This window comes from Pseudoalteromonas luteoviolacea NCIMB 1944 (assembly GCF_001625565.1).
GTDB lineage: Bacteria > Pseudomonadota > Gammaproteobacteria > Enterobacterales > Alteromonadaceae > Pseudoalteromonas > Pseudoalteromonas luteoviolacea_F.
The window spans coordinates 1-57,671 of record NZ_AUXS01000086.1 but is presented as its reverse complement, the minus strand read 5'-3'; the positions used below and the strand labels follow the sequence as shown (position 1 = coordinate 57,671).

General features: G+C 49.3%; 18 protein-coding genes (1 of these 18 running past the window's edge). 13 read left to right on the top strand and 5 right to left on the bottom strand.

Annotated features, from left to right (window positions below; genetic code table 11):
• The 13 genes from N483_RS24850 to N483_RS24790 form a co-directional block, all read left to right on the top strand.
• Nucleotides 1–7,151 carry the 3' portion of an SDR family NAD(P)-dependent oxidoreductase gene (locus tag N483_RS24850; protein WP_023402315.1) on the top strand. Its footprint begins 1,930 nt before the window's first position, so 7,151 of the gene's 9,081 nt are visible here — the last part of the coding sequence; its start codon lies off the left edge, out of view; the stop codon is at nt 7,149–7,151.
• Nucleotides 7,148–7,414: a phosphopantetheine-binding protein gene (locus tag N483_RS24845; RefSeq protein ID WP_023402314.1), complete on the top strand. Its 267-nt coding sequence runs from the start codon at nt 7,148–7,150 to the stop codon at nt 7,412–7,414. The genes N483_RS24850 and N483_RS24845 overlap by 4 nt, the downstream gene beginning before the upstream one ends.
• Nucleotides 7,392–8,633 carry a beta-ketoacyl synthase N-terminal-like domain-containing protein gene (locus N483_RS24840; protein WP_023402313.1) on the top strand — a complete coding sequence of 414 codons (1,242 nt, stop codon included), beginning with the start codon at nt 7,392–7,394 and terminating at the stop codon, nt 8,631–8,633. The genes N483_RS24845 and N483_RS24840 overlap by 23 nt, the downstream gene beginning before the upstream one ends.
• A 23-nt stretch (nt 8,634–8,656) precedes the next feature.
• The gene (locus tag N483_RS24835) at nt 8,657–9,922 is read left to right on the top strand and encodes a hydroxymethylglutaryl-CoA synthase family protein (protein ID WP_023402312.1); all 1,266 of its coding nucleotides are present in this window, start codon (nt 8,657–8,659) and stop codon (nt 9,920–9,922) included.
• A 10-nt stretch (nt 9,923–9,932) separates the two neighbouring features.
• Nucleotides 9,933–10,712, top strand: coding sequence for an enoyl-CoA hydratase/isomerase (locus N483_RS24830; RefSeq protein WP_331245873.1), 780 nt, complete (start codon nt 9,933–9,935; stop codon nt 10,710–10,712).
• A gap of 4 nt (nt 10,713–10,716) precedes the next feature.
• Nucleotides 10,717–15,027, top strand: a complete 4,311-nt coding sequence (locus N483_RS24825) for a polyketide synthase (RefSeq protein WP_023402310.1) — start codon at nt 10,717–10,719, stop codon at nt 15,025–15,027.
• Nucleotides 15,024–15,857, top strand: a complete 834-nt coding sequence (locus N483_RS24820) for an alpha/beta fold hydrolase (RefSeq protein WP_023402309.1) — start codon at nt 15,024–15,026, stop codon at nt 15,855–15,857. Before N483_RS24825 ends, N483_RS24820 begins: the two co-directional genes overlap by 4 nt.
• A 100-nt stretch (nt 15,858–15,957) precedes the next feature.
• A complete protein-coding gene (locus N483_RS24815; protein ID WP_023402308.1) occupies nt 15,958–24,255 on the top strand; it encodes an SDR family NAD(P)-dependent oxidoreductase in 8,298 nt (2,765 codons plus the stop codon).
• Between the two features lie 75 nt (nt 24,256–24,330).
• Nucleotides 24,331–27,660 (top strand): ACP S-malonyltransferase, encoded by a 3,330-nt coding sequence (gene fabD, locus N483_RS24810; protein ID WP_023402307.1) that lies wholly within the window; start codon nt 24,331–24,333, stop codon nt 27,658–27,660.
• A gap of 72 nt (nt 27,661–27,732) precedes the next feature.
• Nucleotides 27,733–47,652: an SDR family NAD(P)-dependent oxidoreductase gene (locus tag N483_RS27165; protein WP_023402306.1), complete on the top strand. Its 19,920-nt coding sequence runs from the start codon at nt 27,733–27,735 to the stop codon at nt 47,650–47,652.
• Between the two features lie 9 nt (nt 47,653–47,661).
• Nucleotides 47,662–48,678 (top strand): hypothetical protein, encoded by a 1,017-nt coding sequence (locus tag N483_RS24800; RefSeq protein WP_036977451.1) that lies wholly within the window; start codon nt 47,662–47,664, stop codon nt 48,676–48,678.
• A gap of 71 nt (nt 48,679–48,749) precedes the next feature.
• Nucleotides 48,750–49,919, top strand: a complete 1,170-nt coding sequence (locus N483_RS24795; RefSeq protein WP_023402304.1) for an NADH:flavin oxidoreductase/NADH oxidase family protein — start codon at nt 48,750–48,752, stop codon at nt 49,917–49,919.
• 2 nt (nt 49,920–49,921) lie between these two features.
• Nucleotides 49,922–50,980, top strand: coding sequence for an SDR family NAD(P)-dependent oxidoreductase (locus tag N483_RS24790; RefSeq protein ID WP_023402303.1), 1,059 nt, complete (start codon nt 49,922–49,924; stop codon nt 50,978–50,980).
• Between the two features lies 1 nt (nt 50,981).
• On the opposite strand, the gene N483_RS24785 is transcribed toward N483_RS24790, so the two are convergent.
• From N483_RS24785 to N483_RS24765, 5 genes are all read right to left on the bottom strand, one after another.
• A complete protein-coding gene (locus N483_RS24785) occupies nt 50,982–51,902 on the bottom strand; it encodes a hypothetical protein (protein ID WP_023402302.1) in 921 nt (306 codons plus the stop codon).
• Nucleotides 51,903–51,920: 18 nt separating this feature from the next.
• Entirely contained in the window at nt 51,921–53,267 is a 1,347-nt protein-coding gene (locus tag N483_RS24780) for a cytochrome P450 (RefSeq protein WP_172642438.1), read from the bottom strand.
• Between the two features lie 68 nt (nt 53,268–53,335).
• Nucleotides 53,336–55,300, bottom strand: a complete 1,965-nt coding sequence (locus N483_RS24775) for an acyl-CoA synthetase (protein WP_023402300.1) — start codon at nt 55,298–55,300, stop codon at nt 53,336–53,338.
• Nucleotides 55,301–55,444: 144 nt separating this feature from the next.
• A complete protein-coding gene (locus N483_RS24770) occupies nt 55,445–55,930 on the bottom strand; it encodes a DUF2938 domain-containing protein (RefSeq protein ID WP_023402299.1) in 486 nt (161 codons plus the stop codon).
• A 372-nt stretch (nt 55,931–56,302) separates the two neighbouring features.
• Nucleotides 56,303–57,391, bottom strand: coding sequence for a hypothetical protein (locus tag N483_RS24765; RefSeq protein ID WP_023402298.1), 1,089 nt, complete (start codon nt 57,389–57,391; stop codon nt 56,303–56,305).
• Nucleotides 57,392–57,671: the final 280 nt, after the last annotated feature.

Below are 57,671 nucleotides of genomic sequence, written 5' to 3'. Positions count from 1 at the left end.
ATGAACATCGTATTACTGAGATATTGATTTCAATCCTGGCTGAACATTTGCGCGTTTCAGAGCGGGACATTGACCTTGAGCGGGAATTTAGCGATATGGGGTTTGACTCCCTATTGGTATCTCGGGTGTCAAAAGCATTGAGTGCGAAATTAGCCACTCAGATAGATCCGGCGGTGTTGTTTGAAGCAACGACTCCCGCCAAGTTGATTGACCATTGTAAACGGCATTTTCAGCAGTCAACGAGCGGTTCGAGTGCACGCCGGAAATTCACCGCGAGTAAGCGGTCGTTCACGAGACAACCCATTGCCATTATCGGGCTTGCTGGGCAATATCCAGATGCGGACAATGTGTTTGAGTTTTGGCAAAATCTGGCTGCTGGTAAAAGCAGCATTCGCGAGATCCCCAATGAACGCTGGCCCATAGCAGCGTACTTTGACGCACAAGCTGATGGTGAAGGTGATAGCTTTCAATCGGCGGCAAAGTGGGGCGGTTTTTTAGATGGACTCAATTATTTCGACAATGAGTTTTTCAATTTACCGCCTTTTGAAGCTGCTTATATGAGCCCCAAAGAGCGGCTCTTTATGCAGTGTGCTTGGCATGTTATTGAAGATGCCGGATACACCACTAAGACCTTGGAACGCGATACGGTCGGCGTCTTTGTTGGGATCTCAAAAGCTGGATTTGACAATTATAAAGACTCTTATTTTTCAGCGGCCAATCGGATCTCTTACCGGTTCAATTTTTGCGGCCCCAGCATGCCTGTCGATACCGCGTGCTCGTCGTCTTTGTCGGCCATTCACGAAGCTTGCTTGCACCTCTATGCCGGTGAGTGTGATGTGGCTGTTGCTGGGGGGGTGAATGCCTATACTCACCCCTCTACATTTGCCGAGTTCACCAGACTCAATGTGCTGTCCAAAGACGGTACGTTAAGTGCGTTTGGCGCGCAGGCAAACGGGTTTGTGCCCGGTGAAGGGGTGGGAGCGGTGTTGTTAAAGCCCTTGGCCAAAGCCATTGCTGATGGTGATCACATTTATGGGGTGATCCGCGGCACAGCAACAAACCACGGTGGCAAGGTCAACGGTTACACCGTACCGAGCCCGTTAGCGCAGCAAAACCTTATTCGTACTGCTCTGTCTAGAGCCGAGCTTTGTGCTGCGGATATCAACTATGTTGAAGCGCATGGCACCGGGACTCTACTGGGGGATCCGGTAGAGTTTAAGGGCTTAGATGAGGCCTACAAAGCGGATACATCGGCACAACAATTCTGCGCGCTAGGGTCGGTCAAAACCAATATTGGCCACCTTGAAGCGGCTGCGGGTATTGCAGGGCTAACAAAAGTATTATTGCAAATGCAGCATAAAAAGCTCGCGCCGACCTTAAATGCTGAGCAACCAAACCCACACATTGATTTTGCAGCCTCAGCGTTCAAGTTACAGCACTCGCTGACTGATTGGCAGCTGGATACGACAGAGCGCAACGCGAAGCGGCGCGCAGGGGTATCGTCGTTTGGTGCCGGCGGCAGCAACGCACATATTGTGGTTGAAGAGGCGCCTACTGGTGCACATAGCAGTACGCTTGAGTCATCTTATTTATTTGTCTTGTCTGCAAAAAGCGAGTCGGGACTGGCGCGCTATGTGGATAAATACATCGACTTTTTGACTGAGCAGCCATCCTTATCACTGGCCAATATGACCTATACCTTGCAAGCAGGCAGAGAAGCCATGCCATATCGCATGGCGTGTGAAGTTGACTCGTTAGAAGCCTTACTCGATATGCTCAAAGCATTTAAGCAGGGCACGGTATGTGCGCAGCTGTGGCAAGGTAAAGTAGATAAAAGTCGGGGCGTTGAGGCACTGTTTCAGGAGTCCTCAGCCCAACAGCTGGTAAGGCATTGGCTCGCAGAGAGAAAGTTTCAATATATCGCTGAGTTGTGGACTCAAGGGGGGGAAATCGATTGGCACCCTAGCAAGCCCGCGCAATATCAGCGTGTCAGTTTACCCGGTTATCCTTTTGCCCAGATTGATATCCCAAAAGCGCCGATGCTTGTGCCCGTAACGGCCCATGGCCATGGTGCTTTGGCATCCTCGACAACACACAGTAAAGCGGGGATGTTGCTGATGGCGCCAAGTTGGCGGGCACTGGATGAGACGCACAGTGAACTATTGGACGAAGACATAGAGCAACATATTGTATTGTGCGATTATCCAGCCTTGTCGGCACGGGAGGGGATTGTCCACTTGTCTAGTTCGACGGCACATCCTGCTACCAGCTTTACGCAATTTTGCATTCAATTGACGGCGCGATTTGAAGTCATTATGCGTTCAAAGTGCGCGTCACATCAGATTTTGCAAGTTGTGGTCCCCCAAGAGTCCAACTTACAGTCAACCCTGCCAGCGATGTCGGCACTGTTAAAAACGTACTCTTTGGAAAACGATAACGTCACAGGGCAACTTATTGAGTTGCCCGTGAACTTGCCCCAAGAGCAGGTATTTAAATTGCTTGAACAGGCGAAACTTCAAACGCATTGTCACTGGTTCAAAGTCGAGGCATCACAATTAATGGCATGCGCTCTGGACGTGATTGACACTGTGTCTGTGCCTCATCCATGGCGCGATCAAGGGGTGTATTTGATCACGGGAGGATTGGGCCAGCTGGGGTATTTGTGTGCGTGCGATATTGCGCAAAAAGTGCAGGCGCCTATCTTGATTTTAACGGGCCAGCGGCCTTTGGATGCGCACAGAGAAAATCAACTCTCCCGTTTGCAAGAGATGGGGGCAACGGTGCACTATGAGGCAGTGGATCTGACCGCGCTCGACGCAGTGACAACCTTGGTTCAGAATACCGTGCGTGAGCATGGTGGGATCAATGCGGTACTACACTGTGCAGGGGTTATTCAAGATGGTCTGCTGCGCAATAAAGATGCACAAAGCATACGACGAGTCCTCGCGCCAAAAACCTATGGTGCATGGCACTTGGGACAAGCGTGTGAAGAGATAGAACTTGAGCACTTTGTGCTGTTCTCTTCAGCGGTTTCCATGGTTGGTAATGTTGGGCAGGGAGATTATGCGGCTGCCAATGCCTTTATGGATCTGTATGCGCAGCAGCGACAACAACGCGTTGAACAGGGTCTGTGTTTTGGTCAAAGTTGTGCTATCGGCTGGGGGTTGTGGCGTGATGGCGGGATGCAAGTATCCGATGATATTCTCACAGCACTGTACGACATGTCAGGTATGCAGCCTATTGAGCGCGATGTGGGATTATCCGCGCTGTATCAAGTGATGCGCCAAACGCGTACCCGCACCATAGCCATTGCTGGCGATACGGCAAAACTTGAACATCATTTCTCTCGCTCTATTGGCGCGGCCAAGTCTATCGCAAAGCCAGCCAACACCACACCGCCGAATATTGACCAAGTGCAGCGTGAACTCATGTCGCGATTTACCGCCGCTGCCGCTGTGGTTGTCGGTGTGGCACAAAGTGCCATTGACCTGCATGTTGAGCTGGATGAGCAAGGCTTTGGTATCGTAGAGTTGCATACCATTATCAATCAGCTAAATCAGCATTTTGATCATGATTTTAGCTTAGACACCGCCAACGCCTATCGTACATTACAAGAGTTACTCGATGCGTACAGCGACTCCTGGGCGGGCAAAACGGTGGTGCAAGGGCACACTGATCCCTTATTATCCACCGATGATGACGCCCTATTGGCGTCAGTATATGAACAGTTGACTGCGCTGATCTCGCAAGTGACAGGGTATGCAAAGGAAAAGCTCGATCAGGATACTGGCTTTGATGAACTGGGCATAGACTCTTTGGTGGTGACCAAGCTGACCAATAAGCTGGAGTCTGTGTATGGGGCACTGCCAAAAACCCTGTTTTTTGAATATCATACAATCGCGCAGTTGGCTGAATACATGTTGGCTGCACACCGCACTCAACTTGAGGCGCACCTGACGACACAGCCCAGTTCGAGTGATATCCCCGCTACAACCAGTTCACCTGAACCGATAGAAGCGCAAAAAGAGCTCGTCGCCAGCGCTTGCCTGGATCAAAGCCGCGATGCACAGGACATGGATATTGCCATCATCGGTATATCAGGACGCTACCCTCAAGCAAATTCACTGCACGCGTTTTGGCAGGTGTTGGCAGGGGGTCAAGATTGCATCACCGAGGTGCCAATCAGCCGCTGGTCTCATAGTCATTATTATGATGCGGAAAAAGGTAAACCTGGTAAGACATATGCGAAGTGGGGCGGCTTTATTGACGGCGTAGATAAGTTTGATCCGAGTTTCTTTAATATTTCACCTCGCGAAGCTGAAATCATCGAACCACAGGAGAGGCTGTTTTTACAAACTGCCTATGAAGCGATTGAAGACGCTGGCTATACCCGGGCGTCGTTGGCACAAAACACCGCACTCGATGGGTCGCCCGGCGCGGTCGGTGTGTATGTTGGGGTGACATATCAGGAATATCAATTGTATGGCGCGCAGGAAACCATGTTAGGCCAGCCTATGGTATTGTCTATGAGCCCGTCATCTATTGCCAATCGCGTATCCTACTTTTGTGACTTTCACGGTCCGAGTTTGGCCATTGATACCATGTGTGCTTCGTCACTGACCAGTATTCACTTAGCTTGTCAAAGCTTACTCAGCGGTGAGTGTAAAGCTGCCATCGCTGGCGGCGTCAATGTGTCTATTCATCCTGCAAAATACTTGATGCTGGGATATGGCGGGTTTGCATCGCAAACTGGTCGCTGTAAAACCTTCAGCGCTGAAGCGGACGGATTTGTACCCAGTGAAGGTGTGGGAGCAGTACTACTCAAACCATTGCGTGAAGCACTGCAAGATGGCGACAATATTTACGGGGTGATCAAAGGCAGTGCGGTCAATCATGGTGGCAGAACCTATGGCTACTCTGTTCCTAGCCCCGCAGCTCAGCAGACAGTGATCACTCGGGCATTGGCACAAGCCAAGGTTAGACCTCAAGAGATCAGCTATTTGGAGGCACATGGGACGGGGACTTCGTTGGGAGATCCCATTGAAGTGGCCGCTTTGAATAAAGCGTTTTCAGCCGCTGACAGCAAGGGCAATGTCTGCGCAATTGGTTCTGTGAAGTCCAATATTGGCCACTGCGAAAGTGCGGCGGGCATTGCGGGCCTGACCAAGGTGCTGCTGCAAATGAAGCATCAGCAACTCGTGCCTTCATTACACAGTGAACAGATAAACCCCAAAATTGAGTTTGCGCAGTCCCCATTTATTGTGCAGCAACAGCTGGCGCCATGGCCAAGTCGTGATGATGCCCCGCGTATTGCTGGAGTGTCATCGTTTGGTGCTGGGGGCTCAAATGCCCATCTTATTGTCCAAGAGGCCCCTAAACAGGCCAGGTTACACGGGAACCAAAGCGCGCACGTTCAAGTGATCACGCTATCTGCCAGAAGTCACGAGCAGCTCAAAGAGATGGCCAATAATTTACTACATCACCTAAGGCGCGAGCAGTTGTCTCAAGACGATGTACAGCGCATTGCGTATACCTTGCAAACGGGTCGCGAAACATTTGACTACCGATTGGCATGCATGGCTGGCGACTTGGCGGAGATATACATAGGATTGGAGCTATTCTTGGCAGCTGACAGTGTGTCAGGGGAAACTGAAAACTGGTTGAGTAGCGCGGTATGCACTGGGGTTGTTGACGATAATCAAGCGCAGTCTCCGTCACTAGACCCAAGCTTTTTAAGTACCATTAAGCGCTCCGATGAAGCGCAAAAAGATATACGTTGTAAAGAGCTTGTCAGTGCCTGGTTGCGAGGGGGTGACATTCAGTGGCATGCTTTATATCGCCACCAGAGCCCGATAAAAATCAGTTTACCGACTTACCCATTTGCGGCAAAACGTTACTGGAAACCAGCCAGCGATGAAGCGTTACGTGCTCAGCTGGTGAATGCCCTATCACACACCCCTGCTGTGTTGCCAGCACCGCAGGAGCGCAAATCGGGTAAGATACAATTGGTCGATCCGCACATGTTTGCGGTGAAAAAAGTCACTTTGCCAACACCTGCTCAGGCAGGTGAAAGGGTAGCAACCTCGGCACCTCAGCATGACTTGTCAGGAGAGGCGGTGACAGCGAGTGAAATGTCTAAAACTGATGCCAGCGAAGGTGCAGATACTTTCAGTAAGGACTTTTTACGAGCGAGTTTGGCCAAGGCGTTAATGATGAACGAGGATGAAATATCCGACAATACGCCGTTTTCAAATATTGGCTTAGACTCCATCGTTGGTGTAGAGTGGGTACGTGCCATCAATGCGCAGTACAATTTGGCGTTGGCAGTCGAGCGGGTACATGAGTACCCCAGCATCAATCAGTTGCATGCGCACTTGCAGCAAAGTGAGTCTGGCGAGACATTGGTAGTGCAGCCCAAAGTGAGGGAAACCGAACAAGCCACACCTGCACTAGAAGAAACGGTTGAAACGGTTGAAACGGTTGATGATGAGGCGGTGATCACGACCGTTATCGCCACCTTAGCAAATGCTTTGTTGCTCGATGCGGGGGATATTCGCGTGCAGTCTCGCTTTGTTGACTTGGGCTTAGACTCGATTGTTGGGGTTGAATGGATCCGCGCCATTAATGGCCATTTTGGCACGCACATTGAGGCAAATGCGGTATATGAGCACCCGACGCCAGCAGCGTTTTCTCAGTATCTGACTTCGCTGTTTGCTGAGCCACAGACATCGACGGATGATGTTGCGCAGCTTGACTCTACAGTGTCATTGCAAGCGCCGAGTGAGTACACCTCGTTAGACTTTTTGCGCACGTCGTTGGCAACGGTTCTGATGATGGCTGAGCAGGAAATCAAAGCGGCGACTCGATTTGCAGATTTAGGACTGGATTCAATTACCGGGATGGAGTGGATCAAGGTGATCAATCAGACCATGCAGCTCAGTTTGAACGCCGATATTGTCTATGAACACAACACGTTGGAAAGTTTTTCTAGGTATATTCAAAGCCAGTTAGAGAACAAAGGGATGCAACAAGCACAGGAAATAATCCAAGCCTTACAAGCTGCGCAGCGCAGTGATGAGGCGACACAAGGCGCACACTTAGGTGTGTCCGGTCAACATAAAGAACATAAACAGATGGAAGAAGTACTATGAATATCGCAGTCAATGTCGAAAGAAGTCAGGTACAAACAGTGGTGTTAGATTGTATTCGTCAGCTAGTCCCCTCTTTGCAAGATCATACGTTTAAGCAGGGCGATAGCTTAGCCGCTTTGGGTGTGAACTCGATGGAGCGGGTTGAAATTATCGTGGATATTTTGGCGGCATTGTCACTCAGAATACCGATGACTGACACCATGTCGGCGACCAATTTGGATGAACTGATAGATCTCTTACATGACAGACTCAATCGCCGCTAATATGCGCAATGCGCCTGCGCTGATCACCGGCATGGGCGCCGTGACTGCGATCGGGCAAGACATTACAGCCATCTCTCAGGCACTGAAAAAAGGCACTTCGGGGTTTTCATATATGACCCGAGAGGGGCGCTGTTTTGACGAGTCATTTATTGGTGCAGAGCTTGCGCCACTGGCGATGCCTAAGCAGTTTGAAGCCCATAATCTGAGCACTTTTTCACTGAGTGCACAGGCGGCGTTGGCTGCGCTGCAGCAGGCGTGGACAGACGCCAAATTAGATACTGTTGAGCCTGAAAAAATAGGCCTGATTGTCGGTGGCAGTAATGTACAGCAGCGACACTTAAATAATTTGCGTGACAAGCGTAAAAATGCACCGTATTTTATTCAGCCCAGCTATGCATTAAATTTTATGGACTCAGACATCTGTGGGATCTGCACTGAGCTATTTAACATACGCGGCAGTGCTTTTTCGCTCGGCGGTGCCTCCGCCAGTGGACAACTGGCGGTGATTGAAGCGGCAAAAGCGGTGACAAGTGGGGCACTGGATGTATGCGTTGTGGTTGGGGCTCTGATGGATTTATCCTACTGGGAATGTCATGCATTTTCCTCACTGGGTGCTATGGGAAGCAGCCGCTTTTGCGATGCCCCTACTTTGGCTTGTCGGCCTTTTGACCAACAACGAGATGGCTTTATTTATGGTGAGGGTTGTGGCGTATTAGTGCTTGAGCGTCATCAACACGCGTTGCAAAGAGGGGCTCATCTGCGCGCTGCTATACCTGGGTGCGCTGTGGTGATGGATGGAAATCGCAATCCAGATCCCTCTTTGGCTGGGGAAATAGCCGTGATCCAACAGGCATTGCACAATTCAGCGATGACGGCCTCAGACATTGATTATGTCAATCCCCATGGCAGTGGTTCGGTGCTAGGGGATGAGACCGAGTTGCAAGCCTTGGCCAAAACCGGACTGCGCAGTGTGCCTTTGAACGCGACCAAGTCTCTATTTGGTCATGCTCTGAGCGCAGCTGGGTGCCTTGAAATCATCGCGACCTTGATCCAGATGGAACAGGGCTTTTTACATCCCAGCTTAAATTTAGAAAACCCCATACAAGCAGATTTTGATTGGGTGACGACAACAAGGCATGAAACCAACATCAAACAAGCGCTGAGTTTGAGTTACGGGTTTGGTGGGGTAAACACCGCGCTGTGTATCACTAAGCCTTGACAATAGTTGAGTAGGAGTAAGTAATGGAATGCAGTGAAGTAGGTATTGAAGCGATGAATGTATATGCAGGCACGGCGTGTTTGGATGTACGTAAACTGATCGATCACCGCGAGCTCGATATCGCACGCTTTAACAACCTATTAATGTCAGAAAAAACTGTGGCACTGGCCAGTGAAGATCCGGTCACATTTGCCGTCAATGCTGCCAAACCTATTTTGGATGCATTGAGTGAGGCAGAAAAAAACAGCATCGAAATGTTGATCACCTGCACTGAGTCAGGTATTGATTTTGGTAAATCCATTAGCACCTATGTGCATGATCACCTTGGCTTGAATAAAAACTGCCGGGTGTTTGAAGTAAAACAGGCGTGCTACTCAGGTACGGTTGGTTTACACAATGCGGCGAACTTCATTTTGTCTAACACCTCACCTGGCGCGAAAGCCTTGGTGATTGCGGTGGATTTATGTCGATTTATGGTGTTAGGGGAAGAGGACGTCAATGAAAAAGATTGGGCGTTTTCGGAGCCCTCGGGTGGCGCTGGCGCAGTGGCGATGTTGATCAGCAATAAGCCGGAAATTTTTAGGTTGGATGTGGGGGCCAGTGGTTATTACTCCTATGAAGTTATGGACACCTGTCGACCTCAGCCGGACAGTGAAGCGGGTAATGCAGATATCTCCTTGATGTCTTATTTAGATTGTTGTGAGCAAACTTTTTTGCAGTATCAGCAACGTGTTGACGGGGCGAACTACGCACATACATTTGATTATTTGGCATTTCATACTCCGTTTGGCGGCATGGTTAAAGGCGCACACCGTTCATTGATGAGAAAGTTTGCGCAGCAACCTCCGGCGCAAATCGAAGCCGATTATAACCAGCGGGTGACGCCCGGACTGACCTATTGTCAGCGCATTGGTAACATTATGGGCGGTGCGCTATACGTGTCTTTGGCGGGGGTGATAGAGGCGGGGGATTTTAGCACGCCCAGACGGATTGGCTGTTTTGCCTATGGCTCAGGGTGCTGCTCTGAATTTTACAGTGGAATTGTCACTGAGCAGGGGCAAGCACGCTTAAAGTCACTGGATATCGCATCGCATTTGGATAGTCGCTATCAGCTCTCCATCGAGGAGTATGAAAGGTCTCTGCGACAAAACAAAGAGGTGCGTTTTGGCACCCAAGATGTGGTGGTTGAGTGTCCAATCACCGATAAGATCCAACAACAACAGCAGCTAAGTCCACGTTTGTACTTGAAGCGGATCAACAATTTTCACCGAGAATATGAATTCCAATAAAAATGTGTGAGTGTCAATCGTGACGTATGAGATGATCAAGGTTAGTCACAATGCGGAGATATGCACGCTCCAATTTAATCGGCCTAACCATAAGAATACTTTGAATAAGCAAATGATTGAGGAGTGCTTGCGGGTGATCTCCGACTGTGAGTCGCGCAGCAATATATTGGTTATCAAAGGACTGCCGGAGGTGTTTTGTTTCGGCGCAGACTTTTCTTGGATGGACAAACAAGAGTACACAGACAACCAGCAAGGCAGTGAACACGATCCAAGTATACTGTACACGCTGTGGAAGCGCATTGCGCTGGGGCCATTTATCTCTATTGCCGTGGTAGAAGGGCGGGTCAATGCCGGCGGGATGGGGTTTGTCGCTGCGTGTGACATTGTTTTGTCAGGCAGCCGTGCCCAATATAGCTTGTCAGAGCTCATCTTTGGGATTTTACCCGCCTGTGTCATGCCATTTTTAATCAAAAAAGTTGGCTGGCAAAAAGCCAACTACATGACCTTGATGACCTCTCCTTTTAACGCCCATGACGTTGCGAATTGGGGATTGGCCGATGCCGTTTCAGATGACTTAGACGAGTTGCTCAGACGGCATTTACTGCGTCTGAGACGCTTACCTCGCGATGGCATAATACGGCACAAACACTATATGAATACACTGAACCCACAATTACTCGAACACGAGTCGATCGCGGTACAGGAAAATCGAGCAACCTTTTCTCTGCCCTCTGTGGTAACCAATATTGGACGTTATGTGGAAAGCGGCAAGCTGCCATGGGAAAGCTAAAACAATGACAAAAATAATCATCAACTCGGTTGTTTCCATCATCGAGCAGAATAACGGTGTTGTCCAGATCACCATGGAAGACCGTGACAATAAAAATATGTTTAGCCGTGATATTCTGTCAGGGTTGATGCAAGCATATAAAAAAATTGAGGAAAATCGCGCTTGTAAAGCGGTCATCATCACAGGCTTTGACAGCTACTTTTGCAGTGGTGGCACTCAGGATAGCCTACTGTCGCTAAATGACACTCAGGGCAATTTTAGTGATGTTAATATTTATAGCTTGCCATTGGAGTGTCGGGTGCCGGTGATATCTGCCATTCAGGGCCATGCCATTGGCGGCGGGTTTGTGATGGGGTTATTCTCTGACATCGTGTTGCTCAGCAAAGAGAGCTACTACACCCTCAATTTTATGAAATATGGCTTTACGCCGGGGATGGGGTCGACCTTGATAGTGCCCACCAAGCTGGGTGTGGATCTGGGCAGTGAAATGTTATTGAGTGCCAATCAATATCGCGGTGATGAATTACAACAACGCGGGGTGGGCCTACAAGTACTGCCGCGTAAAAGCGTACTAAGTCGTGCTTATGAGTTGGCTGACTTAATCGCCCAAAAGCCGTTGCGCTCAGTCTCTTTATTGAAAAAACACCTCTGTCAGCAAGTGCGCGACAAGCTGCCAACATTTATTGAACAAGAGCTGGCTATGCATGCCCAGACCATGCATCAACCTGAGGTGACGGACAATATCAAGCGTCTATTTGGCCAGCCAAGTGCCGCACCAGCACGCGCATCCAATGTCATGGATAACGCACCGAGTACGACCGCAGAGCACAGCGAGCGCGCAGGGAGTGCAACACATCGCCAGACCACAGCAGCTGCGGTAGCCGAGCAAGATATCGCGATCATCAGTGTCGCGGGGCGTTTTCCAGAGGCTGAGAACGTCGATACATTTTGGCAAAATCTGCAACAAGGCCTGGATTGTATTGTCGATATTCCCGATGAGCGAGCGGCGTTATTTGGCCTTGAAAGTAACGCATTGGCATGTCGTTGGGGAGGGTTTATCCACGATGTTGATAAGTTCGATCCGCTATTTTTTAAGATCTCCCCGCGCGAAGCACAGCTGATGGATCCACAAGAGCGCTTGCTCTTAGAAGAGGTTTGGAACCTGCTGGAAAGTCGCGGCTATACCAAGCAAAAATTGGCACAGCAATACGATCACAAGGTGGCGGTTTACACCGCATCTATGTATCAGCAGTACCATGCTTTCGATACCGAACAAGATAAAAAATCCATGGTCGCCATGTCATCGCTCTCCAGTATGGCGAATCGCATTTCTCACTTTTTTGATCTTCATGGCCCAAGTATGGCGGTGGATACCATGTGCTCCGGGGCTGCCAGTGCAATTTATCTTGCCTGTCAAAACTTACTCAGTGGGGCCTGTCGGTTGGCCATTGTGGGGGCCACGAATTTGTCGATTCACGGCTACAAATACCAGGCGTTAAGTCAGTCTCAATTGCTGGCTGAGCAAAGCGCTGTGCGCGGGTTTGGTGAATCAGGTGGGTTTATTCCCGGTGAGACGGTCGGTGCAGTGTTGCTGAAGCCTCTACGCGATGCGATACAAGATAAAGATGACGTGCTGGCGGTGATCAAGGGCGTGCATACCGATCATAAAGGCACCACCGATGGATTTAATGTCTCAGATCCCGATGCCCTAAAACGTTTAATGAGCGGATGCCTGCAAACGGCCAAAATGGCACCGCAGCAGATAGACTATATTGAAACCTCAGTGGCGGGCGCGACGGTGTCAGACAGCGCTGAAATTGAAGCGATGAAGCAGGTGTTTTGTGACACCGCGGGCGATATAAAGCTGCCTATCGGCACCGTGAAATCAAGTATCGGCCATGCTGAAGCCGCATCAGGGCTGACACAGCTGATCAAAGTCGCCATGCAATTGAAACACAGGGTATTAACCCCTTCGATCTTACACCAGCCGCTCAACCCGAAACTCGATTTAGACAGCGCGCCATTTACTATCCAAGATAAGTTTGCCCCGTGGACGACAGCAGCAGCTGAGCGGCCTAGAAGTGCGATGATCAATACCTTGGGTGCAGGTGGTTCGGGTTGTTGTATGGTGCTAGAGGAGTGTCTAACTGCAAAATCAGCAACCAAAGTAGCAGGTGTACGCCGTGATCGAGTGATGGTGTTTTCAGCGCAAAATGAGGCACGCCTAAAGGAGTTGGTGACACGGCATATGGCGCATTTCAGCACGGAGCAAGATATTCATCTCGACGATGTAGCGTATACGCTGATAGAAGGCAGAGAGGCCATGCCGACTCGGTTGAGTTGTGTGGTTAACACCATTGAACAGTTGCGTGACTACCTCGCAGCGTGGCTAGATGGTAAGGCACAGGCGGAGGTCTTTTTCCATGATATTGAACACACCTCGCGCCATGCATCCATTGAGCTAGATAGTGCAAACGATACAGAGCTGTTAAAACAGGCCAAGTTATGGGTGCAAGGAGGACACCTGAGTTGGGCGTCTCTTTATGGTGAGCAGCATGGTGTCCTGCCACAGATCATTGCCTTGCCGACTTATCCGTTTGCGCGTCGTCATTGTTGGCTGCCCAAACCGGCAGAAAAACCATCACCGAACAGTGCACAGCAGATAGATACACCGACTCAACCAGTATTGTCTGCCACTGATATTGCGCAGGCTAGTGATGCCAATTCGACGCAGCCATTACTTCACTCGGAGGTGACTGAGTTAGTGGTAGAGACAGTTGGACAAATCTTAGGCCTTGGTCGTGATGAGCTACAACTGACAACGCCGCTTAAAGCGCTAGGTGTCACATCAGTGACTAAAATGTTGATAGTGTCTGCGCTTTGCGATGGTATGGAGCAACTCGACGAAACGCAAGTAGGCAGTGAGTTACTTCAAGCCGACAGTGTGTCTGATCTCATTGCTGTGATTCAATGCACACAGCCAAAACCCGCCCAGGAGGCTGAGGCCAAGCAAGTGCCAATAGACCTTCCTGGCTATATTTCTCAGGCCACGAGCAGTGGTTACCGCTTTGAGTACGAGAGCAGCGCTACTCAGCTGCTAGACGAAATTGATGAACACAGTGTGATAGTGATCGGTGCAGGTCCTGCGGGGATCATGGCAGCGCTGAGCGCCGTGCTCAATGGGGTTGAACAGGTCTACTTGTTTGATAAACGCAAGGTCGTCGACCGAATGCAAATGGTCACCATATATCAAAATGCGCTGCCCTATTTACAGCGCTTTGGTGTACTGACGCAGCTCATGGAGCGTGGCACGCCCATTGCGCAGCACAACTTCTTTTATACCCGCAGTGACAATGAGTCGACGCGTTATTATCAAAAACAGATAGATAAGGCGCAGCTAACGACAACCCAATTCAATGCACCTGGAAACACCCATAAGAGTGCCTATGATGAATTTGTGGGCGAGTCGGTATTGGCTATCTCTTTGGCAGATCTGCAAGATGTATTGCTCACTGCCGCACGTGATAAAGGCGTGCATATTTACTTTAATGTGGAGGCACAAGTGGTGCCCACTGAGGGAGAGCAAGCCAGCGTGACATTGCGTAATTTGCAGCTGGAGTCACACTTCACCGTCACGCCTGAATTGGTGATCTTGGCCGATGGCGAGTGCAGTTCAAATGCGCAGGCTGTGGGGATATGTTACGACACTGAAACTGCCAACAAGGGAGAGGAGTGTTGGTATATTTATCACTGCCGTGCAACCAGTGACAGCTCAGCACTCAATTACAAATTCTCATTTGATGCTGATCAACAGCTATCAGGTTGTGAATTTGGGCTCTTTTATCCCAATCGAGATGAGCTCGGAGTAGCGGTGTACACTGCCAATGGTGAGTTGCCAAGCACAGCACAACTTGCACAGCGTGCGCAGTTCTTCGCTGACGCGCAGCAAAGCAAGGTTGGGGAAGTTTTGTGGATCAGCAAACCCATTGATGTGCAATACACGCGCGCGAGTACCTTTATCAGTAAAAACATCATGCTGACCGGAGATGCGTCGGGAACGGGCTCGCCTGTAGCGGGTATGGGAGCTGTGCTGGCCATATCCGCCTATGCCAGTGCCACGGATGAGTACTTTAAGCTCAGAGGGCGCGACAAGCAGGCGGCTGAGCAGGCGTATAACGCGCGTCAGAGTTCATTTGTGGAGGCATGGCAAGATCGCAGTTGCGATATTTGGTCAAAGATAGATAACTTGCCGAGCTCACATCAATCGACCGCGCAATCTGCGCAGCAAAAATTAGAACTGGAAACACCTTTATGAAAGTACAAGCACATGACGGATTAATGCTGGACGTTAACCTCAATCAGTTTGATAGCACCAAGCCAACTGTGGTCTTTATCAATGCGCTGGGTGTAGACAGTTGCATAACACAGGCGTTGTCTGATGCCATGGTAGCGCGGGGCCATAATTTTGTGACCTGGCGACGTCGGGGATTTCCAGGTGTATACGATGAGCGTTTTCGCGAGTATTCTGTGCAGGATCAAGTTCAAGACTTAACCACTATTGTGACCGAGTTAGCCTTGCCCTCATTCACTTTGGTTGCGTGGTGTACGGGGATCCAAATTGCTTTGGTTGCTGCGGCACAAGAGTCATGTTTAATCGAAAAAATGGTGCTATTCAATGCGCCGAATTTCTTTAATCAAGGCACTCCGGGCCTCACGGGTGATACCATAGGCCAGGTTTGCCGCATGTTGATCCACGATGAGAAAAAGCTTGATTTTCTCCATCAAAATATCGTGGCGTATAACACAAAAAGCATGCAAGACAAGTTGGCGCGTATTGATAATAAGCAGTACCAACAGATGATCCAAGCACCGTTCAATAGCGGTAAAGAGGCGTTTCTACGGTTTGCCCATCTGGTCAATACCACCCACGAATTTAAGATCAGTCGCACCTTAACTGAACAGATCAGCTGCCCAACCTTCATTGTCGGTGGAGGTAACGACGATATGGTCGCTTGGCAAGAGTCCGTGGCGCTTGCCGAGATTATTCCGGATGCCGAATATAAAATTTTTGCTAATTGGGGGCATTACAATCTGTTTACCGACACCGCAGAGGTCTGCGAAGACTTAATTTTAAACGGCCATTAAACACGCGAAGTACGAACTGCAAAGAATTTAATCGCCACCACGGTGCTTGGTAAGAGCTTGGGTTTGGGGCGGTGCAAAATATTGACAGAAGGGGATCGGAGTGAGCAACCAAAAAATAGCGATCATTGGGATATCAGGAAAATACCCAGGCGCAGATAACCTAGATGAATTGTGGGAAAACCTCAAACAAGGCAAAGATACCATCACGGAAATACCAAAAACGCGCTGGGATCACGCTTTGTATTATCAGCCGGGTAACCGGGTGTATGGTAAAAGTTATAGTAAATGGGGCGGATTCATCAATGATGTCGATCAGTTTGACTCCCTGTTCTTTAATATGGCGCCAAAAGTTGCCGAGCTGATCGATCCTCAAGAAAGGCAATTTCTCCAGTGTGCTTATCACACCGTTGAAGATGCTGGATATTCGTGTGAAGGACTCTCACAAAGGGGGCCCGTTGGGGTATTTTGTGCGGTAGAGTACAATGAATATTTGATGTACAGTCAGGCCAATACACCGGTTTCCGCCCTCAATGCCTCTATCACCAATCGGGTGTCTTACTGTTGTAATTTTACCGGTCCAAGTATGACCATAGATACCATGTGCTCGGGCTCAATCAGCTCGGTACACTTGGCGTGTCAAAGCATTCTAAATGGCGACTGTCGAGCCGCTATTGCAGGTGGCGTCAACCTGACGCTGCACCCCAATAAATTTATTTTACATAGTGCGGGGCGTTTCTCATCGAAAACCGGGCGCTGTCATAGTTTTGGTGATAAGGCGACTGGTTATGTGGCCTCTGAAGGGGTGGGGGCAGTGTTGCTCAAACCGCTCGACGATGCACTCGAAGATGGTGATCATATCTATGGGGTGATCTTGGCGACGGCCATTAATCATGGTGGCGCGTCGAGAACGTATACTGTGCCAAAAGCTTCTTCACAGGCAGAGGTGATTAGCCAAGCGCTGGCAAAAACAGCGTCTGATCCCATCAGTTATATTGAGGCGCACGGTTCAGGCACTGCGATAGGAGATGTGATTGAAGTCGATGGCCTACAAAGAGCATATAAAGATGGCTATCTGGCCAAAAATGCGCAGGGCGAAACGGCGTGTTTAATTGGCTCCATTAAATCTAATATAGGCCACTGTGAAAGTGCATCAGGCATTGCTGGATTAACCAAGGTTTTGCTGCAAATGCACCATAAAACCATTGTCCCCTCTATTCACTCACAAACGCGCAATCCCTATATCGATTTTGATAGCTCTCCGTTTGATGTGCCACGTGAAGCGCAGCCTTGGCAAGTTGCAGAGGGGAAAAAGCGCGTGGCTGGTATCTCTGCATTTGGCGCTGGCGGTTCGAATGCGCATATGGTGGTTGAAGAGTATGTCGCAACGACGCCCGCTGACGCTGAACACCAATCCGCATCTGTGCCAAGTTATATCGTGTTGTCGGCTAAAACCAAAGAGCAGCTGCACAGAGCGGTAAAGCAATTGCACAGCACCTTTGAACACACCGGCCAGAGTGTCCACGATGTGCAGGATCTTCGTCGCATCGCCAGCACCTTGCAAGTGGGTAGAACGCATCATGAGCACCGACTTGCCCTTGTTGCAAACTCAGTGGACGAGCTTACACAGCAACTTGCCTATGTGTTGGCGCATCCATTTGATGACATTGGCCAATCGACCCTGCGCTGGTACGGAGAAACGATCAAAGGCAAGGCATTGGATGAATTTATTACAGCCAACAATTTAGTGTATGCCGATCTCTTGTCTGAGACGGATTGGCCTGCCTTGATAGGGCTGTGGATCCAAGGTTACCCAGTTGACTGGTGTGCCTTATATGACGGCGTATTGCCAAGCAAAGTGAGTTTGCCAGGATACCCCTTTGCCAAGCAGCGTTACTGGGTTCCTGACACCGATGTTGAGCGTACCTACCCGCCGTTAGCACAGCTTGAAGCGCTGGCTGCGAATACTGCGCCGGTGCGCGAGCAGGCAGCTTCTTATTTGAAGCCTTTGCAATCGATTATCCCCTTGACTGGCAGTGAGTATTTTATCGCACAGCATGTGGTCAACCAAACCCCGATCCTGCCTGGCGTGGCATATTTGGAGTTGGTAAGAGAGGCGCTAAGCAGCTTATTAGAGGACCATCAACATTACTCAATAGACAATGTGACTTGGCGTCGCCCGATGATATTTGATGGTCAGAGCAAACAAGTTGTGATCGAGTTGTCTTGCCTGCCGCAAGTAGGACAGCGTGCGCGCTTTAGAATTTACGATTTGCTCGATCAATCCAGCGGAGACTTTTGTCGTGGGGCTGTCAATCTAGGTGAGCGCGACGCTCCTAAGGTCCCAGAGTTAGATCAGTTGCGCGCGACAGGTAAGGTGATTGAGGTTGATAAGCAGGCTTTCTATGACCAGTTTTTGCAGGCTGGGCTGGACTATGGGCCGGCATTTCGAGCGGTGGAGTCACTGCAGCGCAGCGGCGCATATGTGGTGGGACAGCTAAAAGCGCAGCAATCACAGCCGCAGTCACCTCTGGCGATGAAGTGGCGCCCAGAAATACTCGATTCAGCACTGCATTGCATCTTGGGCTTTTACTTTGGCGAACAGTCCAGCGTAGACGAGGCCGACTCTCAACAAGGACCTATGGTCCCTTTTGTGCTCAATCAAGTGAAAGAATATGCCCCCTTGCCAGAATCAGTTTGGGTCATACTTGATGCCAAGCAGCGCACGGCCAGTACTCAGATCATCGACTTATCGTTGTGTGATGAACAGGGCAATGTGTGCCTACAATTGCTCGGGTATACTGCGCGGATCATGAAGCAGTCGACATCTTCGACAAATGTGCAGACCGAGGAGCGCCGGCCGTCGCAAGCAGAACCTGTCGGTGAAATTAAATTCTTCTCACCGACGTGGCGGTCGCTGCCCTTAGCTGACACGACAGCAACTGGTGACTTTATTGGTGATGCAAGCTGGATTGTTTTGCTTGGCGAGGCGGCACAGTGGTCCGCTCAATTGCGCTCCCGCTTTGCCAGTGCTGAGGTGCTGTGCATCGATGCAGCGAGCGAAGAGCCAAGCGCACCTCTGTGTAGTGCAGATCATTACCAGCACCATGCACAGGCCTTGCTGGCGGTTTTACAACAAGTCATTCAGCATCAAGGAGCCAAGCCAAAGCGCATCCAAGTGGTGACGTCATCTGGTACAGGGCTGCGCATGTATGCGGGGTTGTTGCCAATGCTCGAAGCGGCCATTCACGAGCACGTGATTAAATTTGCTGATGTGATCATGGCAGACTCAGGTGCTGAGGCTGAAAAGCAGATCATACGCAATGGCCAAACACACAAACCCAGTTGTGTTGAACTAAAGTCGCAACAATGTGACATCAGACGTTGGCAGGCTTTGCCTGCGGTTGAAAAAGCCGTGTCGCCGTGGCAAGAGCAAGGTGTGTATCTGATCAGTGGTGGTTTTGGTGGCCTTGGCAAAATATTTACCCAGGCCATTCTTGCCCAGACCCAAGCCAGCACGGTGATCCTATGGGGTCGAGGCGAGCTGGACTCAGCGCGTCAGCAGTGGCTCACCCAGTGCAATGCGCAGGGCGAGAGGGTGCACTATCAAGCGATTGATATCACGCGATTAAACGAGGTGGAAGATGCCATTACTGAGGTGTTGGAAAAATTTGGCCAAATCACCGGGGTTTTGCATGCCGCGGGGGTATTACAAGATGGCATGATCGTCAGAAAATCGCCACAACACCTAGCGCGAGTACTGTCACCAAAAGTACAAGGGCTTGTCAATTTGGATGCTGCAACGCAGACATGTGATTTAAGGTTTTTTGCCTTGTTCTCTTCGGTCAGCAGTGTGCTGGGCGCGCCTGGTCAGGCGGACTATGCAGCGGCAAACGGATTTATGGACTGGTTTGCCCACGACAGGGCGCTGCGTGTTAAACGCGGGGAATGCTTCGGCCACAGTGTGTCCGTCAACTGGCCGCTTTGGCAAGACGGTGGGATGCGTATGCCCCGTCATGCGATGCGTGAGCTAAAAGAGACTTCAGGATTAATACCCCTGCCAACTGAGGCTGGACTTGAAGCGTTTTCGACCGCGTTGGCCGCGCAAGTATCACAGGTTCTGGTTCTGTATGGTACGGGGGAAGCCTACCAAAACTTCGCACAAAAATTACAGGCTGTGGATGCGTATTACACCGCTGAACAGCCAGCACAAAGCCAAGCCGTGGTGTCTTTCAACGTGCAAGATGTTATCCGTGCAGTCAGTGATTTACTGAAAGTGCCTCAGTCGAGCATTGATGGTACAACGGCACTGTTTGATATTGGCTTTGATTCAGTCTCTATCGGCGAGTTAGCAAATGTGCTGACCCAAGCGACCGGGGTAGAGCTGCCCGTCAGTGTATTTTATGACTGCACTCAAATTGATGAGCTAACTCACTACATACAATCGCATATGTCTCAAGACGACGAGCGCTCAACTGCACAACAGACAACCGCAGTGTCCCAGCCTCCCAGCACGACTGAGGTCGCGCCTTCGCTCAGTGAAGATACCGTGATTGCGCTGATCAGTGAGTTACTCAAAGTACCAGCTTCAAGCATTGATGGTAATACGGCGTTTTCAGACATTGGTTTCGATTCGGTTTCATTGGGAGAGTTTGCCAGTCACTTAAATCAGGCATTGGAGGTTGAGATCTCCGCGACGTTGTTCTATGAGTGCACTGTAGTGGCTGAGCTGGTTGCGCATTTACAAGCACAGCTCAATCATGGGGCCACTCAGTCTGTCGCGCAAATGTCTAAAACGGCGCCAAGCGAGTTGTGTGACGAAAGGGATATTATCGGTGAGATCAGTGAGTTGCTCAAAGTACCTGCAGCGAGCATTGATGCAGATACGACATTTGAGCAGATCGGCTTTGATTCGGTGTCTTTGACAGAGTTGGCTAGTGCCCTCAGTGCTCGCTATGAGGTCGAGTTGTCTACCACGGTTTTCTATCAGTGCACTTGTGTAGGTGAGTTGGCTCACCATATAAATGAGTTGCTAAGTGATACGCAGCACCAAGTGAGCAGTGAGGTGCCTGCTCAGCCATCGGTGAGCGTTGTTGAGTCGCAAATAGAGGTGGGTTCAGACATAACACAAGCCCTGTTGGTGTTGATCAGTGACATGTTGAAAATCGCCCAGCATGACTTCGACATCCATACTCCGTTGGATCAATTGGGCTTTGACTCGGTGAGCTTTGCTGAGTTAGCTCAGGCGCTCAACCATCGCTACCAAGCAGAGCTGGCGCCCACGATTTTTTATGACATCAATACCGTGTCGGCACTGGCTGCGCACCTGTCTGACTCACCGCGTGATGAGAAAGTACCTGTTGAAGATGTCGAAAAAGCAAAGACAGTGCATTCACAACAGCCCGGCGAGCCTTCGCACAACGCGCCGGCAGAAGATATCCAAGAGGCCGAGCAACAAACTCGCCATCCAGCTGATCACCAAGATGATGACAGTATCGCTATTATAGGTATGGATGGACAATTCCCCGGTGCCAATGATATTGCGCAATTTTGGGATAATTTGGCACAAGGCAAAGACTGTGTCACTGAAGTACCGAAAGAGCGCTGGGATTGGCGAGATGTATATGGCGATACCAAACAAGACCCTCGAGTCACACGCAGTAAGTGGGGCGGGTTTTTAGCGCATATTGATCAGTTTGATGCAGGATTTTTTGGTATTTCCTGTCACGAAGCGAGGCAGATGGATCCGCAGCAAAGGTTGCTGTTGCAAAGTGCGTGGCATGCAATTGAAGATGCAGGATATGCGCCGGAATCGCTGTCAGGGTCAAATACGGGGGTGTACATTGGTATTGCACATACCAGCGGATATGGTTCAGAAAATGAGACCAGTGCGCAAGATGAGGGCGCATCGATGGAATTGTCTGGGCCGATCAACGCACCGTCTTTAGGGCCAAATCGGATCAGCTATTTTTTGAATCTAAAAGGCCCCAGTGAACCTATTGAGACCGCGTGTTCCAGTGCTCTGGTCGCGTTGCACCGGGCTGTCACAGCGCTGCGCAGTGGTGACTGTCGATTATGTTTAGTCGGGGGCGTCAACGTCATCGTGACAGCACAAGGTCACGTCAATTTGAGCCGTGCTGGCTTACTTAGCGAAGAGGGTCAGTGCCGTGCTTTTGCTGCAAATGCAGATGGCTATGTGCGCAGTGAGGGCGTTGCGACTGTGTTATTGAAGCGCTTGTCTGAGGCGAAACAAGATGGGGATAATATCCTTGCCGTGATCCGTAACAGCAAAGTGGGCTATACCGGTAAAGGGAGCGGATTTGCAGCACCGAACACCAATTCACAAGCGGCATTGATCAAAGCGTGTTATGAAGAGAAAAACATCGACCCCGCGCAAGTTAGTTACGTAGAAGCACAGGGAACCGGTACTGAGATCGGAGATGCCGTTGAATTCCAAGCGCTAACAAAGGCATTTAAGGGGACGCCACAGGGCCGTTGTGCGCTTGCCTCAGTTAAAACCCATGTTGGACACATGGAAATGGCATCGGGCATGGCCTCTTTACTTAAGGTTGTCTTGCAAATGCAACACAATCAGTTGGTTGCAAACTTGCACTGTGATGAGTTAAATCCGCACATCGACATTGCACAGTCGCCATTTTATATTCCTTCAATGGCCGAGCCATGGTCAAGTGACTCATCGCGTGACCGCAAAGTGGCGGGGATCAACGCCTTTGGATTTGGTGGCGTCAACGCACATGTCATTGTTGAGCAATACCGCGCACCTGAGACCCAAAGCGCACATCAAACACATGGCCCTTATGTCATGCTGTTGTCTGCAAAAACACAGCCGCAAATTGCAATTCAAGCACGTAATTTACTGGCTTGGCTTGACCGTGAACCTCAACTTGAGCTGTATCGTGTTGCCTACACACTGCAGGTGGGGCGCAGTGCGATGGATGAGCGGCTAGCCATGGTAGTCAATTCGAAGGACGAATTCATTGAGTGTCTAACCCAAGTCGCGCAAGGTGAATACACTGCCCCCAGCGTATATCGAGGCACGGGTGCGAGTTGCCCGCCCATTGTGTCTTTGCTGCAAAGCGACACCGCGCTGCAGACGGTGGTAGCTGGTTGGCTACAATCTCGTGAACTGAGCATGTTAGCGTCACTTTGGTGTAACGGTTTATCTATTGCGTGGCAAAACATGTATCAAGGTGAACGGGTGCAACGAGTGAGTTTACCGGGATATCCGTTTCAAACAACGCGACATTGGATTGGTGAACTTGAACAGCAAACCAGCCAATCAGCGCACCACCCTGAGCAACCAACTGCGGATACTGAGCTTGAGGAGCAACTTTTGAGGTTGGCGCAAGATAGCATGGCTGAGCATCAGCAATTGACGCTTACTGGCGCGCTGGATTTGAGTGAATGTAGCTCAGTGGAGTTGGTACAATGGCAGCAAAAAATTCACCAGACACTCAATATTCAAGTTGCCACCCAAGACTTAATGGCCGCAACCAGTATTCGTGCTCTCGCTGCGCATTTAAGTGCTTTTCAGGCAGACGAACACCTTCAAGCTGAACAGGGCATGGTGTCACTTTCTGGTTCAGAGGGCGTTGGGCCTGCGCTGATCTGCGTACCGGCCGCGGGTGCTATGTTAAGTAGTTTTTCCCCCTTGGTGAAGCTGCTACAAGGCTGTATGCATCTCTATGGTTTTGGCCACCGAGGATTTCATGATCAGAGTGAGCCGCACGACAGCATTCAGGCCATGGCACAGGACTATGTTACTCAGCTGTCATCGCTCCCCAAGCAACAAACTATCTATTTGCTGGGGCACTCCTTGGGGGCCAGTGTGGTGTATGAAATGGCCTGTTTACTGCGCAATGTTGGCCGTAAAGTGCATATATTTATGCTGGACAGCGAGCTGTATGCCCAAGGTGACATATCCTTGTCTGCATTTTTCCAATTTTTTGTGCGCGACAAACAGGTGGCACATACGCTGGCTCACAAACAGGCTCAGGGTGACGACGTCGTTGCACCACTGGCGCAGGCCTTACTCGATGAGGCTGCGGTGTCAACTGAGCACAGCAAGGCGTATTTGCAACAGATAATGCACGCCTATGCACAACAGATATTGATGGGGCTGCAGTATGTGCCGTCGCAAAAATACGATGGCGGTATTACCTTACTGTTGGCTAAACAAAGCCATATGGGGGGTGAAAACCGGCAACAAACGCTGGCGAAATATCGCCGCTATTGCTTGCAAAATATCCCGCTATTTTCAGTCTCCGGTGGTCATTACAGCGTGCTAGAAAAAGCCAATGTCTCGGATGTGGCGCAAATCTTACGCCACGCAATTACGCCGCAATCCACAGTGCAGGCAGGTGAGGTAAATGATGTTTAATAACCGAAAAATGAATGCGATAGCCTACCGCTGTTGCCATCCAAGCGTGTTGACTGCAGCGCAAGAGAGCCGCCTATGTCACTAGTCTTTATGTTCGTTGGGCAGGGCTCCCAACATTACAAAATGGCCGAGGCACTCTATCAAAACAATGCTGCGTTTCGCGATCACATGCAGCGCTTAGATAGGGTTGCTATTGAAGCGGGGGGAAGATCAATTCTCGCCAAACTATACACAAGTACAGGACAGCTAAACCCTGTCTTTGATGAGTTGCGTTATACCCACCCCGCTATCTACATGCTGGAATATGCACTGGCGGCAAGCTTGATACAAAACGGGGTTAAACCTGATTTTGTGTTGGGCTCGAGCTTGGGTGAGGTGGTGGCGGCAGCCATCGCCGGGTGTATTGAACCGGAGCAAGGGATGCGCTTTGTGGTCGAGCAAGCTGATATTTTTGAGCGCTATGCTGAAACGGGTGGCATGACGGCCATTCTGGCAGATCCTCACCAGTGTGGCGAGCTCCAGTTGGCCGAGCGCGGCCTTGAAATTGCTGCGCTGAACTATGATGCGCACTTTGTGGTGTCGGGGTCAAATGAAGCATTGACTGAGCTCGAAGCACAACTGCCGCACTTCGGACATGCATTTATGCGTTTGCCCGTCACCCAAGCCTTTCACTCCTCGAAACTCAACCGGGCAAAATCTGCATTTCTCGAGCTGTGTCAAAAGTACCGATTTTATGCGCCTTCCCTTCCTTTGATCTCCAGCACCACCGGGGAGTTAGTGAAGCGAGTGGATGGCGATTATTTTTGGCAGGTGGTTCGTCAAGTTATTCAATTCCCGCAGGCTGTGGCCACCGCAGAAAAACTCGGTGCCCGCCACTTTTGTGATTTAGGCCCATCAGGCACGATGGCGAATTTTGCCAAAAGATGCCTCAGGCATCGTAGCGAGTGTGAGATCACTGCGTTACTTAACCCTTTTGCAGCAACTTTGGATTTATTCAACGAGTTGATAGCAACATATTCGCATTCAGAACAAGGTAATAAAAATATGAGCATGACCAATACAGCAATCGATCCGGCCGCCAAAGTGTATATGTTTCCCGGCCAAGGCGCTCAACAAGTGGGCATGGGCGGTGAGTTATTCGACAAGTACCCTCAGTTAATTCGAGCTGCAGATGAGATTTTAGGCTATTCAATCAAAGAACTATGTTTGAATGGGCCAGTCAGCAAGCTGAGCAACACGCAATATACACAAGCTGCACTGTATACGGTCAGCGCATTGAGCTATTTAGACAAAATCGCCAATGAAGCCGAGCCTGACGTGGTTATGGGGCACAGTTTAGGTGAATTCAATGCACTGTTTGCCGCGGGTGTATTCAGCTTTGAAGATGGTTTGAGGTTGGTGAAAAAGCGCGGAGAATTGATGGCGCAAATGTCCGACGGGGGGATGATCGCGGTGATGAAATGTGCGCCTGAGGTGATCCACAAAGTGATGGACGCCGCGCACATTAAAGATATTGATTTTGCCAATTACAACAGCCCTTCACAACTGGTACTGGCAGGACCAAAAGACAGTTTGGCGCGCTTAACCTTGGGTTTGGAAGAAGAAGGTGCTGCGGTTGTGCCGCTGAATGTCAGTGCACCGTTTCACTCTCGTTATATGGCACAAGTGCAGCGTCATTTTGCGAACTATTTAACACAGTTTTCATTTGCCACTCCGAACAAGGTGATTATTTCAAATGTGCATGCTCAACCATATGATGCGGCGCAGCTGAAACAGTGCCTGGCGAAGCAGATCTCTTCACCCGTGCGCTGGTGCGATAGCATCGAGTACTTGTTGCAAAAAGGGGTGAGCAACTTTCATGAAGTGGGCCATGGGCAAGTACTGAAAAATTTATTGGCAAAAATTCAAACTGCATGGACAAATACGCATGCCGCACCAGTGCAGAGCGAAGAGTCAAGACCTGTGCCAGCAAAGGTAGCGCGTCCAACTCACGCCGTGGCACCGCTTACGTCACGACAACTAGGCTCTGAACACTTTAAGAAAAAATATGGCTTGCAATATGCCTACGCAACGGGGGCGATGTACAAAGGCATTGCCTCCAAGGCGCTGGTGATCCGTATGGCGAAAGCTGGATTTTTATCTTTCTTTGGCACTGGCGGGTTAAGTGACGAAAACATTGCTCAGAATATAGATGCAATCCAACAGGCCCTAGGCACTACTGCGACGGTTGGGATGAATCTGGTGTGTAATTTAGCAAACCCGGACAAAGAAATGCGTACGGTTGAGCTGTTTATGCAAAAGGGCATTACTGTGATTGAAGCTGCGGCGTTTCTCAGTGTGACACCGGCCTTGGTACGATATCGCTTACAAGGTCTGAGCCGAGATGCTCAGGGTAATGTGCGTGCAGCGAATCGCATTATGGCGAAGATCTCTAGACCAGAAGTCGCCGAGCAATTTTTGAAACCCGCGCCCGCTCATGTGGTTAAGAAATTACTTGAGCAGGGATTGGTAAGTAGTGCGCAAGCCGAGCTGGCGAAAACCATTGCCATGGCTGACTCACTTTGCGTCGAAGCGGATTCAGGTGGACACACAGATATGGGTGTGCTGTCGGTTATTCTGCCCACCATCATTCGGCTGCGCGATCGGGTTGCTCACGAGTACAACTACCAAGCACAGATCGATGTCGGTGCTGCAGGTGGTATTGGCACGCCAGAGTCAGCCGCATCTGCACTGATGCTCGGCGCTGACTTTATTTTAACCGGTTCAATTAATCAATGTTCGCCAGAGGCGGGCACCAGCGATGAAGTGAAAGCGCTGCTGCAAGACGCCAACATTCACGACACACGATATGCCCCTGCAGGCGATATGTTTGAAATTGGTGCAAAAGTACAGGTGTTGAGAAAAGGTGTCTTTTTCCCAGCCAGAGCAAACAAATTGTATGAGTTGTGGCAACGTCACCAGGGGTGGCACGAGGTAGATGCTGCGACACGAGACCTGATAGAGAAGAAATACTTTAAACGTTCATTTGACGCTGTGTATCAAGAAACTTGTGAGTATTACAACAAAGCGAAACCGCAAGAGATAGTGCGCGCTGAAAAAGACAGCAAGCATAAAATGGCCTTGGTATTTCGCTGGTATTTCATTCATACCAATCGCATTGCCATCAGCGGCGCTGCCGATAAAGTGGACTATCAAATTCACTGTGGTCCGTCCCTTGGGGCGTTTAATCAATGGGTTAAAGGTACTCGGTTTGAGGCATGGCAAAACCGCCACGTCGATGAAATCGCACACTTGTTATTGGACGGTACCGCAGAGTACATGACGCAAAAGTATGCGCAATTGATGACCCGCGCGCAGCAGCCGAAACAAGGTGCAGCCGCGCTTGAGGTGGCATTACAAGATTAGAAACTGGTTGCCTCACTGATGGCACACAACCCCGTAGTTTAAAGATGAGACGAGTATTCAAGGATAATAAGAATGTCGACAATTTCACAAAAAGATATCGCAATTATTGGTATGGCGTGCCGGTTTCCCAAGGCTGAAGATTATCATCAGTACTGGGAAAACCTTTTGGCTCAGAAAAGCTGTATTTCTGATATTCCCCATACCAGATGGGATTGGCGACATTACGATGGCGATCCACTCGTCGAAGTCAATAAGAGCAATTCGCGATGGGGTGGGTTCATCGACAAAGTGAACTGTTTTGACTACCGTTTTTTTGGTATCTCCCCCTCCACAGCACAGGCGATGGACCCGCAACAGCGGATCATGCTAGAGCTCTCATGGGCATGCATGGAAGACGCTGGGGTGGTACCGCAATCGCTGGCTGGGAAAAATGTGGGGGTGTATATTGGGGCGTTTAACTTTGATTATAAGGAGTTGTTAGAAAAACACGAAAGGCCCATTGAAGCCTATCAGTCTACTGGCACCGCCAATGCCATCATTGCCAATCGGATCTCGCATTTTTATGACTTTAATGGCCCAAGTGTGACGGTGGATACCGCGTGTTCGGCGTCGATGAACGCGGTACACAGTGCCATGCAATCGTTGCAATTAGGGGAGACAGACTTGGCGCTGGCCGGTGGTATCAACTTGATCCTGACCCCTACGCGACACATTTCATTTTCAAAAACCGGGATGCTGTCTCCGAGCGGCCAAAGCAAATCATTTGATGCTGGCGCTGATGGGTATGTGCGCAGCGAAGGGGCCGGACTGATTTTGTTAAAGCCCTTAGCCGCTGCACTGGCGGACAACGATCAGATCCACGGAGTGATAAAAGGAGGGGCTGTCAATCACTGTGGTAAGACCCATACGTTGACTTATCCAAGCTATCAAGCACAAGCGCAGGTGATCTCTCGTGCGATGCACAATGCACAGGTGAGCCCAGATACAATGACCTACATCGAGGCCCATGGCACCGGGACACCAAAAGGTGATCCAATAGAGATCCAGGGACTACAGCATGCATTCCAACACAGCACCGACACCCAGTATTGTGCCATTGGTTCGGCCAAGTCCAATATCGGTCACCTTGAAGCGGCTGCGGGCATCGCAGGGATCATCAAAGTCTTGCTCTCCATGCGAGCTGGCGTCCTGCCAGGGCTGGCGAATTTTAAATCGCTCAATCCGCGGATCACATTGGAAGACTCGCCGTTTTATGTGCTTCAAAATGCCCAACCGTGGCAACAGCGCACCGATAGCCAAGGCTATTTGCTGCCGCGCCGTGCAGGGGTCAGTGCATTTGGTTTTGGTGGCACCAATGGACATATTGTGCTGGAAGAAGCCCCACAAAGGGGGCAGCCATCGCCGCAAACTGCGGCGCAATCAGCCTATATATTTGTGTTTTCAGCCAAAACAGAGGCCAGCTTGCTGGCGCAACTGTCTAATATGCATGCTTGGTTGTCACGTCAAACGACCTTGGCGTTAGCACAGCTCAGTGCCAACTTGTACAGACATCGCACGCACTTTAGTAAACGGGTTGTGGTGATAGCTAGCTCACAAGCAGCACTGTTGGCGAATTTACAAGATGCCATCGCAGCGGTTACTGAGCAGGCCTATGGCCAGCCTTTTCATAGCGAGCACCAGAGGGTCGAGCAAGTGTATGATCAAGCGGCGCAGTGGCTACAGGATATGGACATTGAACATCATCAGGTGATTCCTGAGCTGACGCAGCATATCAGCTTGCCCAGTTATGCCTTCGAGCCATCAGAGTGCTGGTTTGAGTCGCTACCAGAAACTGACAGTCAAGCACCCCGTGAGGAAAAAGAGGCGACATCAGAATTTACTGTGCAGCGTGCAGCGCAAGGAGAGAATATCCAAGGGGGAGTCGGGAAGTGTGCGCTGGTACCGCGCTGGACTGAGATCGAACCACAGCCTCAAAGTGACGCAGCGAGCAGTCAACATGAGGGGGTTGTGTGTGTGGTGGGGGCGAGCGTATCGCTACAAGCGACACTGTCGACACTGCATGACAAAGTGTATTTTTTTGATGCACAGCAAGCGCCGCAGAAGGCATTGCCTGACATAGCCCCACAGCACATTAGCCATGTCATTTGGATCCCTCCGACGGCGAGTAATGATGTCCTTGGCGGCGATCATAACAAGTGTGTACAGGACTGTTTTCAATGGCTACAGTTTGTACTGCATGAGCTGTCGGTTGCGCCATCTTGTGTGACATTGCTTATGCAACAGGAGAGTGACCTGCCGGAAGATATTGCTTTTGAGCACGCGCCGTTGGTGGGCATGCTGGGCAGTATTAGTAAGGAATACCCGGCGCTGAATGTGCGTTTGTTTGATGTGGGAACAGGTAGTACGCAGTGGCCGCTGGAGATCCTAGGCGATATACAGCGTCGCTTTGATGGGGTCCATCTGTATCGTCATGGACAGTGGCTAGTGCGCCAGTTTGTTCCGATTGAATGGACTAACACCTTACCTACCACAGCGCAATCATCTGTATTGTGTCGCTCAGGTGGTGTGTATGTCATAGTGGGTGGCGCTGGGGGAATAGGCCGCGCGGTCACAGAATATATGTTCAAGCATCAAAATGTGCATGTCATATGGCTGGGCCGCAGAGCTTTGGAACCGCAAATTCAAGCATCTATCGAACAATTGCGCAAAGAGGGGATGACCTTGCAGTATGTGCAAGCGGATGTCACTGAGTACGCTGCTTTAAAAACGGCCTACCAACACATTGTACAGCAGTTTGGTCAAATAAATGGGGTGATCAATGCCGCGATGGTTTTTAAGGCGTGTGCCTTTAAAAATATGCGCTTTGCTGATTTTTCCGCGGTCTTTGATGCCAAAGTACAAAGCAGTGTTAACCTCGCCCGGCTGTTGAAATATGAATCACTCGATTATCTGGTGAACTTCTCATCGATCAATAGTTTTATCACCGCCGCCGAGCAAAGCCATTATGCGGCGGGGAGTCTGTTTCAAGATACTTTATCTAACGCATTGCAAAGAGTAGTACCGTTTCAGGTGAAAACCATCAATTGGGGGTATTGGACCGCTGAGGGCGCACTGGCTGACTCTGACATGTTCCAATATTGGCGCGCCAAATCTGGGGTGGGGGATTTAACCATTACTGATGCGATGGCAACCCTTGAAAACGTGATGCGCTCAGAGCTTCATCAAGTGGCGTATGTTAACGCCTTGACGGCATCGGCTAACCTGCCAAATACAGAACCAAAACAGCGCTGTTACGTCGCTGCTGAGGTGCGTAGTGATGCACTGGAACTCAGTGATTTGAATCGCGTTTTGTTACCCGCTACGGCAGATCTTAGCGGGGGTTTGACGTTTCCCGTCGCAGATGAATTAACCATTCAGTATATGTGGTACCAGCTTTACCGCTGTGGCTTGTTTGATGATTCGAATTTGACAGTACAAACATGCCAGCTGCGTTTGCAGCAGCTGCGCGCAGAGCAGAGCGAGTCTTACCTCCAGCGTTGGTTACACAAGGCCATCAATGTCCTGTGTGAGAGCGGCATACTTGCCTATCAAACTTCTGAGCAAGAGGCACAGAGCGTATTTTCTATCACCGAACAAGGCCGACAACTTGCGACCGATGAGCAGATTTTAACACAGTGGGCCGAGGCGTGTGCTAACTGGACCGCGGATCCTGCAACGGCGGCACAGGCTCGACTACTCGACGCGACATTATCGGCGCTACCTGCAATTCTCAGCGCAGAGAAACGGGCTACTGAGATCATGTTTCCCGAGTCTTCAATGCGCTTACTGGAAGGCATTTACAAACATAATCCGGTCTCGGATTACTTCAACCACTTGGTAGCAGATGTGGCTGCGCATATTACCCAGCACGGCTTTAAACACGGGAGAAAAGTGCGAATATTAGAGATCGGAGCGGGAACCGGGGGCACCAGCGCGCTGGTCTTTGAAACCTTGAAAACAGTGAAACATCAGGTAGAAGAATACTGCTACACTGATATTTCACGGGCGTTTTTAATGCATGCTCACACGCATTATCAAGCACACAACCCATTTTTGAAAACGGCGATTTTTAACGTAGAGCAGCCAGTAGACGAGCAAGCGGTGGAGCGTGGCAGTTATGATATGGTGATCGCAACGAACGTGCTGCATGCGACGCGAAATATTCGTAACACCTTGAGTAATGCCAAGGCGCTGCTCAAACCTGGCGGTGTTTTGATCTTAAATGAATTGTCCGAAGATTCTATTTTTTGTCACATGACCTTTGGTCTGCTCGAAGGATGGTGGTTACACGAGGATTCTGCTATCAGGATCCCCGAGTGTCCGGGACTGACCTCACTTGGCTGGAAACAAGCCCTAGAGCAAGAAGGGTATCAGGAAGTAGCCTTTCCACAGCTGAGTGCACATGTGTTGGGTCAACAAATCATTGTCGCTAAAAGCAATGGCGTGCGGTTTGCCCAAGCTGATACTCGTGCGGATAGCCAACCATCACCCGCTGTGATCGACAGTGACACGGATGAAGCAAGTACCAAGGACAAGACTGGGGCCAAACAACGTGTGGCCCCTCAGGCGCACAGCACATCAGCGCTGAAAAATACCATCAAGCAGGTCATAGCGGATGCCTTAAAGTACAGCGTGAACGACATTCAAGTCGATGAGTCGTTTGCGGATTATGGGGTCGATTCTATCACTGGCGTTAATGTTGTTCAGGCTTTAAATGAGGCACTGACACTGACTTTACACAGTACCTGTTTATTTGATTATACCAATATCACGCGGTTGGCTGACTACATTGCAACGCAGTTACCCGAACAGCCTGAAAACGACATGGTAGCGCATCACAGCCCAGCGGATGAGGACGCGGCTCAAAGCCAGCCTGTGCCGCAGAGCCGTGCGCAAGCAAGTACGCCGTTAACATCATCAGATGACGACATCGCTATTGTTGGTATGAGCGGTCGCTTTGGTAAAGCCGACAATTTATCCGCGCTATGGGCGGCATTGGAAAAGGGCGAAGATTTGGTTGAACCGGTACGCCGCTGGAATTTATCGCAATATTATCCGGATATTGACCCGAATGAGTATTGTGATTCGGGGGCTTTACTGACCCGTATTGACCAATTTGATCCCGGCTTTTTCAACCTGTCTCCCAAAGAAGCCACTTATATGGACCCACAACAGCGTCTGTTTATGGAAACCTGTTGGCATGCTTTGGAAGATGCCGGGATCAGCGAGCAAAGTATGGATGGTGAAGCTGTCAGCATCTATGTGGGGTGTGAGCAGGGTGATTACGACCACTTGTTTGACGACGCGCCGCTAGCGCAGGCCTTTTGGGGCAATGCGCCGTCAATTATTCCTGCCAGAATATCTTATCACTTGAACCTGAAAGGGGCGGCCATTGCCATTGATACCGCCTGCTCAAGCTCATTGGTGGCGATCCATAACGCCTGTGATAGCTTGCGACATGGCGATGTCGATATTTCCATTGTCGGTGGGGTATTTGTGCAATCAACCCCAGATTTTTATCTGAAGTCTAATCGCGCCAATATGCTATCTAAGTCTGGCAAGTGTTATACCTTTGATGAGCGCGCCGATGGATTTGTGCCAGGCGAAGGGGTTGGGGTTGTAGTGCTCAAACGTTTGCGTGATGCCATTGCTGACAAGGATAGAATTTATGGTGTGATCAAAGCCAGCGGTATAAACCAAGATGGCACCAGTAATGGGATCACCGCGCCAAGCTCGGTGTCTCAAGAGCGTCTGATCAAAGACACCTATGACAAATTCAATATTAATCCAGAAAACATTCAAATGGTCGAGGCTCACGGGACGGGAACTCGTTTAGGCGACCCCATTGAATACGAAGCCTTAAGCCGCGCGTACAGTCACTACTCCAGCAACACCGCATGGAGTGCATTGGGGTCGATAAAAACCAATTTAGGGCACGCCGCCACGGCTGCGGGCATGGCTGGTTTGTGCAAAATACTGCTGTCGCTACAACATAAAAAAATCCCAGCATCACTGAATTACAACACCGGTAACCCTGCGATCCAATTTGATGGCTCACCTTTTTACGTCAATACCGCGCTCTCGAACTGGCAGTCGAATGGGCAAGACCCGAGAGCAGCGGCGATCAGCTCGTTCGGGTTTAGCGGCACCAACGCCCATTTAGTGATTGAAGAAGCGCCTGAATTACAGCCCACAACAGAGGCCCACAGCCACTATTTACTCTGCTTGTCGGCAAAGACGGCGCAGCAACTCAGCCGCCGCGTTGAAGATCTCTTAGTACATCTGCAAAGCGGCCTAGTCACTAACTGTGCGGATCTGAGTTACTCGCTGTTGCAAAGGCGCACTCACTTTGAGTATCGCTTTGCGTGTGTGGTTGAAAATCTGGCGCACGCTGAGCAGGCCCTAAAGCAGTGGGTAGCCCGTGAGCCGGGCACACAGGTTTATGACAATATTCAGTCAGAGTCTGCCAGCGCGGTGCGTCCAGGCTATGCGCAGTTTGCAATGGACTCACTAAACAAAGCGATAACGGAGCACAATCACCACAGATATCAGCAAGCATTAGATATGCTTGGACAGCTCTATAGCGAGGGCGAGGCATGTGATTTTTCAGTGCTATTTCAGCACAGTGCAGCCCGGGTGATCACCCTGCCGGATTACCCTTTTGAGCAAAAGAGCATTTGGATTGATGGTCAGGTTGAAAATCGGCGCAGCGCTGCTGTGCAGCCGCAGGCCAACAAACTTCATCCATTAGTGCACAACAACGCGTCTACCTTTTTGCAGCAACGTTTTGTCAGTCACTTTGACAGTCAAGATTACTTTTTACAACAACATGTGATCCATGGCAAACCGATATTGCCAGGCGTCAGTATGGTTGAAATGGTGCGTGCGGCGCTGTCAATATCAACGCAAGGTACTAATCATGTTGAGCAGCACACACTGGTGATGAACAATATTGGCTGGTTGACGCCTTGGGTGCTCGATGAAGCGACAAAAACGGTGCACATTGACCTGCATCGTGATGGTTCTGGCACGCGATTTGAGATCAATAGTACTTCGAGCCCCGCGCAAGCTGAGCCTGTGACGCATTGTAGTGGAGACGTGCAATTGGAAGCGCCCTCTGCGCCAGTGCGTAGCGCTGTACCGGAACTTCCTAAAAGCGGATCACTTGTGTTATCTGCTGAATCTGTCTATGGGTATTTTGAACAGTGTCACATAGCATATGGTGAGCAGTTTAGACGGGTTTCGCAATTGATCATCTCAGGCACACAAGGGATTGCAGATATTGTTGCGCATCCAGAGCAAAACGTTGCGCAGCAAGAGATGGTGATTGAACCGGGCATTTTTGATGGGGTGTTGCAATCCGCTGCGGTCTTGATTGCCCGCAGCCGTAATATTGACGAGGCATTGGTGCCAATCGCGCTAGCGCAATTGCGAATTTATGGTGCACTCAATGGCACTGTGCGCGCACATATCACTATGGCCTCCGAGCTAAGTGCGAACACCAGTGTGCACAAGGTGAATATTGACGTGTTTAGCGAAGAAGGCAATTTAATTGCGAGCATGACCGGGTTGAGTTTTAGAGCCATGTTAGCGACCTCACCTTCACCGGACAAGGTGATTGCGCCAGCGGCGCAGAAGATGCAAACGTTACAGTTTAGCCGCGCGATACAAGCGACAGAGCGTGCGGTGCATTTAGCACTGAGTGACAGGGTTACACTGGATAAAGCGCAGTTGATTGTTGTATTGGATGAGAGCCATGTACAAATACAAGCTGGAACAGATTTTGCGCTGTGTCAGGCACAATTGCAGCAAGTGTGTGGGCAATTTAATGGCGTAGAACATCAGAACTTAAATGACACTTTTGAGCGTCATTCGAGCTGTTTACTGGCGATGTTACAGTTGCTGATGCAGCAAAAACAATTGACAGAGATCCGCTTACAAGTGGTGGCCGCCACACATATGTCTGAAGGTGAGGAAAATATCCTGACATCGGTTACCTCGAGCCTATCCGCGTTATTAAAAACCACAGCACTTGAAGATCCGAGGTTTTGTTGTCAATTTATCGACATCGCAGTGCCAGAAGGATCAGCGCCGCCCAGCCAAGCACACATAAATGGATTGTGCCGGGTTGCAGCCAATCATATGGATGAAGCGTATTTACTATATAAAAATAATACGCTATACCGAGAAACTTGGACCGAGATAAACCCTGATACAGGGGCCCTTAGTCCGTGGCGTGACGAGGCGGTCTATCTGATCACTGGCGGTATGGGCGGGATTGGCTATGCGATTGCACAAGATATTGTGCAGCACACCCGCACCGCACGTATTTTCTTACTTGGGTCGCGCCAAGCTGATAGACAGATTGAACAGCAGGTAGCACAACTCAACTCACTAGGTGGCCACACTTCTTATCACAGTGTCGATGTCACTCAAGCGGCGGCACTCAACCACTTTATTACTGCTCACCAAAATGCGCTGCAATGTATCACGATATTGCACTGTGCTGGGGTGACCCGTGACAGTTTGGTGGCTTATATGGCACCAGAGGGTTTACATCAGACATACCAGCCAAAAGTTGCCGGGGTGGTCAACCTAGATACCGCCACCAAACATTTAGATGTTGAAAATCTGGTGCTGTTTTCTTCTGTGAGCGCGGTACTGGGAAATGTGGGTCAGGGCAATTATGCCACTGCCAATAAGTTTATGGACCGGTATGCGACATATCGCAATCAGTTAGCTCAACGTGGTGAGCGCAGAGGTCGTACTGTGTCCATTAACTGGCCTATTTGGGGCACCGAGGGAATGGCAATTGATGCGCCGACGCTTGCGCGCATGCACCAAGATTGGGGGATGAGCACCCTGGCTCCGCAAGACGGCCTGCAAACGCTCTACCAAGTGTTACAATGTCAACACAACAATGTGTTTGTTATGCATGGTGTCAGCGCGCGGATCCGGGCGCTATTTAACGCGCCAGCTCAGTCCCTATCATCCGATCAGACAATGGCTTTTTTGATAGCACAAAGCAGTGAATTGAGCGGCGTGGCAGCCCACGAGTTGGACACTCATCTTGCATTTGATGAGTACGGCTTTGATATGACACAGCGCAGCGTGCTGATCGATAGGCTCAGTGCAAAGTTAGGTGAAAGTATCGACAAACATATTCTGTATCAAGCAGGCTCGCTCGATGAGTTAAATACCTATCTTAATCACGCAGCTGAGCGCCAGCAGCAGCGCTCAGAGAGTCCCAATTCAAGTGAGCAAATAAGCTCAGCGCAGCACACGCCAGTGGCAACGCAACAGCTCACTGAACATGTTGCGCAGCTGTTGCGTGAACTTGTGCATCAACATACTGATATCGCACTGGAAGATATTACCAGCGATGCACATTTTGAGCGTTTTGGTATTGATTCTCTGATGGTGGTGAGTATGACCAGTGCGCTTGAGAAAATATGCGGACGTTTACCAAAAACGCTATTTTTTGAATACAATACCATTGCGCAGATCAGCCAATATATCTCAGAACATTTCCCGGACAAATTGCAAGCGCATTTTGCGCCCAAAACTGCGCTGGACTCAAGTACCGATCAGTCAGATGGACACGTCATTGAAGATGAACTCGTTCAGCACAGCGGCACACCACAATTACACGCGCCGCAACAGGAAACTACGGCATTATCAGCGCGCCAAACTGAGCCGACACTGACAGCTGGCATGTCGGCGCAATCAGACCACATTGCCATTGTTGGAATTGCAGGTCGCTATCCACAAGCGAGCTCGCTACATGAGTTTTGGCAAAACCTTGTACAAGGTGTGGATGCCATTACTGAGATACCTGCTTCGCGTTGGGATCACAGTCGCTACTTTGATGAGCGCAAAGGGGTGCTCGGAAAAACATACAGTAAGTGGGGCGGTTTTATTGATGGCGTAGATGAATTTGACCCCTTGTTTTTTAATATCTCTCCCCATGACGCTGAGTTTATGGATCCGCAGGAACGTATATTCTTGCAGTGTGCCTATCACGCGCTAGAAGATGCCGGTTATGCCGATACTTATTGCGCTCAGCCAGGGGCGAACCCACTGGGTGAAAAAGTGGGGGTATTTGTCGGCGTTATGTATTCGGAATATCAACTTTATGGCGCGCAGCAAGGTGTGCACGGCACCCCGATTTCACTGGGTGGCAGTGCGGCCTCAATTGCTAATCGAGTATCGTTTAGTCTCAACTTTACGGGACCAAGTTTGGCTGTCGATAGCATGTGTTCAGCGTCATTGACGTCAATAAACTTGGCGTGTGAAAGCATTCTCAATGGCCACTGTCATGCTGCGATTGCAGGTGGGGTTAACTTAAATCTGCACCCGAATAAATATTTAAACTTGGCGCAGGGTAACTTTGCTTCATCAGAAGGGCGCTGTAAGAGCTTCGCTGCGGATGGCAATGGCTATGTGCCCAGTGAAGGGTGTGGGGCGCTTATCCTGAAACCACTTTCACAGGCACTACGGGATAATGACCAGATCTATGGTCTGATAAAAGCGTCGTCTATTAACCACGCGGGTAAAACCAATGGCTACACTGTGCCCAGCCCCAATGCCCAAGCTGAGGTGATCAGTAGCGCGCTGACCAGTGCAGATGTAGATGTGACTACACTTGGCTATATCGAGGCCCATGGCACTGGCACGTCACTGGGCGATCCGATTGAAATTGCAGGGTTAGAAAAAGCCTTCAAAGGCATGAGCAGCGCACCATTTAGCTGTCGTATCGGTTCAGTAAAGTCGAATATTGGACATTGTGAGGGAGCGGCAGGAGTTGCGGGTGTGAGCAAAGTGCTGTTGCAAATGAAGCATCAAAAATTAGTGCCTTCAATTCACGCTCAAACACTGAATCCAAATATTGATTTTGAGCATTCTTTGCTGCAACTACAAACGCACTATGAAGATTGGCCACACCAGCAGCGAGAGGACACCATCTTACCTTATCGCGCCGGTATCTCTTCATTTGGTGCGGGTGGGGCGAATGCACATATTGTGCTTGAGGAGTATCCAGTGGCTGCACGCAGTTCAGCTGATGACAGTGATGTGGCGCTGCCCTATATGTTCTCTGCTGCAACGTCTCAGCAGTTAAGTACATTGGTCAGTGATTTCTTAGCGTGGTTTGCAGCGGGGCATTTTGACTCAGTCGCTCTTGCTGATATTGCGTATACGCTGCAAGTTGGACGCAAAGCGCTCAAAGAACGTTTGGTGATCATCGCCAGTTCTCGCTCTGAGTTGGTTGAGAAGCTGAAGTCTTATCAAGGCGGGCAAGCGGCAACCGGTGTATTCAGTGCAAATATCAAAGCGGCGAACGAACAACACCAAGCTGCTACGGATTTTACCGCATATCCTTGGTTGCTCGACTGGTGTTTGGGGCAAAATGTCGATGTGCAGGCACAGTGGTTTACAGATCAGCATGTTCGTCGCGTGTCTTTGCCGACTTATCCATTCAAGCAGGACTCATATTGGTACACATCAATTTGTGATGATGCGCCACAACTTGCGCCTGTCACGCCACATCAGCATCCGTTGTTGCAGCGCAATACATCCAATTTTTCGGGTGTGCGTTATGAAAACGATTTTAATGGGCAGGAGTGGTTCTTGCGTGACCATCAAGTGAGTGGCGAAAAAGTACTGCCGGGTGTCGCCTATCTAGAAATGGCGGTGCAAGCTGCCAAAGACGTGCATAAACTCACGGAGAGTGACCGTCTCTCGCTGTCAAATATTGTGTGGCGCCGCGCTGTGGTCGTGGCTCAACAAGGTGGTCGTATTGAGATGGCTCTGGCCCCGAAAGGCAGCAACAACAATATTGATTTTACGGTGCAACATAATGACGCGCTGTGTATGAATGCGCGGATCAACATCGAGGAACAGGGGGCACAACACGGCCGCTTCGTTGGCAATAAACAGCCTGATTTACAACAATTAATGGCCGGTGCTCGCACCATTGCACCAGCTGAATTCTATGCGGCATTTGCGCAGCATGGCATTGAATATGGTGAGACACATCGTTTGGTCCAAGCCTTGTACATCACCCCAACTCAGACACTTGCTAATATCGCGCTTGCGCAGACAGAGGAAAACCAGTTAGGTACATTCACTTTGCATCCGGGCCTGATGGATGCGGCTTTGCAAGCAATCAAAGCATTTTATATACAAGATGCGGATCCTCGTTTGATGGTGCCGTTCTCATGTCAGCAAGTGCGCATCCACGCAGCGCTAAGTGCCACTATGTGGGTGCTGTGCAATCGAGACGAGAAGGGGGCAAAACATCAATTTAATATTGAGGTGTTCAATAACAAAGGTGAACTAAGCGTGCAATTTAAACAGTTAGCTGTGATGCCCTATCATGGGCCGGGCAGCGTACATCAAACGCCTTCAGATGAGCAGACCAAGGTGACCAACATCAGCTCAAGCCAGAGCGCGGGGTCATTGGTCTCAAGCTCGAGCGAAGCGTGGGATCAATATTTAATACCGCGCTGGACAACTGTCGCCGTTGCCAGCGAGCATGACAGTCGCGATACACAACGCAATACGTTGGTGGTTGAATTGGGAGACTACTCAAAAGCGCTCAGCGTATTGCAATATAACAAAGGTACAAGCATTGCGCTCAAAGAGAGCTACTCTGTTGAGGACATTGTCAACAAGATCACCCATGCTGGCCAATTTGACGAAATCGTGTGTTTAGCTGCCAATGTTGAACTGAACTATGACAGTGCGTCAGACAATGATTTAGACCTTGCTTACACTAAGCTCAGCAGTATGCAAAAAGGGAGCGCATTGCTGTGCTTTAACTTTATCAAGGCGTTGCTACAGTGTGGTTATGCAAATCGGGCACTGGATATCAAACTGGTTACGATCCATGCCTTTTCCGTCTTGCCGGATGAGGGCGCAGATCCTGCTTATGCGAGCCTACATGGTCTATTTGGTTGCTTGGCCAAAGAATACAAAAACTGGCATGTCACTGCTGTAGATAGCGATTTTATCAGTGGCTTGCCAATACACGCGCTGAGTCGTGTTGAGCAAGCCACCGATGGTGTATCGATAGCTTACCGACAGGGGCAATGGTTTGTTCAACAACTTTACCCCTACACGCCACCGAGTGTGTCGAGTGAGCCCTATCGCGATGGCGGGGTTTACGTGGTTGTTGGCGGCGCTGGCGGTTTAGGTCAGGTGTGGAGTGAGATGATGATTAAAAACCATCAAGCCCATGTGATCTGGATTGGCCGTCGTGAACAAGATGCTGAGATCAGCGGCGCCATAGAGCGTCTTGCACAATATGGTCCTAAACCTTGGTATCTGTGCGCAGATGCCAGTGACCCCGTCGCTATGCGTGACGCGTTGGATTCAATTAAAGTACACCACCCGCACATCCACGGGGTGGTGCACTCTGCATTGGTGCTGCAAGATCGCAGTTTGGCCAGAATGTCACAGGATGAGTTCCTCGGCTGTTTAAGCGCCAAAGTGGATATATCCCTGTGTTTGGCACAAACATTTAACGCTGAATTGTTAGATTTTGCTTTGTTTTTCTCATCCTTAATCGCATTCACACGCAACCCAGGTCAGGCAAACTATGCCACAGGTTCGGTGTTTGAAGATGTCTTCGCAACACAAATGAACCGCCATTGGTCGTGCAAAGTGAGCGTGATCAATTGGGGTTACTGGGGAGATGTCGGTGCAGTGAGCGACGCGTCTTATCGTCAGAGAATGGAAAAAGCTGGTATCTTATCGATCCAACCCGAACCTGCCCTGGCGGCTATCCATCACTTACTGAGCAGTGACGAGCCACAACTTGGATTTATTCGTGTGGACAGCAGGGCACAGATCGGCGGCGTCAACGAACACGCTCAGATCACACGAGCGCCGAAGCTGCACAATGTCTTAGCGGATATTCAGGCTGAATTTGACTTGGCCTATCAGGAGGGAGCTGCGCGTCAACAAGCCCTCAGACATCTTGGGCAATTAGATCAGCAAGCCAATCAAGCCTTGGCAGAAGCTTTACTGCCATTGTTAGCTGTGCAATTACGTGCAGCGGGAGTGCTTGCTGTACACTCTGGTTCAGAGGTGAGGATTTCCGAGCTGGTTGGTCGCATACAGGGGCTGGGGTTGAGTGCGTATCACGAGACGATGTTTAGTCAGTGGTTGACCTACAGTGTGGAGCTATTACAGCAAGCTGGGTGGATCAAACAAGTGGGGCAGCAGTTGCTTTCTTTACAGCCAATGCAGGCACTTGATGCGGATACCTGCAGGCAGCGCTGGAAACAATATTGCCAGCACAACCAAGACAACAACCTGATCGCGGCTAAAGCGACGCTATTGGATGCCATGGTCACGGCCATACCTGATATCATCACTGGGAAGATAAAAGCCACCGATATTATGTTCCCTCAGTCGTCCATGGCTCTAGTAGAAGGGGTGTATAAAAATAATGAGGTGTCGGACTACTTTAACCATGATGTCGCACTGACTGTTTGTGCCGCTATTCGAGCATGGCAGCAACAGGGGCATGGCCATAAACTGAGAATACTGGAGATCGGTGCTGGAACGGGTGGCACCACTGCGGGCTTGTTAGAAAAGCTGAGACCGTTTGCGCCACAGATTGCTGAATATTGTTACACCGATGTCTCTCAGGCATTTCTCAATCATGCACAAACCCACTATGTGGCAGACTTTCCATTTATCAAAACGCAGTTGCTCAATATCGAACAGCCCCTATTGGCGCAAGGGGTGAATACAGGCAGTTATGATATCGTCATAGCAGCACAAGTATTACATGCCACGAAGAGTATCAGCACCACCTTGGCACACACCAAAGCGCTGCTCAAACGCAATGGTGTATTGATCCTCAATGAACTGAGTGAGCGCTCGGTATATAGCCATCTGACCTTTGGCTTGTTAGATGGTTGGTGGCTGTATCAAGATGCTGCTTTGCGAATGCCGTATTCGCCGGGGTTATCTTCATCGGGCTGGCAACATTGTTTGGCTGCACAGGGTTTTAGCCAAAGCTACTTCCCCGCGCCACAATCTCATGGCATGGGTCAGCAAATTGTCATTGCGATCAGTGATGGTAATTATATGACCCCCAAGCAGGCGCACAGCACAGCTCTACCTTTAGATGTCGCTAAACCGGCAGCGCAAGAGGCACAGACTGTGGCCGTAGCTACTCCCAGTTCAGGGCAAATTGCACCGCAGCTGACTGAGGTAAGTTCAGTGATCTTGGAGGCATTTTCGGCGGCATTGAAAGTGCCAAAAGCGTCAATTGACCCCACTGAAGCGTTTTCTGACTATGGTTTAGACTCGATCACAGGCGTTAATGTGGCGCAAACCATTTCCACTGAGTTGGACGTAGAGCTCAACACTACGGTGCTATTTGACTATGTTAATGTGGAGCAGCTGGCACAGTATGTGGTGTCTTTGTTATCAGATAAAGCTGATAATGAGCTAACACAGGTCACGTCATCGGTTGGTCGCGCAGCTCCGGTGCAATCGTCGCAAGCTGATCACGCTGAGGTGATGTCAATTGTCACGCGGGCACTGTCTCACGCATTGAAAGTGCCGCCAGAGGTGATTGAACCAACAGAAGCCTTTTCGGATTATGGACTAGACTCCATTACAGGTGTGAATGTAGCGCAAACCATCTCCAATGAACTACACATTGACCTCAACACCACGGTGTTATTCGACCACGTTAATGTCGAACAGCTCTGCCAGCATATAGTGGCGCAAAACCCTGATATCGCCGAGGCAACGGCATCGATATCAGCGCCACCGGAGTTGTCGGCGACACACAGCAGCCAATCAATAGCCGCTGATGATGCGCAGCAAGCTGCAATTTATGAGGTGATCACGCAAGCGCTGTGTGATGCTTTGAAAGTCCGTGTGGCTGATATTGATCCCCACGAAGGGTTTGCGGACTATGGTTTGGACTCCATCTCAGGGGTCGCTGTGGCGCAACATATTTCCCAACAGTTAGGCATTGAGCTCAGTACCACAGTGCTGTTTGATTATGTGTCAGTACACCAACTGGCGGAACATATTTTGACGAGCTATCCAGAGCGCAATATCGCACAAAAGGCGAATAGCTTTGACGGTGCGCAAGCGCTTCAAACCGCTTCGGACAATGACCTTACGCCTTCGTCCAATGACATTCAACCTATGCCTAAACAGGATATGCAACAGCAGCCAAGTCGTCGCGAGTACCCAGATGAGGCGATCGCGGTGGTGGGGATGAGTGGTCGTTTTCCAGGCTCTGAGAGTGTGGATGCGCTATGGCAAAATATTGCTAATCGCGTTGATCTAGTGACGCCAATAACCCGTTGGGATATGTCAAAATACGCTGGGCTATCCACTGATTTTTGTGCCCAAGGGGGCTTTCTTCGTGACATCGAGCAATTTGACCCAGGCTTTTTTAATATCTCTGGGACAGAAGCAACCTATATGGATCCACAGCAGCGATTGTTCCTACAGGAGTCTTGGAAAGCGCTTGAAGATGCAGGTTATGCCGGTGATCCCAACTTTGGTGAAAAAGCGGGAGTGTATGTTGGCTGTAATAGCGGTGACTACAAGAACATTTTGTCGCAAGATGCCCCTGCTCAAGCATTTTGGGGGAATGCCGGCTCTATCACACCGGCGCGGTTATCTTATTATTTGAACCTGACGGGGCCTGCTGTGGCAGTAGATACGGCCTGTTCAAGTTCTTTGGTTGCGATTCATTTAGCGTGTCAAGGGTTGTGGTCCGGCGAGTTAGATGTGGCACTTGCTGGCGGGGTGTTTGTGCAATCAAGCCCTGAATTCTATCTGCAAGCGGATCGTGCCAATATGTTGTCTAAACAGGGCCGCTGCCAGACATTTGATACCGCAGCGGATGGCTTCGTGCCCGCTGAAGGGGTCGGTGTGTTAATACTGAAACGGCTCGCGGATGCCTTGGCGGATGGCGATCACATTCACGGTGTCATAAAAGGCAGTGGTACCAATCAAGATGGCGCCAGCAATGGCATCACAGCGCCGAGTGCAAAGTCGCAGCAAAAGCTGATAAAAGAGGTTCACCGTCGTTTTAACATTGCAGCTGAGGATATTCAGCTGATCGAGGCCCACGGTACAGGCACCAGTTTAGGGGATCCAATTGAAAGTGAAGGTTTAAAGGCGAGTTTTCAGAGTGAGGCCACTGAGCCTGCGAATGCATGTGCTTTAGGGTCAATTAAATCCAATATGGGCCATGCAATCACGGCTGCTGGCGTTGCCAGTGCGGTCAAAGTTTTAATGGCGTTAAAACATCGTCAGCTGCCTCCGACCATTCACTTCGAAAAGCTCAACGAGCAGATCAATTTTGCCGATACGCCATTTTACGTCAATACTGAACTCACTCCGTGGGAACAGCCTGTAGGCAAACCAAGAACTGCCGCGATCAGCTCTTTTGGATTCAGTGGCACCAATGCACACCTAGTGCTCGAAGAAGCGCCAGTTAGTGCGCATGTCCAACCGCCACGAGCACAGTATTTATTTGTGTTGTCGTCACAGTCACAACCTCAGTTGGTGATCATGGCCAAACAGCTCCTTGCACACAGTCAAAGTCATGAACTTGATCTGGCAGCAACGAGCTTTACTCTGCTCAATGGTCGTAAGCACTGTGCACACCGCTTGGCTTGGGTTGCGCGTGATCAGCAAGAATTGGCACAAATTCTAACGGCCTATATCGAAGGCACAGAGGATCCCACTTACAGTTATGCGCATTTTGATAGAAAAGCGTTTAAAAAACAGGTGTCACTACAAGCATATAGCAATGAGTGTGTGCAGCGCTTCAGCAGCAGCCACAGCGCGCAGGAGCAGTATGACGCATTGCGTATCATCGCTGATCTGTTTGTACAAGGGTATCGCATTGAATTGAGTCGTTTATTTTTAGACACGGAACGTCGCCGAGTACCGCTGCCTACTTATCCTTTTGAGCAGAAAAAATATTGGGTGCCTTCATCTGAGGAGGTTGATAGCGGCGCAGCGTCAGTGCCGATGTCCAATGCGCAGCCTTTCTCTTGGCTGTTAACACAGCCTCATTATGCGGCATCTCCTTTTGACGCCGTCGCTTCCTGGGATAAAGCCGTGGCACAGCTGGCAGGTAAAACCTTGTATCTATTGGGAGATGAACCTCAAACGGCAGCGTTGACTAAGTTGCTCTATCAAGTGTGTGATAAAGCCAAACTGGCTGATTTCCCAGCGCTTACCTGCTTGTCATATCAGCAGGCCGCAACGATGGACTCGTTGGCGTCATTGCCGGATCTTATATTGTGTATGGACAGCCTAGACGACAGTGCACGAGCTGCACAAACTGGCCTACAGGGGCTGTTTGGATTACTCAAAGCCACCATGAAAAATAATTGGCAGCAGGCTGTCGAGGTGTATTATATCTATGAAGACCGAGCCGTCAGCCAAGCGTATCTTGATGCTATGTCCGGGTTCTATGAATCTGTGAATCGTGAAAATGACGGTTATCGCTTTACTTTGCTCCAGCACGGATCGCAACAGCAAACATTACAACAAATGTTGCTACAAGAGGTATTGCAAAGCGATGGCGTCGACAAAGCAGTTAAAAAAGTGCGGTATCATCACGGGAAGCGCCAAGTAGAGCGACACGTTGAATACCACCAAGGCGAGGCTGCCTTGGGATCGCCCGGTGGAGCTGAGTCAATCGCATTTGAGGATGGAAAAACTTACCTTATTACAGGGGGATTTGGTCCTGTTGGTCGTTTGTTATGTGAGCGGCTGGTGAAAACCTGGCAGGCTAACTTTGTGGTGCTGTCTCGCTCTGTGCTCGATGATGAACAGCGTGCGCTGTGTGCGCAGCTCAACCAATACAAAGGACGCATCCATTACCATGCGGTGGATATTTGTGATCAACAGGCACTGCAGCAAACTGTTGCGCAAGTTACGCAACAAGTGGGGCCGATCCATGGGGTGGTGCATATGGCAAGGTTGGTGCACGATAATTTATTGGTAGCAAAAAGTTGGCAGGAATTTAGCGACACGATACAGGCAAAAGTCACAGGTACGGTTAATCTAGATACCTGCCTTGCTGAGGCTCCTTTAGACTTTTTTATGATGTTTTCGTCGATAGCTGCTTTTGGCTTGCGAGGCGGAACGGATTACGGCTATTCAGCGGCTTTCCAAAATAGTTTTGCTCGCTATCGAAATGGCCTCACAGCTCAAGGGTTGCGTTCTGGTCGAGCGATATCTCAGTGCTGGGCTGGGTGGAGCGTGGACCGATATATGCCAGCTGCGCGAAGGGATGTAATGCAAAAACATGGCATGCTCCCCATCGATATGGATGCTGCGATGCCGATGTTTTGTGAGAGTTTGAATTTATCTGAGCCTGTGGTCGGGTTTGTCGGGATCTCCGATAAAGACAAAGCGAAGCACTTCTTTGACGTCGACAAGCAAGACACTGTGTCAACAGAGTCGGAACAGCTTGAGCAACTCTTGACCGAGTGGTCGACACATCAGTCACACCTGAGTGATGGTGACAAAGGGGCTATTAAGGATGCAATGGTTGGCATGTTAGCTCAGTTTGATGTCAATCACTTCAGCGATGCTCAAGTAGAAAAAGTGTATGGCATCTTGTTTGGCCAGAGCCAAGCTCGTACTGAAGACGCCACTGTTAACGTTGCAGCTGTGTCGGCGACTGAGCAGCCACTGGATGATCAGCGCGACATCCAACAAATCGTGCTGGACACCGTAAAAAAAGCGTTATTAGTTGAGGAGATCTCGGTCGATGAATCACTGCAATACTATGGCATGGATTCTGTGTCGGCTATGCAGATCTCTTCACGTTTAAGTAAAAACTTGGGTATGCAGATTGAACCGGTTTGGCTGCTCGAAAACCCGACTGTTCGAGCATTTGCGGATTATTTAAATGCGCAGTTTGCAGACTCGATATAAAAACATGACATGAACACAGTGCTCCTGGTGGCTGCTAAACGCAGCCATAGTGCAGGGGCAAGTTACGATATTTTAAGTATTAGAGGTTTAAATATGATGAGGCTATCCTGTTTACATTCTGCAAAATACTTCTTGGGAGAAGTTGAGCACCAATATGATGATGTTGACGTTTTTCACAGTGTGTTAGCAGAATATGGACTGCCAAATATGCCCAAGTTGTTTGCTTGGGGTGGGTATCGCACGTCAGCTAAAACGATATTCGAAATGGCATTTGAGTCTATGCAGCAGACCCTTGCTGGTGCGCCAATAGAGCCACAAGAGGTTGATCTGGTGATCATTTGTAGTTCCGATTTTAGTCCAGTGGATGAAACCCTTTCGTATAGCCAGCTACTGCTATCTTTGGGTATGGAGCGTGCATTCCCTATGGGAGTTACTGTATCTGACTGTGCCAATCTGCTGTCAGTATTAGATATGGCTAAGCAATTTATTGAAAGTGGTAAATATCAGCATATTTTGCTGGTAACCAGTAATAAGATTCGTGATGAGCGGCATCGTTTTCAAGATTATGCGCTGTTTAGTGATGGCGCAGCAAGTTTTATGGTGTCTGATAAAAAGGCGCTGAGCGAGGTGCCTGAGGACGGGCTGAATATTGTAGACTCTCAAGTCAATGCACACTTACAGTTAAAAGTGGCAGGGGAAGACATCGACGATACGCCGCTTTTTACCACAACAGCACAGCAATTAATGGATCGTAATCACCTCACTATTCGCGATCTGAGCAAAGTCTTTAGCAACAATCTCTACATGCCGGTGATCACCCTTAAAGAGGGCAGTATTGGGGTCAGCAAAACACAGCTATATCTGGACAATATCGCGCGCTTTGGACATTGTTTTTCTGCCGACTCGATTATTAATCTGGTCGATTATATGGCCTGCTCAACGGCGGCCCATGGGGAGTATTTTGCGTTGCATTCCAGTGCGTCGGGGCTAAGAGCGCAAGTGTTATTACAGGCATGCCGAGACTAAACATCCCCATCTATAAACAAGGAATTTTTAATAATAACCGGGTAGGTGAGCTGCTGCCCGTGGAGGCGTTTATGAAAGACAATGCACAGGATATGCTCGCTGCGCAGTATGCCTTTTCCGATTCCGTGGTGGTTAAAAACCGCATATTTAAATCGGCGATGAGTGAACAGTTAGGTGATAAAAATCATAATCCAACCGATAAGTTAGTGACCTTATATCGTCTATGGGCTGCGGGAGACATTGGTATTTCAGTGTCTGGCAATATTATGATTGATAGGGCTGCCCTATCTGGGGCAAGGGATGTGGTATTAGACCAACACAGCGATCTAGACAGCTTTCGTCGCTGGACCGCTGCGGGCAGTGAAAATAACACCCATTTTTGGGCGCAAATCAATCATCCTGGGAAGCAAATTATCAGTCAGTTATGTGCTCAACCAGTGGCCCCCTCAGTCGTGCCGTTGGGCAATGGCCTTGCGCGCCATTTTAATTTGCCTCGGGCATTGACGGACGAGGAAATTTTGGCCCTGATAGACAAGTTTGCCAGCTGTGCAGCGCGCTGTAAACAAGTGGGCTTTGGCGGCGTACAGATCCACGCTGCACACGGCTATTTGATCAGTCAGTTTCTCTCGCCACTGCATAATATACGCACAGATAGATGGGGCGGGAGTTTGCAAAACCGGATGCGCTTCTTAGTGGCGACCTATGAGTCAATTCGCCTTGCAGTGGGTCCGGATTACCCGGTGGCCATAAAGCTTAACTCGGCAGATTTTCAGCGGGGCGGGTTTAGTGAAGCGGAGTCAATGCAGGTTGCCAAGATGTTGGACGAAATGGGGATCGACCAAATCGAGATCTCAGGTGGCACCTATGAAAACCCGGTCATGATGGGGAATATGAAAGAGAGCACACGAGCGCGGGAATCTTATTTTTTAGAATATGCTAAGCAAATTCGCACTCAGGTGAACACCGCGTTGGTTGTCACGGGGGGATTCCGAAGCGCCACAGGAATGAGAGCATGTTTACAGAGCGGCGCTGCGGATTTTGTGGGTGTTGCGCGGGCTTTGGCAATTGATCCTAAGTTTGCCACACAGGTGCTCTGCGATACGCAAAGCGGACTAACCTTGCCGAGAGATCCGCAAGGGGAGCATATGAGCATCGCGTGGTATGAGAGTAAGATCAGAGGGCTGACTCGCCAAGCTGGCACAGTCAAGGTGCCAAAAATAAGAACACAAGAAGGAGTCTAATTGTGCGTGAAACAGTATGTGTGACGGGGGCGAGTGGCTATTTAGGGACACATGTTGTCGCTGAGTTGCTGTCACAAGGTTACCGGGTGATAGCCTCGGTGAGAGATGTTACAAGCGAGGGCGCGCGATATTTGCAACAGCTAGCTCAGGCACAGGGCGCTGACACGCTCGAGGTGATGCGCGCTGATTTTACGGTGCCAAATAGTTTAGATGCAGCCCTTGCAAGCAGCGACTTTTTGATTTTTTGTGCGGCGACGACGGCACTGGGGTTTACCAGTGATGTCGATGTGCCACATACCCATCAGGATGCGAACATCATTGGTACCGACCATATGTTGCAAAGCGTGAAGCGCTGCACAGGTTTGAAAAAAGTCATTTACAGCTCTTCAATGGCCGCGGTATTTCGTTCAGATGTTGCTGATGACCATCTGTATGATGAAAGTGATTGGAACAATGACAACAAAGCCAATAGTGAACCCTATTTTTATTCAAAAACACAAGCAGAGCAGTTACTAAAGTCCCAATATGAAGCGGATACATCTGGTGCATTACCTACCCTGATAAGATTTAACCCGTCAGTTTTGATGGGACCGTTTACAGCCAAAGCGCACCAAGAGTCCAGTATTTCCATATTGCGTAATTTACTTGATGCGCGAGCAAGTGGCTGCCCTCGTTTGTATTACAGCATTGCCGATGTGCGCGACGTCGCGAGAATATATGTTGACGCTTTGCGCAACCCTGCCGCCACGGGGCGTTACTTATTACCGGGTAAATCAATATCGTTGTTAGGTATTGCCGCAGTTGTCGCACAGCATTTTCCGGAGTATAAAATGCCGAGTCGTGAATTAAAGGATGCGATGGTGTACGCCTTAGCGGTGCACAACACCGGCTTAACCACGGCTTATCTAGACAAGTTCTTAGGTATCGAACACCGCTTTGATGACAGCAAACTAAAGCGAGATTTCTGTGATCCATACCGCATCGAGTTAGCGCAGACCATCATAGACTCAGTGAGCGCAATACGTGCTGTTGCTCAACCAGGTGTCAAGTCCGCGGTTTAACCTAGGCCATTACAGACTCGAGTGTCGGAAACCCCCACATGGCTTGAATGTGTGTGGGGAGCTGCATTAGCTCGACACTGAGTGAAGCACTGTGCACATATGCGCTATTGGATATGGTATCTCCCATCGGTAGACACAGCGGTTGATAACCTGTATCCAATAGACTTTGGTACAGTGGTGCAAACTCGGCGTATTCTCGAATGCCCAAGGCAATGTTGAGCACCCCTTGATCTGTGGCGGCCTTAGTATCATGGGCATAAACATCACTGTATTGGGTGAGCTGTAAGTGATATCCACCGCATACCAGTGTTTTACTTCGTCGCGTCACCTCACTGTATTGCGGCTGTTCAGACAAGCGTTTAAACAGCGGGTCAAAATGCGACGACAGCGAGGATTCAGATAAGCCAAAGCCCTGGGTGAAGTGAGCAACTTCTCTGTCCAAATCATTCACGGTGGCCCCGACTCCGCGAAGTGTGGGTTTAGTCAGGGTATGCGAGGTCGCGTTGGAAAAAATATCCAAAAGATTGTTATCAATGTCTCTGACCAACAGATGTTCAGTGTCCTGATCGCGATAGCGGCATATCTGACGCATATGGGGAGTGAGGTGTGGGTCTTGACTGATCTTATCAATGGATGGCGCCTCAATAAACAACATATTGTAACCGCGCGTTAGCATATTTTCTGTGTTATCTGTCGAATGGGGCTGTTCAAAGTGAAAGATCTCCAATTGAAAAAACGGGTCGTCGCCTGTGAGCCAATAACAGTGTGCTTGCACTTTTTTACAACTGAAAATGCGTGCGGCGGCAATACCGCGCACCGCGCGTCCCCCACTATCTTGATAGCCCAGCAGCTTTTTATAAAAGCTGCGGCATAAATCGGGGTGTTTGGTGGTGAGCGCCAATTGACAAAGGTGTGGATACATAACCGTGTCCTATGCAGTTTACTGGTGTGCAAGCGGAGTAATGCTCAAGGAAAAATCGGGGTCAAGAGACAGAGAGGGTTTGGTGTAATCCAGTGCCAGATCCGCAATATTACCCTCGTACTTAAAATCTGCAAACTTTAAGATAGTGGCGAGGTTGAGCGGTAAAATAATGTTGGATAAACCCGCACCAATACAGGTGTGTGGTCCTTTACCAAAAGGCGCATAGGCTTCCGATTCAACATCTGGATCGGCGAATCGCTGTAATTTAAACGTATACGGATCGCTAAAATAGCGAGCGTCCGTGTGACAGGCTGACAAGAAAAAGATCAAGGTCTCTCCCTGTTTTATTTGATAGCCATTGAACTCAAAGTCATTGGTTGCAACACGGTAAATTGCAAATGCCGGTGGGTATAAACGCATGACCTCTTTGGTAAACAAATTAACTTTGGTCATATCGTTGATCACTGACAGGTCGGGTTCATTGAGGTTTAACTGCGCGACTTCTTGTTGTAATTCCTGTCGAATATCTGGGTTGAGTAAGAGCTCTCGTAAGGCAAAGCTTAGGGCAGAGGTAACCGTATCAATTCCCGCAAGAAAAGGAATAATTGCGTGATTACGTATATCTCCGGGTGTGAACCACTGAGGTTTATTCTTAAGTCCTTGTGAGATCAACACATCAATATAGCGCTCTTTTGCATGTTCAGCTTGTTCATTGTGAATGATCCGATCGGCAAGCTCATGCACGGTCTTCTTCGCTTGTAGGTATTCAGGTGAGGTTAAAACCCTTTTTGAAATACGTTTAAAGGAGCAGGCGTTCATGACCGTTGCCTGATAATCGATCAATGCTTCCACTTCTTCAGGAGTGGGGGCATAACCTTGCAATGCATACCCGATTTGTGTTGACAAAGTGTGGCGCAGAAACGGACAAAGCCGAGTTGATGGCTCGCGATACTGGGTACTTAAAATATCTCGAAAAGTTTTCCCAAACTCGCCGACGCTGTCTTTTAACGATGCTTTGCAAAACATCGGGGCCATCAAACGGCGTTGATAGCGATGCACATCACCATCGACGCCAATAAATGAGTGAGGGCAATTCATTTCATCCAATGTGTCTGACCAAAATGCATTTGAACTCAAAAAGTCCTTGCTCTCCGTACTCATAAGCTGATTGGCTTTAAGCCCGGCCAATACCGTGACTGAACTTTTCTCAGAGCCTATTCTAAATATATCACCGTATTGGTCATAGCACTGACGCAAGTATGTGAGAGGGTTGTCTAACCAGGTGATTGGTTGTTTGCCGTCCGTGATATTTTTCGCGATGGGGGGCTTGGTCATCGCGTGTTCCTGCAAATTCGTCGTTGTCACAACAATTTCCTTTTTATTGAAAAGCAAGCGCCCAAAATTTGGGGCTCTGCATAGCTGGCCTAGGTTTGTTATATTTCCAGTGCGGTTTGAGGTGCTGACACTGGTGCAAATTTGAATTCCCATTGAAAGTGGAACTTGTCGAGCTGATGCTGCAATTGCTCTGCAACCTCATCTATGTCTTCGCGTGGTTGGGCAAAGTGGACCCTGACAATGCTGCCTGTCGACATGTTATTGATGACTTCCACCGTGAAATCAAGCGTATCATTCAGTGCGTGAATGACACTGCTGACGCAATTTATCAGCACAGCTTGGCGCAGTGGTAGTTTGAATATTTTGCCAACCGGGGTCATAGGTAACTCAGGGACAATCATTATCTCCACTGGCGAGGCTGCGGGTTCGGGTATGTTATCTTTGCAATATTGTTTTAAGGTGTCCGCAGTGAGTGTTGAGTCTGGACTGAGCGTCACATAGGCGACAGGCAACTCACCTGCGTACGCATCGGGCTTTCCGACGGCGGCAGCCATAGTGACATCTGAGTGCCCCACTAAGGTATTTTCAATGATCAGTGGGTCGATATTGTGCCCACCTCGAATGATCAAATCTTTTTGTCGGCCGGTTAGCCACAAATAGCCTTCGGCATCGAACTTGCCCAGATCTCCGGTATTCAACCACCCTGGCTCTGGCCACGCATTGGCATTGGCAAAGGCTTGTTTATATTCAGGGATCACATTGGGGCCTTTGATCAGCAGCACCCCTACTTCATTGTGTGCACATTCTTTTATGATCTGCCCATCGTCGCCCAATTGCACGACACGAATGGCTTGATAAGGGACTCTCATGCCAACAGAGCCAACTTTACGCGCACCATAATAGTAGTGCGTTGACGCGCAGGCGGTGGTTTCTGTCATGCCGTAGCCTTCACAAATATCTGCCCCTGTGCGCTGGGTAAATTCATTGATGAGAACTTGTGGCATAGGAGATGAACCGCAGCCGCAATAAAATAGGCTGTCGATGTCGTGTTGTTCGATTGGCTGCTCTAGCAATGCGGCGTATACGGTGGGGACACCGGCAAAAAAATTGATTTTAAAGCGCTCGACAATCGCCCAGAAATCTTGCATGAGAGCTTTGTTTCTAAATCCCTGCTGTCCTGCTAATAGCAGCTCGGAGCCATTGAGCAATGACGTCAATGAGGACACCACAATGGCATTGACATGAAATAGCGGCAGTGCACACAGTGAAACTTTCGATTTGGTATCGAGTAGGGCTTCATTGGGACCGACGATGAGCATTTGACAGGCATTGACTATTGCACCTCGATGGGTGTGTCTGGCTATTTTTGGGGTGCCTGTGGTGCCGCCAGTATGAAAATAGGCAGAAGTTTCGTGACCGTGCAATGGACGATGAAAAAGGTACTTATCAGTGGGCTGTTTTTTCAGCTCTGAGTGCCAGTCGATTGCCTCCTTGCTGGGGGCACCTATGGTTACTAACGTCACTGGATGGACTGTGTTGTGCTTGACTGCCAGCGCTTTTTCGAAAAGCGCTGGGTTGGCATCACTTGAAAGGGTCACTAAAATGCGTGCTTGGGTTTCTTTCATAATGCCGCAAATATGCTCCACTTCCAGAAATGGATTGATCGGTGTGCTGATGGCGACCGCCTGTGCGCCCCATAACCCAAACACCATTTCGGGCATATTGGGTAACAAAAATGCCACCGAACTGTCGCTATCTATCCCTAATGAGTGGAAAAGATTGGCAGCGCCAATACATTGTTCAAGAAACTCGATGTAACTCCAGCTCTGTACGGGATCGTCTGCACGTCCATTGGGTAAGTAACTCATTGCTCGGGCATCTTGATACTTCTGTGCAGCGATGAATAGTGCATCTGTCACCGATTGGCAGGGAAAGCGTTCGGCAGCCGGATGCTTTTCCAATTGCTCGATGTCGTGGATGTCTCGAACCTGTTCGGGATCACCTGCAAAGCGCTTCACAAAAGGATGAAACAAGTATTCTTGATTAAGGGGTGAATCATGCATTTTATTTAAATTCCTTATTAGCCCTAGCTTTGGCACCTTGTATCACAAGGTGCCAAGTCACACTGTGTATGATGCAACACCGCCCTACACTGTGTGTCTGAATTTTATAGCTCTGTTACGAAAATGGGCGTGGTATCCATCATTTTAAGCAAGTGTCATTATCAATTTAGCGGAAAGGTAGAGACCAATGCCAAACGACAGATGGGCCAACAGACTTCTAAATCTCAGTGTGTTGGGGTTGGGCAACTTGGAGGCCGCGACTCCCATGCCAAAACATGGCTGCATAATGAAAAAAGGAAATACCATGGTGACAACCCCGGCCACCAAGGCTGGCAATAGGGTCGGTGATTCAATCCACTCACTACCCAACACTAAAAAAAGCAGTGCTGCGAAAGCAACACCAATCACGTAGTGCGCTATCCAACCAAGTAAATTTTCTCCAGAGACGGGCGGTGTTTTCATTATGCCTTGATGAAATACTTTGCCTTTGGTGAGATAGACACACCATCTGCCAACCATACCGTAATTTAATGAAGGGATGCCAAAACTGACTTTTAATAGCAAGGCCCAAAGATCCATGATCAAGGTTGCACCTATCCCTACTAATATAACTTGAACTAAAGATTCCATTTTTATACCTGTGTCTTTTTTACTATTTGCATGTATATACGAACCACAAAGGTGATCACATGATGACCGTGCGCGCAGCTGGTGACATGCGCGACAACACACCGATCGCGGGGTGAATGACTCACAATATATACTCAGTGTTTCTTGCGACAACGTTTTTGACTGATGCTACGTATATCGCTGGGTGTCTAATACCATGGTGATTGCCACAATATTACTGCCTAGTATATCCATATCGTGGCGCATATTTCAACGAAATATCAGCAGTCTATACGGGCCAGTTAGGATATTTAATGCAACATATATCGGCGCGCAACACAGCCGCAGTTGCGCTGCTATCTCTACGCGAAACCGCGGGAAAGTGGCCGGAAATTAAGGAATGTCGCGATTGTGTGATTCGAGGTAATCGATCACCTGGGCCAGTGCGTCGTTCACATCCGCCGCTTTTCCCCAATCTAGTTCCTGCCAGTCAATACCGATATCTAGTTGGAAAATATTTGCTTCAAATAACGTCTTAATTGTATTAGCCGAGTTAATTTTTTTAAACTTAAATGCTGAGCGCGGGGGGGAGACTTTCTGTGTTTTACCATTCAACACACAATCAATTTCCTCATTAATGTGGTGCTTATCAGTCACATTGAGGACGCTTTTATCGTGCTTTTCTTTGTATTGCTCTTCAATGGTCAACACAATCTTTTTGGCTTTCATGAATGGCAAGGCTATGCCATTTTCGTATGCAGAAAGTACACAGGGGTATCGAGTAAGGACTTTATAGTTGTCAAAAGACCCCATGGAGATCCCCAGTATGCTGACGGTGTCTCGCACGGTTAGTTTTTTGAGCCCGAGTCGGAGTCTGGCGTCTGACAAGGTTTGTAATTCGAGCAGTGCGGCATTAAACGAGACCAATTTTCCATACTGAGGTAGCTCTTCGCGGCTGGCATTTTCTTGAAATTGTTTGGTCTTTAGTAAGATAGGCTCGCATTGATAAACTTTAAACTGGGAAACAGAATTAATTCCGTAGGTATATAAAAGAGCAAAGTATCGGCGGTGTCCCGTTAAAATTTGAAATTGACCATCTTGAATTGGGTAAACAGTCGGCACCTGAATGATTTCTGACATGGCCAAGTTATTGGCTAAATCGACGATAGAGTGAATGGTTTCGTTTGCTTTTTTCCAATCTGGTGAGCCGTGGGGGAGGCAATTGATAAAACAGTTGTGGCCGACAAGTACGAGACCCTCGGCATCATACATCTTAGCCAATGTTCGCTTGGATATTTTCCTGTTGACGAAAAGAGCTGCATCTTCATCACTGATCATTACCGTGGGCAGGTAACGGGCATTTGTCGGATCGGGCTTTACGTTACAGAGGAAAATCGCCTCGTAAGAGAAATCTTCATCTTTAAAGCTCATTTCCTTGTTCTTCCCTAAAAATGAGATAACTTTCTGTTCTAAACTGATCATGCGACTACCAAAAGAATAGTGATATTAAAAAGAGTAACATTTGCCTAAGTAAGACTAGTACGCAAGTCTAACTCTTGCTAAAGAGAATTTCACCTTTATTGCAAAAATAGTGTTTTTCAGAACATGAATTAGTCTGTCAATTCCTTTATTGACGTCTTAAATACTATAAAATTAAGAGTTATTTGGTTTCTTCTTGATGGTTTTACGCTTTTTATTAAATAATTAATATAAATGAAACAATCGCATTAAGGCTTAGCACTTTGTCTCATGCGTGAGACAA

Excerpts from the sequence above, each read along its gene's own strand:
- N483_RS24845 (WP_023402314.1), top strand. The coding sequence starts at position 7,148 with ATGAATATCGCAGTCAATGTCGAAAGAAGTCAGGTACAAACAGTGGTG.
- N483_RS24825 (WP_023402310.1), top strand. The coding sequence starts at position 10,717 with ATGACAAAAATAATCATCAACTCGGTTGTTTCCATCATCGAGCAGAAT.
- N483_RS24770 (WP_023402299.1), bottom strand. The coding sequence starts at position 55,930 with ATGGAATCTTTAGTTCAAGTTATATTAGTAGGGATAGGTGCAACCTTG.
- N483_RS24785 (WP_023402302.1), bottom strand. The coding sequence starts at position 51,902 with ATGTATCCACACCTTTGTCAATTGGCGCTCACCACCAAACACCCCGAT.
- N483_RS24835 (WP_023402312.1), top strand. The coding sequence starts at position 8,657 with ATGGAATGCAGTGAAGTAGGTATTGAAGCGATGAATGTATATGCAGGC.
- fabD (WP_023402307.1), top strand. The coding sequence starts at position 24,331 with ATGTCACTAGTCTTTATGTTCGTTGGGCAGGGCTCCCAACATTACAAA.
- N483_RS24765 (WP_023402298.1), bottom strand. The coding sequence starts at position 57,391 with ATGATCAGTTTAGAACAGAAAGTTATCTCATTTTTAGGGAAGAACAAG.
- N483_RS27165 (WP_023402306.1), top strand. The coding sequence starts at position 27,733 with ATGTCGACAATTTCACAAAAAGATATCGCAATTATTGGTATGGCGTGC.
- N483_RS24795 (WP_023402304.1), top strand. The coding sequence starts at position 48,750 with ATGAAAGACAATGCACAGGATATGCTCGCTGCGCAGTATGCCTTTTCC.
- N483_RS24775 (WP_023402300.1), bottom strand. The coding sequence starts at position 55,300 with ATGCATGATTCACCCCTTAATCAAGAATACTTGTTTCATCCTTTTGTG.
- N483_RS24820 (WP_023402309.1), top strand. The coding sequence starts at position 15,024 with ATGAAAGTACAAGCACATGACGGATTAATGCTGGACGTTAACCTCAAT.
- N483_RS24800 (WP_036977451.1), top strand. The coding sequence starts at position 47,662 with ATGAACACAGTGCTCCTGGTGGCTGCTAAACGCAGCCATAGTGCAGGG.
- N483_RS24840 (WP_023402313.1), top strand. The coding sequence starts at position 7,392 with ATGACAGACTCAATCGCCGCTAATATGCGCAATGCGCCTGCGCTGATC.